Genomic DNA, 57,671 nt, shown 5'->3' with positions numbered 1-57,671 from the left:
ACCTGTGTGGTTTCAATTGGGGTAGGTTCCACTACCACAGGCTTTGACTGGGTTTTAGGTGTACTTCCACAGCCCGTTAGCACCAATACAGAAGCGACGGCTGATAGCGTAAAGATTTTTCCAGCTTGTCCAATATGACGCACAGTTTCATTCCTTTTACATCGTTATAGGCCAAGTTTATCTTAACCAGTGTGAAAATCTACGCTTGCCAGCATAATCTGGACTAATGGCGTGATACACTTATCGCATATTCTTCAAAATTAACGTAAGACTTAATCACTGTTATGACAGACACCGCCACCTTATATATTGTTCCAACACCTATTGGTAATTTAGACGACATAAGTGCCAGAGCAATACGCGTATTAAGTGAAGTAAGCTGGATCGCTGCCGAGGACACCCGTCACAGCGCTCGACTCTTACAGCACTTTAGCATTGGAACGAAAACTCTTTCTCTGCATGAGCATAACGAAGATAAGCGCACAGCAATGCTTTGTGAGCGTTTAAAGGGCGGCGAGTCGGTAGCATTAATAAGTGATGCTGGAACACCGTTAATCAGCGACCCGGGCTTTGTTTTGGTACGCAAGTGCCGTGAGCAAGGTATTCCGGTTAGCGCTCTGCCGGGCCCATGCGCTGCAATTACAGCATTAAGTGCTTCGGGACTGCCAACAGACAAGTTTATATTTGAAGGATTCCTACCGGTTAAAGTGCAGGCACGTGAAAGCGTGTTGTCAGCGCTAATAGATAGAACGTTCACCACTGTTTACTATGAAGCGCCACGACGAATTTTAGACACCGTTACTGATATACAGCGCGTTCTAGGCGATCGCCAGATTGTGGTAGCGAAAGAGCTATCCAAAACCTTCGAAACCTACGTGAGTGGCAGCGCGCAAGATGTAATTGATTATCTCAATGCGGATGTTGCGCACCAGAAAGGCGAATTCGTCGTCATGATTGGCCCTGCGAAGGTAAGTGACCAGGCGATACCCAGTGAGGCAATGTCGTTGCTAAGTGTATTGTGTGAGCACATGCCGCTTAAAAAGGCCGCGGCGGTGGTCGCCACTCACTATGACTTGAAAAAGAATGCGCTTTATCAAGCTGGGCTAGACGCAAAAGCGTAAACACGTTGTTGATCTTACGGGCCTTGGAATAAATACAAAGGAGTGTAATTCACGTCAACTGCCCAGTTCAAAAAGGACTGAGGTTTATGGAGGCTCATATGACAAAAACACTCAAAATCACCATGTCAGAAGGAAAATGGTTAGTTGATATATTTTCTCAAGCTAACGACTCAGGTGTTTACGACTTAATCCACCCTAATACCTTTGCGGAAGTTTCTCTTAATGAAGGCGAAATGTACGGCTTTCGATATAGCTTGCAGGGAAAAGCAGGAACGTCATTTAAAATTGAGTTAGATGACGAAGTGCTTGCTGAAGGTGAGATAGACAAATCTGAGGCGGCGTCGGGAAGTGGGGTTGTATAGTCACTGACCCCATCGCGCCGCCATAAAAATCAATGCGCGATGAATTCCTACGTTGTTTACTTGAATGCTAAGGCCTCGCTTCGACCTGAAATCAATTCAGTTTTTCCTTTTTCAGGAAATAATGTGAGCGAATTAATGTTTTGTGGGTCTTAGTTAACAAAGAAAAAAAATTTCGTAAAAGAATAGTTTTTATTGGTATTATTTCAATATGCCTTTTGCATTCTTTTTCTTTGTAAATTTATTTTCTTATATTCAACGGCATTATCATGTTTCAGCATTTCATATTAACGCGCTTTAATCTTCGAAAAAAAGGTTGGGATGAGACCAAATCTCAATCCAAAGTTTTAACTGATAGCTGGATGGAAAACAGATTGAAGCTGTTTGAGCAGTACTGTTATTCGTCTATAAAATCTCAAACGGTAAAAAACTTTGAATGGCTAGTATTTTTCGATACGAATACACCAGAAATTTATCGCGAAAAAATAAACGAGCTAGCTTCAAAATTCTCCAATTTTATCCCAATTTACGCAGACGGAATGGAAAGCTTTTATCCGTCTATAAAAAAAGAAATAGCGTCTAGATTAACAGCCCCTTTCCTCATAACGACGAGGCTTGATAACGATGATAGCCTTCACCAAGACTTCGTTAAAGAAGTACAGAATCAATTTTCAGAGCAATCTTTTATGGCAATTGACTTTGTTGACGGATATACGCTGCAGGTAGCGCCTCGTGTAAGGCTAGGCCTGCACTCACATGTGCATAATCCGTTTATGAGTTTAATTGAAAAAAGTAAAGATTTTAAAACCATCTGGTGTCAAGAAAGGCACGGATATTGGAGTGGTGTAAAAGAACTGACGCCTGTCAGAGGAAAGCGAATGTGGATGTCGATTATTCATTTTGAAAACAAGGTGAATGAATATAAAGGCTATGGAAATGTTCCCAAAGAAAGGGTTGAAGATTTTAATTTACACCCTGCTGCCCTTGAAGACGTTATTGCAAACGTTGAAGATCCCAAAGTCAGTAGCAAAAGCGCGCTAAAGCATAAAATTAAGACAAATTGGAAGGTGAATTTTAAGCTGATGAAGAGGGCGTTATTTTCTTAAGTAGTTATCTAAAACTCATAGGTTGGACGTTAAAGATTAACCGAGACCAATCCATACTTCGAGCGCCCGGTTTTACTGTCGCTGGCAGGATGGGCACGTTTTGCATATCTTGACAGGTTATTCACTACCCAAATCCATGTTCGTTTCAATTCAGAGTAGGCGTCATGGAATATTGATTCCATTGATGGATAGGACCTGCTCTGTGTATTTTTCGTGACCATGAAGCTCGATACATCGACGCCCATTAGTCGTTGAATACTGAACCCGATACGCCGTTTCATCAGTGGTGCTAGCAAGCTGACAACATCAGCCCTCCATCAAACTCGCGTCACCATTTTATTCAACAAATCTTCTAAAATATCACTGTTATATTTTTTTGTCTGTTGTGAAGCATTTGTCTTCGAGCTTTGCTTAACAATACTTTAGGTATAACTTGTGTAATACTCCTGGTCACTAAAAAGTTTAATATAATCTGGAAGTCCGCCACAGCCGACAGCGCGTGGATTTTGGTCGAGCGGCCACCGCCGCTTTCTCAATAACAACCGACATCTTTAGTTATCTTGGCTGCGCTGGTCGATAACTAATGGCTCTTTGAACGTCATTGTGCGGTACGGGAAAGGTATCTCGATATCGGCATCGTCTAGTGCACGCTTAATTGCACTAACCACTTCACCTCGCGACTTGCGGTGAGCGAGTGGAGTTGGATCTGTCCACCATGTAACTTCAATATCAATGCTGCTGGCGCCAAATCCAGCCAAAAATACCTCAATATCTTTAGATTCGTTTACTGTTTCACAATCCTTAAGCGCATTTTCAATAACGGAAACGGCAGCATCAGCGTCTTCATCGTAAGCAACCCCCGTCATGATGGTAATACGACGCAGATCCAAATCGGTCAGCACACGAATGGGATTTTTAAACAAAAATGAGTTTGGCGTTACCACTAATTCGCCGTTAGTTTTTCGAATAGTTGTCATGCGAACAGAAATTTTCTCTACCTTACCCATGAGCGATTCACATTCAATAAAGTCACCTTTTTCGAATGGATACTTCCAGAGGAGTAAAATCCCTGCAAAGAAGTTCTCGAAAATCTCTTTGAAAGCAAAACCGACGGCGACAGACAGCAACCCTAATCCACCTAGTGCTTTTGCTGGCGTTAACCCCGGAAACATGATCAGCGCAGCGAGCAACAGCCCCAACGTCCAAACGGCGATATTGGTGAATCGGACAAGCAATTCTCTTACGGAGTCTCTTTTAACACGAGACGTAGTCAGTTTTTCGATAGAACGTCCAATGGCTGCAGACAGCACCCACGTCAATAGTATGACGGCCAACCCGACCGCCATGTAGGGTAAATGCTCGATAAAGCCTCTTGTGATATTAACAAGGGTCGTTTCTAGCGTATCCAATGGTGAGAGGTCTTCAATGGTAGTTGGTGCATTGCCACGGTTAGAGTTTGATTCAGATTGAAAGTAACCTATGGTTTGAACTAAATTAAAAAGCACCTGAGATTCCTTGTGGGTTGCGGAGGCGAAGTCTTATAGAACTATCTATACGCGAGTAGTTAGCGTTAGATCAAGTGTTTTTGCCGCTGAGTTGCGGCCTAAGATTGATCATTTGACGCACATCCAACACCTCCGGCACAAGCATAGCCGCCATGTTAAAGCGAGTGACTTTCTAAGTAGCTGGCAGAAAATAAACGACGCGGCATATTAGGATGCCGCATCAAATTTCTTGTTACCTGTAACTAGTTTTGTCTGTGTTGCTAGGCGTTCATCACGATAAAAAATGTGACTCTATCTAAACAGCTAACTTCTTTTGATTACTTAAGACAAACGACCTTTGAAGTCTTCGTAGCTGAATTCGCGAACCAGCTCAAAGTCGCCGTTAGAACGCAGAATGCCGATAGCAGGATGTTCTACACCGTTGAAGAACGTGGTTTTTACCATGGTGTAATGCATCATATCCTCAAACTGTAATCGATCGCCGGTCTTAAGCAGCGCATCGAATGAGTAGGTATCAATGACATCGCCAGCAAGGCACGAATTGCCACCTAGCTTCACATTATATGCTTTTTCATTATGCATACCCGCGCCCAAAATTGTAGGGCGATAAGGCATTTCCAGTACATCTGGCATATGTGCAGTAGCTGAAATGTCTAGAATAGCGATATCACCGTCATTTTCTACCATATCAACCACTTCGCAAATTAATGGCCCTGTCTGCCATGCTACCGCAGACCCTGGCTCAAGAATTACGTCTAGGTGTGGGTAACGGGCTTTAAAGTCTTTTAATGTGTTGATGAGGTGCTCAACATCATACCCTTCACGGGTCATCAGGTGTCCGCCACCTAGGTTTAACCACTTTAATTGACCAAGCCATTTGCCAAAACGCTTTTCAATGGCTTCAAGGGTGCGTGCAGTAGCAAAAGAATCACACTCACAAAGGTTGTGGCAGTGAAATCCTTCAATACCCGATAAGTCTGCGCCTTCTAGCTCACTAGCACGTATGCCTAAGCGAGAACCTGGTGCAGCTGGGTCGTACAGTGGCGTATCTGCTTCTTGATGCTCAGGGTTTATGCGAAGGCCTAACGACACGCCTGCTAGCACGTCTTTATGCGCGTTCCACTGGGTCAAACTATTAAAAGACAGGTGATTAACAAGACTCGCCAATTCCTTTGCGTCATTAACCTTGTACGCAGGAGAATATGCGTGAACTTCTTTACCCATCTCTGCAGCAAGTTTCGCTTCCCAAACCGAACTGGCCGTTGCTCCGTGTAAGTACTGTTTGATGATGTCGAAGCAAGACCACATAGAAAAGCCTTTAAGCGCCAAGATAATACGCGCGCCAGATTCGTCTTGAACCCGTTTCATCAGCTCAAGGTTTTTAATTAATTTTGCTTCTTCCAGCACGTAGCAAGGAGAGGGAATATCAGTACGTTGAGTTAAATCGGTCAATGGGATAAAGCTCCAAAAAATAAAACGGCTTTCAACATTTATCAAACGCCTAATGTATTACATTACAGGTCGTAGCTCAAAACTACTCTGTATCCTACATTCCAGTAATCTGATCTATATTTAAATAGTGGCGTTAATAAAAAAGGGCGCTTGAATTAAGCGCCCCGATACTTCAATTATTTAGTGAAAGGGCTACCTTCACATTCGAGTACGTGCCATGGCAGACCGTGCTCGTTAAGCATATCCATGAATGGGTCTGGATCGAATTGTTCCATGTTCCATACACCTGCTTCTTTCCATGTGCCGTTAAGCATAAGCGCTGCGCCAATCATCGCAGGAACACCTGTGGTGTAAGATACTGCTTGCGCGCCTACCTCTTCGTTACATTTCGCGTGGTCACAGTTGTTATAGATAAAGATAGTTTTTTCTTTGCCATCTTTAATACCTGTGATGTAAGTGCCAATGCACGTCATACCGCTGTAACCTTCAGCAAGTGAGCCTGGGTTAGGAAGTACGGCTTTTAAGAACTCTAGTGGTACAATCTTCTGGCCTTGGAATTCAACCGGCTCAATGCTAGTCATACCAATACCTTCAAGTACACGCAGGTGGTTAAGGTAAGCATCGCCAAAGGTCATCCAGAAGCGTGCACGCTTAAGGGTAGGGAAGTGCTTAACAATAGACTCTAGCTCTTCGTGGAACATCAGGTAAGATGCGCGAACACCAATGTTTTGATAGTCCAGATCTTCACGTACGCTTAACGGATCGGTTTCTTTCCACTCGCCGTTTTCCCAATAGCGACCGCGTTGGGTAATTTCACGAATGTTGATTTCAGGGTTGAAGTTAGTCGCGAAAGCCTGGCCGTGATCGCCGCCATTACAGTCTACGATATCAAGATAGTGGATTTCGTCGAAGTAATGCTTAGCTGCATATGCTGTGTAAACGTTAGTTACACCTGGATCAAAGCCACTGCCAAGAAGGGCCATAATGCCCGCGTCTTTAAACTTGTCTTGGTAAGCCCACTGCCACGAGTATTCAAACTTCGCTTCGTCTTTAGGCTCGTAATTGGCGGTGTCTAGGTAATCAGTATTAGTTGCAAGACATGCATCCATGATTGGAAGGTCTTGATATGGCAACGCAAGGTTGATTACTAGGTCTGGCTTTACTTCGTTGATAAGTGCTTCCACTTCTTTTGCGTTGTCAGCATCAACAGCGAAAACACCCTTAACGCGATCTGCACCTACTTCTTGCTGTAGCGCTTCACACTTAGATACCGTGCGGCTTGCTAAGTAAATTTCGTCGAAATGTTGCGGTAAACGTGCACATTTTTTCACAGTTACCGACGCAACACCGCCAGCACCAATAATTAAAACGCGAGACATAATAACTAATCCCTAATTTTGCTAATGAATTTTGGGCTGAATGCTAGCAGACCAATGGGATTTGGCAAGCAAAGACAGCCCATGACAGTACAAAAAATTTTAATCGTAACAACGAATGTAAAAGGTATTGCACACCTACTAGCGGCCTACCTTTCAAAGGCCTCATTATTGACCGTTTATGGTCTACGCCGAGATACGTCGTTCAATAGAAGTTTGAGCTGATACGAAAGCAGACACGTTCTTAAAATTAATAACGTGTCTGCAATTCTGCTCGGTTTAAAATATAAAGTCGCTCGAATTTCAGCGGGTAACCGTATCAATTGGTGGCGATATGACTACCTTATCATCAACTTTGTAATAAGGGTAAAGAATCAAACGCTCTTCATGATTTGGTGTAGCAGTGGCTATAGCAATGGCGTCGAGGGTTTTACTGTCTTGGGTATTAACCGCCGCAGCATAAACCAATACGCTGTAGCTGTTTGTGTCGGTGGTGGTATCGATAATTCGCCACTGAAGCTGCTCGATAAGCTGTGACTCTCGCTTTTGACCTTGTGTTTCGTCGTTGAAAATACAACCTACTCGGCCGTTTTCATAGATGGCAGCAAAGGGGTAAAACACATCGCATACGGGTAACATAAGCTCACATAAGCTTAGTGACTTCGACACGAGTACGTTTAATGGCGTTGGCAATGTAACTGGACGGTCGATCATAGCGCATCTCCTGTGAGTTAGCGTTGCTGGACACTTGCTAATACCTACGCTTACTACGTCACATTAGTTTAATATTCACCATTGCGATAGCTAAACACTACCATTTCATACTAAAAGATTAAGAGACTAACCTAGGGCCTGTTGACCTTTGGTGTACGAATTTTGGTCTAAATGGAAGCCTTTTAATCGCGAAACAGCCCTTCAAGCCTAGCGGGCTAAGTTAAAGGACTGTGACAAAGAGTAAAAGGTGTTCTCGATTTAGAACCACTAAACCGTCAAACATTCGCCTTGTCTAGATGGCACACAGACCGCTGCAAAAATGTACAACAAAGGTCAACAGGCCCTAGGGCGATTGCTTTTTATCGGTTGTTTTTCAACGCGACTTAATAGTTCGGCGATGAGGAAGTGGACATTAGCTTTAAGGCGCTAAAAGTTGTTTTTGGTATTTCAGTGGTGTTGTTGAGTACCACTTTTTAAAGGCGTGGGTAAATGATGATTGTTCCTGAAACCCCAATAAATCTGCGGTATCAGCGATGGAGTGATGTTTCAGCAAATCATCTAAGCGGGCTTTGCGTTCGCTATTGAGAATTTGTTGAAAACTAGTGCCACTTTGCTTCAATTTTCGCTGTAAGGTGCGCGGACTGATAAAAAGTGCATTGGCTACGCGTTGCTGATCGCAGCCTTTTAAGGTTGGATTGGCTTTTAAAAGCGCAACGACTCTATGACTTATGTCTTCATGCTGATTGGCGGTGAACTGGCTATTGGCAAATTGAACACGGTCGCCGCCTTTGCTCGCCATTAGTTCTTCTTCGGATACTTTTACGAGCGCACTAAACATCACTTTGTTCTCGCTGGTAAATGGAATATGTAAAAGGTGCTGAGGAAAAATAATGGCGTTGGTGTTGGCGTTATCAACCACCTCACAATTGAACCACATCGCTAGCATGGCTTTTTCCGAATCGCTCAAAGGAAACGTAAAGGTAACGGCATTCAGTTTACAGGCAGAACCTAATATCTTGTAGACGGTTGCTACCCAGGCTGTGGTGTTGCGCAATACCATCTGCTTGCAATCGGCGCTTTTGGGTACCCACTCAACGCGGGTATTGTCAGGTTCGAAAAACACGCTAGTGGTGCCAATGTCAGCGACTAAAGCGTCAAAGCGGGTTAGCGCATTGATGGCTTGAGCCAAGTTTTCGCAACTTTCAACAAGGTAACCCAGTACTCCGTAATCTTTCGCCTGAATATGTTTACCCAACTCAAAACCAAATAGCGAATTGTTGGTTAGTGCTACCCCTTGGTTTAACAGCTCAACGTATACATTCATATCAACACGTGAAGAGCCAGACAGTGAGTCATGCTTTTGGGTAGTTAACGAAACATTGTCGGCATTAACGCCTAAGCTAACTAAATAGCTCACCGTACTTTGGATATAGGCTGAGGAAACTGATGGCATATGCTTGTCGCAAAATAACAAAAACACTGTCGCATTAACGCAAGATAAAATAAAAATGTCAATTTATGCTAGGAGCCATCAGAAAAGGAAATAACGTAGATGGTTAACGTTTACTACCAAAAAAATATTGCTGCAACGCCCAAAGAACTGCGCGATACGCTGCTTGATCACCAGAATTTAAGCGATTTTTTCAACGCGTCGTTTAAGGTATTGAAAGCAGAAAATGATAATGAGATTAGCGGCGGAAAGGGCTGCGTAAGAGAAGTCACTATTCTTAGTGTACGTTTTAAAGAAGAGATTGTTCACGCAGATACAAACGGCATTGAATATAGAGTGGTTGATGACTTCCCAGTGAAGGCGCACAGGGGCGCTATTGCGTTCACGCAGCAGGAAAATTCAACAAACGTTTCTTATCGCATTACCTGTCGGGCGCCCTGGTATATACCAAACTGGTTACTGACGCGCCTGTTGCAAAACGATATTGAGCAATGTCTAGATAAGTTAGGAGCACGCTTTGATCCCAGTTGAACTTATTTTGCTAGGGTTAAGCCCTGTTTTTCTACTTTGTGTCTTTATTGAATTTAAAAGAGCGCGACAGTTTTACAATGTAAAAGACAGTGTGAACAATGCCTTACTTGCACTACTTCATCAGGGCTCTGATGCATTGGTCTTGCTTCTACTAATGCCTTTTTTTATTTGGTTACACCAGTTTTCACTATTTAAAATAGAGCTTAGTGCACTATCACTTTTTGCAGGTTTTATCCTTCAAGACTTTTTGTACTACTGGTTTCATCGTGCTTCACACAACATACACTGGTTTTGGCTAGCGCATGTGGTACATCACAGCTCGACAAAAATGAATTTCACAACGGCCTTCAGACAAAGCGTTTTGTACCCCTTTGTCGGCATGTGGCTGTTCTGGGTACCAATGATTCTTATTGGTTTTTCGCCAAGTCTGGTTTTTGCCATTGTCGCTATCAATCTGGCTTATCAGTTTTTTGTACACACTCAGACAATTGGAAACCTAGGCTGGGTAGAGCGTATCTTCAACACGCCTACGCATCACCGTATTCATCACGCAACGAATAAACCATACATTGATAAGAATTACGGTGGCGTACTTATTATATGGGATAAATTATTCGGCACTTTCGCTAAAGAAGACAAAACGATAACGATAAAGTACGGCATTGTAGGAAAAATGCCTGAGGACAATCCTCTTAGCGCTAACTTCAGTCAAATAGGTGTGCTTCGTGAACAGCTTCAGCACGCAAAAGGGATAAAAGCAAAGTTAAAAAGGTTGTTTGGCTATCCTGTCGCAGATTGATACTAATGGTCTTACACAATCAAAGTACTAGATGGATTGCTAGCGCTACCTAGAGAAGCGCTAGCCTTGGTATGGCACTATTCTTTACTAGCAATTTTCTGAAGGTTGCTGTGAATTTTGAAAAGTACGATAAGCAGTTCGCACCAGATTCTTGCGCCAATACAGCCAGACACGATAATAAATAGGCCGTATACAAAACTCGCGTCGTACCCTACAAACATCGTTGTTACGCCACTTACCACAGATCCTAAAAGCAATAGCCAGTACACGAAAGTGATAATCTTAGGGGTTAACATTGAGTCGAAGAAGAAAATATCTTTCATAATCATTCCTTGATGAAGTTTGCAGGTAGCAAGCGCTAATGTTTATGCCGCATCCTGCGACAAACTTCTTGTTGTTATCGTTGTTTAGTGTTTAAAAGAATTGTGAGCAAGCTCACAGGGATAGTTGTAACACCGAAAGGTAGTGATCGCAACACTCTGTTATAAAAGGGGTTTATCTTGCGCCTTGCAAGCCGCCTGTGTGCAGTACAACAATGCGTGACCCGTCTTCAAACATACCTTTGGCCAGCATATCTTTAACTGCCCAAAAGGCTTTGCCGGAATAAACAGGCTCGATATCAAAATCGAAAGTATTATTAAAATCGTTGCAGAAGGTTTGAAGCTCATTTGGCGCTTTGGCGTAACCACCGAAGTGGTAGTTGTGTTCAATATGCCAATTTGATCGCCCAAGCGAGGCTGGAAGAAATTGTTCGACTAATCCTTCTAAGTAGTCTTCACCCTTCAGCACGCCAACACCGACAGCGTTGCAACCAGTGCGATGGAGAGTGTCTTTCGCATTATTTTCATTACGTTTATTTAATGCACTGACTATTCCCGCCAAAGTGGCTCCACTGGCGACAGGAGCGACAATAAAATCAAAATCTATGTTGATTTCATCAACCATGTCCTTTATCCCTTGAAGCGCTTGTGCTTGGCTTCCGCCCTCAGGAATGAGCATCGCGTCAGGTTGCTGCTGCTTAAGATGAAGTAGATATGCGCTATCGTTTCGCTTTTTGTAAGTGACTCGGTCTACATAGTCGATACGGGTGCCCCAACTTTTCAAATCCTCAATCATGGGTGTAGGTGCAGCGCTGTAGTCACCGCGAATAACGGCGTTAAAAGGAATGCCCAATTTATAACAAACAAAGCCTAGTGCATGCAGGTGGTTAGAAAAACCGCCGCCGAAACTCACTATCGTTTTTGGCAACGGGCTGGTGAGCGCATGACTTAGCTTTCGCCATTTATTACCTGACATTACAGGGTGAATAGCATCATCACGTTTAACAAATAGCGATACCTTGCTGGCACCTTCCCAATTTGGCTTAAATGGGATTAGCGGTGAGGGCAGGGTTAATGACGATTTAAATGCATCAAGGGGAAGCACAACGAGAGCCTAGTGTCAGTTGATCAAATGTGTGAAGGCAAGAGTATAACCAGATAGAAATTCAATAAAAGACCTGTAATGTTTATTACGCTAATAAGAGCATAGTTATGGTTATCAAAATGTATGGCCTATTTCGCCAGTTGAGAGCTAAATCCTTACCAATGCGCCCAGAAAGTGCCAGTGGTGTGTGGGGACATTCGATGTATAGCGCTAGCATGGCTGCGAAGATGTTTTCCATCATTCTTTTTGTTTCGATATCAACAAGCGGGCTAATCATGTCAAAGAATGTGGTTGCGCAAGAGCCAGATGTTAAGCACATCAGTAATTATGTTCCCAATGCAAAGCTTGTTGGAAAAGGCATGTTCTCTTACTACTTCTGGGATGTGTATACCGGTGAGCTTTATGCGCCTGAAGGTGAATACGCCAACCAGCCCCCCTTTGCACTAAAGTTAACGTACCAGCGAGATCTTGAAGGTAAAAAAATTGCCCAGCGTTCTATTGATGAAATGAAAAAGCAAGGAGACCTATCGGCTGATGATTCAGACAAGTGGCTTTCCCTAATGAATAGTATCTTTCCTGACGTCAGCGAGGGCGACGTCATTACCGGTATCGCTACAAAAGATGGCACGAGTGTGTTTTACGTGAACGGTGAAAAGGCTGATGAAATTGAAGACAAAGTATTTACACAGCGTTTTTTTGATATTTGGCTAAGCGATAAAACGTCTGAGCCAAAATTTAGAAAGAAGTTATTGGGAAACGGATAAGGGCAACGCTTTATTAGCATTACGCCAAGTCTATCTCGTCAATTGATTAAGGTTGCGAAAGTGATAAAGAATACGGTGAAGTTTGTTTTAGGAATCGGAATTGCCGCTTTAACGGTGGCAGGGCTATCCGGATGCTCTGTTTCAGTCGATGGTGAAGACTACAGGTCTGTATCGCCTGTTTTCGATATTGAGCAATTTTTTGATGGGAACGTTAAAGCCTGGGGCATTGTTCAGAACCGCTCGGGCGAGGTGGTGCAAAGGTTCGTAGTAGACATCGATGGTTCAGTAGATGGCGATACGTTAACCCTTGATGAATCCTTTAATTACGGTGTGGGCGACGGTCCAACGTCCCGTACTTGGACCATCGTAAAGCAGAGTGATAATAGCTATGTGGGTCGCGCGAGTGACATTGATGGTCCAGCCAAAGGCACCAGCTTTGGCAACGCATTTAACTTTCATTACGAGATGGATTTGCCGGTGGATGACACTAGCTATTCAGTGACGTTTGACGATTGGTTTTGGGCATTTGACGACAGCACGATGATGAACCGTTCGTATATTCGTAAGTTTGGTATTGTGATGGCAGAAGTCACCATATTTATGCAAAAACAAACAGACTAATACGCCATTAACCTCGTTTTTTGAAAAATGCTGGCCAGTAGATTTACTGGTCAGCGACTTGTTACTCGTCGGCCCTCCATCTTTATATATTTCCGTTTTCGTTTCACATTTGAAACTAATCGACATTTACTTTGGCATTACCCGTGAGGTGGCATTTCGTTCCATGCTAATGTAAGCGTTTAATTCTTTATTTTTCTTTGCTTAGGAGCGTTCATGAAAGTTGCATTGATGATGGAAAACAGTCAGGCGGCTAAGAATCCGGTAATATTAAATGAGCTCACAAGCGTGGCGGACTCACTGGGACACGCTGTATTCAATGTGGGTATGAACAGCGAAACTGATCACCATCTTACCTATGTGCACTTAGGCATAATGGGAGCTATTCTACTCAACTCGAAAGCTGTCGATTTTGTGATTTCAGGCTGTGGTACGGGTCAAGGGGCTATGATGTCATTGAATGCTCATCCAGGCGTATTTTGCGGTTATTGTATCGACCCTTCAGATGCATTTTTGTTTAACCAAGTTAACAATGGAAATGCGTTAGCGTTACCTTTTGCAAAAGGCTTTGGATGGGGCGCTGAACTTAATGCGCGTTATATCTTTGAGAAAGCGTTAACAGGCGAGCGTGGCGCGGGCTATCCCGTTGAACGTAAAGAACCTCAAGTACGAAACGCTGGTATTCTCGCAGATTTGAAACGTGCGTTGGCTCCAGAGAGCTACGTCGATTCACTGAAAAAAATGGACGTTGAACTGGTTAAAACAGCCGTATCTGGCGAGCGTTTCCAGCAGTGTCTATTTGACCACGGTCAAGATGAAGAGATTAAAGCGTACGTGAAGTCGCTGTTAGCGTAAGCGACAGGCACAAATCACAACGTTGAAAATGTAGGATAAAAACGCTGATGCTAAGAAAAAAGCATCAGCGTTTTTTATTTTTTATCGACAAAAGCATTAGTCCAAAACTTAACGCTTAAACGTAAACACCACGCCCAACCCGTGCCCCTTTAGAAGCGGGTCGTGAACAAACCAAATGTGACCATCGTGTAGCTTCACAATGGCAGATACTAGTGACAAGCCCAACCCATTCCCTTTACTGGTTCTACTGCCGTCTGCCCGATAAAAGCGGCGCTCCAGATTCACAATTTCATGTTCACCCACGCCAATTCCCGCATCGTTCACAGCAATCACGATATGACTTGCTGTGGTAGAGAGCTTTACGGTGACCACACTGTTTTCGTTAGAGTACTTTATGGCGTTGTCTAACACGTTAGCTACAGCTTGAAATAGCAGGTTAGGATCGGCAAGCATAGTAACTGCATCGAGCTCGCTCGATAGGGTAATGTCGCGTTCTTCTGCAAGGGGGTGATACAGGTCAACCACGTCCTCTACGATGGCGCGTACGTCAGTGGAACAAAAGCCTTCTTTCTTATTGGTGGTTTCAAGCCCACTTATGCGTAACAAGCTGTTAAACATGTTTAGCAGGTTGTCGGCTTCTTGGGTCGTATCTTCCCTTAGTTGAGTGTCTTCGATTTTTTCTAGCGTGTTGCGAAGTCGAGATAATGGAGTGCGAAGGTCATGGGCGATGCTATCGGTCACTGACTTTATATTGTTGACTGAACTCTCGATAGTATCGAGCATTTGATTAAACACAAATGACAAACTGCTCAGATCGTCCCAATTACTGTCAATTTCTAAACGCTCTTGCAGGTTTCCCGTTTTGATAATCTTATCCGCCGTTTGCGACATGCGGTTAATTCGATTAACCACGTAAACGGCTATAGCGAAGCTCAGCACACTCAAGGTACAAAGCAACACCACAATGATCCAGCTGAACGTTTTACCAAACCACTGTGCGCTGTATAAATCGTCAATGCCACGACCAACGTAAAGCACGTGATCGCCAAGGGTTACTTCTCTCATAAGTGCTTGGCGCAGCGTTTTTCTCGTTGTGCTATTGGGGCGGGTGATAACTATTTCTGCGGTAGCAAAACTGGCGCCTTTGTGGCGCTCAAGAACAAGGGGAATTGACGACAAATTGCCAGCCACAACTTGTTCATCTTTACTCAGTGCAACAAATGAACGTAGGTGGTCGGAGGCTGAGGTGATTGTTGAGCCATTTGGCGAATGTTGGCCATTGTCTTTGGCTATCGCTAACTTAACCGCGTCAATACCGAGGTTTTCATAGAGAGTAATAAGCGCGTTTGTTTTGGCATTAACGGCAGCATTCGATTCCGAAATAAACAAGTCGCTGCTCGTTAATCGCCAAAAATAAACAATTAAAACAATGGCAATACAAGCTAGAGTAGTGAGCAATACGCCTACGCGAAAACTTGAACTACGCGTAAAGTCGCGTATTGCTATCATGCAAGCCCATCCGCTATTCGATATCCTGTGCCTCGCACAGTCTCTATAAGCGGGACATTAAACGCCTTATCCACTTTTTGACGCAAGCGGCTAATGTGAACATCTATCACATTCGTTTGCGGGTCAAAATGATAGTTCCAAACCTGCTCAAGCAGCATGCTTCGCGTCACGACTTTACCCTTGTGACGGAGCAGGCATTCAAGCAATTGAAATTCTTTAGACTGCAGGTCGATCTCTTGATCGCCGCGCAATACTTTGCGGTTAACCAGATCTAGAGTGAGGTCGCCTACTTTTATCAGCGTCTTGTCTTCACCTTCTTTGTTACGACCTGCAAGGCCCTCAACGCGAGCAAGTAACTCTTCAAAGGCAAAAGGCTTAGTTAAATAATCATTAGCGCCTGTGCGAAGGCCTTTGACCTTGTCTTCAACCTGACTTTTTGCACTCAGTAATAAAACGGGCGTTGTGTTGCCTTCTTCGCGAAGTTTTTCTAAAACAGAAAAACCGTCGAGTTCGGGCAGCATCACATCCAGAATTACGGCGTCTAATTCGTTACTTGACGCCTGTTGGTAGCCTGATGTTCCATCACCTACAGTAATACATTCATGCCCTTCACCCAATAGTCCATTTGCAATGTGCGAGGCAACCTTTGGATCATCTTCTACAAGTAGCACTTTCATTATTACGCTTCTTTTGTTTATCAACATTCACACACTTGTTTGGCGTTGCTGTCGCCATTATGTGGCGATTAATCGTCAGCAAGCAAAATCAAGCAGTCGCAAAGCAGTATCGCTTTCACATGCTTTTACGAGTGTTAAGTAACGAAACGATCACTTTTAAGCTTTTTCGCATGTAGCGACAATTTGTTCAGGTGTCTAGCGCCCAAAGGGGCGCATGTACAATGCATTGGCTTGCTCTACACTCTTGAACTGCGTTCTCAAACTGTACTCTTAACTTGTACTGGGGCACCGGTCAACCTGCACCTTAATCAAACACTTAACTTAATTAGCCTCTGTCAAAACGCATGCTGGCGTTATAAGGCGTGAAGTGTTGAACATCGCCTCGTGCACATTTTTCCTGAACTTCGTGCCAATATTCAGGGGTCATCAAATCACCGTGCAACGATTTAAGTATATCTTTGAACTTGCGTTTACCTACAATGAAATGCTCAAACTGCTCGGGGAATACGTCGTTAGGCGCTACCGAGAGCGTATCAATAGCATAAGGATCGTCAGATTTCGGCAGGGATCTAAAATTGCGCTCATTCATTAAACAAATTTCATCATAGTCGTAGAAAATAACGCGGCCATGACGGGTAATACCGAAGTTTTTATGTAGCATGTCGCCAGGAAATATGTTGGCCATGGCAATTTGCTTAATGCACAGTCCAAGCTCATCTAGTGCACGGGTAATTTTCTCTTCATCTGTTTCTTCTTGTAGATACAGATTAAGCGGCGTCATTTTCCGTTCAATGTACATGTGTTTAATGATGAGTTCAGATTCAGTGAATTCTAGACTCGATGCACACGTCTCTTTGAGTTCATCAATTAACTCAGGCTCAATTCTGTCTAGCGGAAACCTAAAATTCACATATTCATGAGTGTCGGCCATTCGGCCCACACGATCTGACATTTTCACGAGTTTGTAGCATTCCTTAACGTGCTCACGCGTGATTTTTTTGCTCTCTGCAAACTCGTCTTTAATAATCTTAAACACCACGCCATAAGACGGAAGATGGAAAACCATCATGACCAGGCCTCGAATGCCAGGGGCCGCCTCAAATTTGTCGTCTGACTCGTCCATGTGCTGCAAGAAGTTGCGATAAAACACTGTTTTACCGTGCTTGTAGTGTCCCATTGCCATGTACAGCTCGAAGTGCTTTTTATTGGGGAGAAGCTCTTGAAGAAAGGCGGCAACTTCCGCAGGGTTTTGAGTGTCAGCCATAAAGTAGCTGCGAGCAAAACCGAAAATAACGCTTAAGTCTTTGCGATCAGTTAGCAGCGCATCCACAAACATATGGGGTTCGTTATAGCGTCTCATGGCGATAACAAACGGCAGCGTTTCGTCGGGCATGCAAATTCGCCCAATCAGGTAAGCGGCTTTTCCTCTAAAAAACGTAGGCTTAAGGATTTCCACAGCTTGAACGCTGGCTAGCTGTTCCTTATTCAACCGAGCGCGAAGCGCGCTTTCAAGGTTCTGTAGGTCTCGCTCGAAGTTTTCAAATGGAATGTTGTATCGATATATCTTAAAAATTGACTCGTACATTTCACGCACCGTGGTGGTGGTGTCGAAGCTGTTAATCACTTTGTCTCTGTCTTGCCCGGGTAAGAAACAGCGGCTGGGCAAGACAAACATCATATCGTTATCGATTTTTCTATGTTTAAACAAGCGGCCAATTACAGAGTTGTAAAAGGTTTCGGCTAGCTCAAACTGCGGGTGGCCTTCTAGCTGTAATGCAAATACTTTCTTAAGCTCTTGCCAGAAAGCGTCGTCTTTTTGATGTACTTGAGTTAGCTGATAAATTTCGGCGACAGCGTCTGACAGGCTTTGCTCGTAAATGGTTATTCGCTCTTTAGAGGCAAGCTGAGTTTCTTTCCAATTTCCCTTTTCGAACCTTTCTTGAGCGCCACGAGTGATGCGGGTGAACCATCGATAACTCTTATCGAAATGAGACAAAATTTGATAGGCAACTTTTCTTACCAAACTCTTATCTTGGCTAGTAGCTAACTCTTGCATGGTCGTGTGTTCCTTATTTTGTTACTCGCTATATCTACCACAAAATAGATAGCTTGAAGAGTGAAGTTTGGCGCAGATAGCGATTAAGTTACCAATTATCAGACACTTTTTTGTTTTATTATACTTTCGTTTAATGTATTCTGTTGGCGGATTAATAACCAATTATAAGTTTGTATTTGATGGGTTTTAATATTCTTATTTGTGATGACTCGGCGCTGGCGCGAAAAATGGCGAGAAGCAATTTGCCAGATGGCTTTGCTGAAACTATTTACGAAGTGTCAAATGGTATGGACGCGTTGGAAGTATTGGCTCATCACACAATAGATTTGGTTTTACTGGACCTGACCATGCCTGTTCTTGGTGGTATCAGTGTGTTGAGTGAAATAAAACGCCGTCAGCTAGAAACGTTTGTTATCGTCGTGTCTGGCGATATTCAGCCAATGATGAAAGAAAAAGTGATGTCTTTAGGTGCACTGGGCTTTATAGAAAAGCCGATAAAACGGGACGTACTAACGTCAGTTTTGCAGCGCTTTGGCTTTATTCTTCCCGATACTTACAAACCAGCGATTGCGGTTTAAGATTTTAACGACTTATAAAGAGCGTTGTAAAAAGCGTTGATAAAGGTTGATGAGAAAAATTGATGAAAAGGGGCGAACTGCGGTTCGCCCTTTTTCATATGCGCTTAGTCAAACCAGTGGCGCGTTTTGTTCGCAAACCACACTAGCGAAAGCATAACTGGTACCTCAACCAGTACGCCCACCACTGTGGCAAGTGCCGCGCCGCTGTGTAAGCCAAATAGTGAAATGGCTACGGCGACCGCCAATTCAAAAAAGTTTGACGTACCAATCATACATGCCGGCGCTGCAACATTATGCGGCAGTTTCATACGTTTTGCCGCAAAGTAAGCAATGGCAAAAATACCGTAAGTTTGTATTAGTAGCGGTATTGCGATAAGCACGATGTCTTGCGGCTGCGATAAAATAGTTTCGGCCTGAAGACCAAACAAAATAACAATAGTGAGTAGCAGGCCGATAACTGAAAAGGGTTTGAACTTGCTAACCAATGCGTCAACAGCGCCATTTCCTTGCGTGTTATTGCCTTTATTTTCCAAGCGACGGCGCGTGATATAACCCGCTACCAATGGCAATACAACATACAGTGCAACAGAAAGCAGCAGGGTATCCCATGGTACGGTTATATCTGTTACGCCCAGCAGCATGGCGGTAAGCGGTGCAAAGGCAACGACCATAATCAAGTCGTTAATTGATACCTGGACTAACGTGTAGTTAGCATCCCCTTTGGTAAGGTGACTCCACACAAATACCATCGCTGTACATGGAGCGACGCCCAGTAGGATCATGCCTGCAATGTACTCAGTGGCAGTTTGCGGATCTACCCAGTCGGCAAAAATGCCTTTAAAAAATAGCCAACCCAATAGTGCCATAGTGAAGGGCTTTATCAGCCAGTTAATCACCAAGGTCAGTACAAGGCCTTTCGGCTTTTTACCAACGTCTTTAATTGAGCCAAAGTCTATTTGTACCATCATTGGGTAAATCATTAGCCAAATAAGTACTGCCACTATCAGGTTTACGTGCGCATATTCAAGCGCCGCAATAGACGCAAAGACACCCGGCATGGCATAGCCTAGGCCCACCCCTGCAACAATGCAAAGGCCAACCCACACTGATAAATAACGTTCAAAGAAACCCATTCTGATTCACCTTTGTCTTACTTTACAACGATTTTTGATTAACACGCTTACTCACTTCTTCTGCGCTTTCAACGCGCTCAGAATAGCGGTCAACGAGAAAGTCTTTGTTGTCGCGGGTCAGCAAAGTAAATTTCACCAACTCTTCAACTACGTCCACAATGCGGTTGTAGTAAGGTGACGGCTTCATGCGACCATCGTCTTCAAATTCTAGAAAGGCTTTTGCCACAGAAGACTGATTAGGGATGGTTAGCATGCGCATCCAGCGACCTAAAATGCGCATTTGGTTTACCGCATTGAACGATTGTGAACCGCCGGAAACCTGCATAATCGCCAACGTTTTACCTTGGGTTGGTCGAACGCCGCCAAGGCTAAGCGGTACCCAGTCAATCATGCTTTTCATAATGCCAGTCATGCTGCCGTGGCGCTCTGGTGAACACCAAATTTGCCCTTCAGACCACATCATAAGCTCACGCAGTTCTTTCACTTTTGGGTGTGAGTCATCTTCAGTATCTGGCTGCGGCAATCCACGAGGGTCAAAGATTTTGGCTTCAGCGCCAAAGTATTCGAGCAACCGCGCCGACTCTTCAATTACTAGGCGGCTGTACGAGCGTTCTCTGAGCGAGCCGTAAAGTAGCAAAATACGCGGCTTGTGATCTGAGAACCTTGATGCAAAGTTAGCCATAATTGGCTTGTGCATTTGCGCCATTACCGCGTTATCAGATGGGCTTTGTGCCGTTGAGCTTTCTTGGTTGCTTGATATATCTTGGCTCATTGATTTACTGTTACCCATTACTGGGCTCCTAATTTTGAGAGTGCCTCTTTAAGCGCTGCTTTATCTAAGTTTTTCTCAGCAAGTTCTGCTAATGCCGCTACACGCTTTTCAATAATATCGATGGTGTTGTTGAATGCCTCTGCTTTCTCTTGTTCGCTACCTTCTAACTTAGACGGGTCTTCTAAGCCCCAGTGCACCTTAAGAGATTTACCGAAATAAACAGGGCATGACTCGCCCGCCGCTGAATCACAAACCGTGACAACAAGATCAGCATCGTAATCTTCAAATTCATCCCACGACTGGCTTTGAAGGCCGTCTGTACTAAACCCGCGCTCTGCAAGGTACTTAAGAGAAAGAGGGTGTACTTCCCCTACAGGCTGGCTGCCAGCACTACGAGCTTCAACATTGCCGTTCGAGGCGTTAGTGATGGCCTCGCAAAGAATGCTGCGGCAACGGTTGTGCGTACAAATATATAAAATCTTCATATAAAACCTTGTTTAATGGTCGAGGCTACTGTGGGTAGCTGTAATAAATAGAATAAGACTTCGAAAAAACAGATACTTGGCGACGTATTAAGCTGCAATTAACACCAGGGCCTGTTGACCTCTGATGTGCATTTTTGCAGCGGTCTTTGTGCCATTCAGAAAGTTTGGAATCTAGCAATTCTCGCAGGACAAATTCGCTAACGCCTCGCTAATATATTCATTGTTATGAATAGCGGTGTTCTTAATGACCTCCAGTGCCCAAGCGGGTAGGTCAGGATGGAGCTGGTAATACACCCATTTACCCTTACGAGTATCGAGAACTAAACCGCACTTTCGTAAGTCAGCGAGATGGCGTGAAATTTTGGGCTGGCTTAATTGAAGCGCATCAGTAAGGTCGCACACGCATAGCTCACCTTTTACACTGAGCATAAGTAGCGTCTTTAAGCGGGTGTCTTCCGACAAGCATTTGAAAAATGTTAAAGGCTGTAGCTGCGAAGAATCAGAACAAGTCGACATAAATTACATCACATATGAAATTTCGTATGTGATGTATCGTATATGAAATTCCGTATGTGTCAATGACAAATCTGAAATTTCATATATGTTTGGTAGGAACGAGAGGGTCTTAGACCGCCATTATTCCCGGTAGTCCAGAAATTTAGTGGTTTTCAGAAGCGGCAGCCTCGAACGACATCGCTACTTCTTTACCGTTTACCTCATTGTAGTGGGCAATTACCTCGTTCATGAAGGCGAACCATGTTGGATTCGGATGCCAAATAGCCATAAGGTCTTTTTGGGCGGCTTGTTCATTTTCACCAAGTACGTTAATTCTGTATAGATACGTAAAAGCAGCGCCTCGCCAATTCAGTTTACAGTGCGTAAGTACCTTGTCTTCTTTGATATCGACGGTTTGCATAAACGCAGCGTAATTTAAAAAGTTGGCTAATGTGGGGCCTTCCCAATCCACGGGCACATTAAAGTAATCGAGTCCTAATTTTGAGGTAGTTAAGATTTCACTGGTTCTATCCCCTGGGATCAAATCTACAACGTGCGTCACTCCTTTTTCTTTCAGTAAAGAAAGGTGAGAGGCATCGGGTAAGCCCGAAGAGAACATATATGGCGCGTTTTCTTGGTAGTTGGTGAGCGTTGTAAGTGTCGGTTTGGTATTCATTTGCGCTTGGTCACTGGTTTGCGGTGTTGAATTGTCTTCATGATATGCGTTCGCATGTGCACTTAAACCTAGCCCTAAACCAATACAGGCCGCACTGACAGCGAGACTACGCTTATACGTTTGAAATGACAGTGTATCTTTCAATATTTTAAGTGCTGCTGATTGGTGCTTTTTCATAATTTAGCGCTCGATGTTCACACTGGTTAGTGGTGGCGTTATTGCCATTTCTTACGTTACACATTTGATGGCTTGTTGTCCAAGTGGCAATGCCACCGTTATGTAAACAGGCCCTAACCGTGGCATTGATAACAACTGCTGAATTGAATTTTTATATATCACTTTTAAGTTTAACTTTTCACTACCTTAGGTTTTAAAGAAGACGTATTACGACCAGATGATTTTGGTTTGTATTTACAGCTAAGCCAGATTGAAAAAGGAACGCCTATAAGGGCAGGTAGAACCCAACTGACAAGTTGTAGTGACGGCGAGCCTTCGAATAATGCGCGTCCTCCAAAGGCAAAAAATGCGGTATATGCACCAATACCAGAGCCAATGATATGCCCAATGTGCTCAGTTACCCACGAACCTGCAACGATGTCTTTTTGATAAACATAGCGCACAATACCAATGGCATTTAACAGTGCAATAGGGGCAAAGATACAAGTTAGCGTGATGCCGTACGTAATACCCTGATACAACGCAATGGAAGCGACGACAAAAAGCAGTACGGGTAGCCATAAATATTCAATTGTGCGCAGCTGTTCAAGATTTTGCTTCACTTTAAGCACCGCTACAGAATGCCTCACGTTGTTCCACACCAACAGGCTTAACATCAGCAAAAAGATATATTGACCTCTAAGGTATGCAGTGAAATAAGCAACAGACTCAAAGTGCTCGGGCATTGTTGGGTAGATGACTAGCGGAATAAACAACACCATTGTAGAGCTGATTACGCCACTAACAGATGTAAATAGCATCGCTTTTATATAGTAACTACCAAATTGCTTGTGGGCTTTTCCGCCCTTTCTCGTAAAACTAGGCACCCAAAATAGTAAAAGTGACAATGCACCCGTTAAAACGTGAAGCGCTACTATAAAGCCATGAATTGTTTGCATCTTGCTTTCCTTTGGCAATGAACAAAATTGTAGGTTTATAGTGATAACTTCACGAGATTGACAACAGTGCCAGAAGTCATGAATTAAAAAGTGACTTATGGCCTATGCATTGAACCGTGTTTTTTGTCAAAGTAGCGCTATAAGAACGAAAAGATATAGGTAGTCAGAAACGAATGAAAATCTCAATCCCTGCTCATTGGCGGGAGAGCATCGATATTGAGCGCGCGTCTGCATGCATTACGTGGTTGTTTGTAAGCGGCTCTGCACTTTACTTCTTGTATCTTCAATACTCATTCATGCATTGGCGAACCCTCTCCGCCATTGCTATTTTTTGTATGCTAGCTGCGACTTTTGTGATTGTCAGTAGGCATGACCATAGTATGCCTTCGTTAAGGCTGCCAACGTTATGGACGATGTTTCTACTAGCGGTACTGTGCCAGTTTTTGCTTCCCTATGCTTACCTTGCCATCTTCATTGTTATTTGGTCCGCAATTCTTCCTTATTATGTTAATTGGAAAACGTGCGTCGTGCTTTCAATACCATTGGCTTTGCCCACCATCCTCATCCAAGGATGGGTGTGGCAAGAGCAGCAAGCTGTCTTAACCGGCGCGCTGTTTTGGACATTCAATTTATTTGCCATGATCATGTCAAACACGGCCATTAAAGAATCGAAAGCACGTGAAGAAGCTGACGCGCTTAATAGACAATTATTAAGTACTCAGCAACTAATGAAGCAGGCGCTTACTCAAGATGAACGCCTGCGTATAGCGCGAAACATTCATGATGTTTTAGGGCATCATTTGACGGCGCTTACTATCAACCTTCAAGTCGCGTCTAGAAAGGCGGATTTATTAGAGAGCACTGAATCGCAAGCCATAAAGCAACACGTTGAGCAGTCCCACAGTATCGCTAAGCTTTTGCTCTCTGATGTTAGAGAAGCGATTTCTGACATTCGGGAAAATGCGGCTATTGATTTTTCATTAGCAGTAAACGCACTAATTAAAGATTTGCCTAGGCCGATGGTAAATCTGCACATTGACGACAATTTAATGTTAACCAACGTGCGAATTGCCGATTGCCTTTTGCGAAGTATGCAGGAGGCGCTAACTAACGTGATACGCCATACACAGGCGCATTATTTTTCCCTATCACTGACGCAACACAACGGCGCTTACAACCTACTAATGCACGACAGTATGGTGCCGCATGCTGCTGATAAGACACTAAGTGGCGAACAGCCAAGTAGCATACCGCTTTTCGACAAAGCACCATGTAGCTATTCAGAAGATGCTTATTCAGAAGGCGCTTATACAGAAGGCGTTCAAACGAAAGCAGGGTCAAGGGAATCGGACACTTCAAGTCGTGTGGTGGCTGGCAATGGTCTAAAAGGAATGCAGGAACGGGTTCATGAGCTAAATGGAACTATCAGCTGGCAGCGAACCGAGCAGGGTTTTCGCATCGCAATTCACATACCGGAGGGCGAATGAAAACACGCCTTATATTAGTTGAAGATCAAATGCTGGTAAGGGAAGGCATCAAATCACTTTTAGGGCTTGATGATAGCCTTGAAGTTGTTGGCGAATACGAAAATGGTCAGCAGCTCATTGATAGTGAAAACGCTTTAAACTGTGATGTGATATTAATGGATATTCGCATGCCCAAATTATCGGGTATCGATACTTTGCTTGCACTGAGTGATAAAGGGATTAGTACGCCAGTGCTAATGCTTACTACGTTTGACGATCACGAGCTGGTAAACGGCGCTATGCGCGCTGGTGCAAAAGGGTACCTGCTTAAAGATGTATCGCTAGAAACCCTGGTTGACACTATTACACAAATAAAAAATGGTAAAACGCTGATTCAGCCCGCGGTAACCGAAAAAGTGTTGCAAGGCTTGAAAGGACTGAACGTAGAATTTGAGTCGTTTGAAAATCCAGAGCCACTTACTGAGAAAGAAGTCGAAATTCTCCGTTTGATCGCTGCGGGTTACAGTAATAAAGAAATTGCAGATGCGATGTTCAAATCAACAGGCACCATTAAGAACCAAGTTTCTTCGGTCATGGCTAAGCTTGGTGTACGAGATAGAACGAGGGCAGTGCTCAAGGCGTTAGAGCAGGGGATATTGTAATCGATAAAAGGAGAAGCAGAGCTTCTCCTAACGTGTTCCGAGCTAAGGCTTAAATTATTTATCCATATGCACAACAGAGCGGATACTTTCACCTTTATGCATTAAATCAAAGGCATTGTTAATGTCACCAAGACCCATGGTGTGAGTGATAAACTCTTGAAGACCAAAGTCACCATTTAGGTATTGCTCTACAATACCTGGCAGCTCTGAACGACCTTTAACACCGCCAAATGCAGAGCCGCGCCATACACGACCTGTCACTAACTGGAATGGGCGCGTTGAAATTTCTTGTCCTGCACCAGCTACACCAATGATCACAGATTCGCCCCAACCCTTGTGACAGCACTCAAGTGCAGAACGCATCACGTTGACGTTGCCAATACATTCAAACGAGTAGTCAACACCGCCGTCAGTCATTTCAACAATCACTTCCTGAATAGGCTTATCGAAATTCTGAGGGTTTACCACGTCAGTTGCACCAAGCTGTTTTGCTAGGTCAAACTTACTTTCATTAATATCAATACCAATAATGCGGCCGGCGCCTGCCATGCGTGCACCAATAATGGCAGATAGACCGATACCACCTAACCCAAAGATAGCAACCGTGTCGCCTTCTTGTACTTTCGCCGTTTTAAGCACGGCGCCCATACCGGTTGTCACACCACAGCCAAGTAAGCATACTTCTTCTAACGGGGCCGTTTTGTTTACTTTCGCCAGCGATATTTCTGGTAAAACCGTGTACTCAGAAAACGTTGAGCAGCCCATGTAATGATAAATTGGCTCACCATCTTTTGAGAAGCGGCTTGTGCCGTCTGGCATTAAGCCTTTACCTTGTGTTTCACGCACCGCTTGGCAAAGGTTAGTTTTGCCTGATTTACAGAACTTACATTCGCCACATTCTGCGGTGTAAAGAGGAATAACGTGATCGCCAACTTCTACGCTGGTTACACCTTCACCGACCATTTCAACAATACCACCACCTTCGTGGCCTAGAATTGAAGGGAATACGCCTTCAGGATCATCACCGGATAGTGTAAATGCATCAGTGTGGCATACGCCAGTTGCAACGATGCGTACAAGTACCTCGCCTTTCTTAGGAAGCTCTACGTCAACTTCTTCCATCTTTAACGGCTCACCCGGGCCCCAAGCCACCGCAGCTTTTGACTTGATGTGAGTTTGACCTTCTTGCAACGAATCTTTAAACGATGTCATGTAATGACTCCTTAATCATAAATATTTGATGATGTTTTATAGGCCAAAGTATAGGAGACGGATTACTAATGATAAATACGGTTTGAGTAAATCACTATTTCATATTTGTAATAATTGATTTGGAAAAATAAAATGTACTTAAATAAATCAGCGCTGTGATGAACAACGCTAAACTAGCGAGTGGCGATAATGAAATATCTAGAAGGCATAGCCGAGTTTTGTGCCGTAGCTGACGTTGGCAATTTTACCGGGGCTGCAAATAAGCTCGATACGTCAGTTGCGCAGATAAGCCGTAAAGTCGCATCACTTGAAAAGCAGCTAGGCGTAAAATTATTACAGCGTACTACGCGAAGTGTTTCACTTACTGAAGCGGGTACGCAGTATTTTCAGCAGGCAATGCCCGCGTTAAAGGCGCTCGAAGATGCCCAGCTAGCTGTGAGCGCACTGCAAGCATCGCCGCTAGGGCTAATTAAACTTACCGCTCCCGTAGCGTTTGGCGAAGCCTTCATCGCGCCTTTGCTCAATACCTTTATGCAGAAGTACGCTGGCATTAGCGTGCAATGCACGTTCTCAAACGAAAAGCTCGATATTGTGGAGCTTGGTCTCGATCTCGCTATTCGTATTGGCAAATTAGAAGACTCGACACTTGTTGCTAAAAAGCTGGCTACACGTCATTTGTTTGTATGCGGTAGCAAAGACTATTTTTCTCAACACTCGATGCCAAAATCTCTACAAGAGCTTAAGGAACATACTTTGTTGGTAGGCTCCCAACCCAACTGGAGGTTCGTTGTAAATAAAGAAGTGCAAACGTTGCCAGTGCAAGGACGTGTGCGATACAACAGTGGCAACGCACTCTGTAGCGCTGCTTTGGCAGGATTGGGGCTTACCCAGCTACCTGGGTTTTATGTGCGTGAAGCATTGGCACGCGGCGAATTGATAGAGGTATTACCAGAATATAAAGACAAGCAAGAAGCTATTTGGGCAGTATTTCCTTCCAATAGAAATGTTGCGCCAAAGATTCGTTTACTGGTTGATTTCCTTGCCCAAAATATCATGGATGATCGCTAGGAAAACAAACAAAGTAAGCCTTGTGTGCCTTAATAAGCAATATTCCGTGTAGAGTGTTGCACTTTTTGCAATACAGTGTAGTGAAAACTGCGGTTGACATATAGACGTCTATACGGCAAATTGCTTGTATGAAAAAGATTCTACTTACTCGCACCACCATTATGTTAATTACCACCTTAAAAAGGGCGGTCGCTGACTAGTGCAAGTAAGCAAAAGACAACGAAAGCCCGCCTAACACAGAGCGGGCTTTTTTTTACACACGTTTTAGCATGCGTAACCTTAAGGAGCAGCATATGAAAGTCTTAAAGTTTGGGGGTTCTTCTCTAGCCGATGCACCGCGATACATGCGCGTTATGGAAATTAGCACGGCAACCCACCAAACCGACGGTGCTGCGGTTGTACTCTCTGCCCCAAAGGGGGTAACGAACGCGCTTTCACTACTATGTGAACAAGCAGCCGCGGGTGAAGATTTCCAGCCGTTATTCAATAAGTTGAACGACACGGTTACCGGCATCGCCAACAACCTAAACGAAGAACTCGACGGGTTTGCACATGCAAGCGTGGTAGAATTCATTAATAGTCATCTTTCCGTATTAAAACAGCACCTTGAAGGTATTAAGCTGCTTGGTGTTGCACCTGATAATGTCGCTGCCGGTATTCTAAGTATTGGTGAGTACATCTCGGTGACGCTTTTTAGCGCTATGCTATCTGCCAAAGGTATCGCTAATCGCGTTATTGACCCGGTTAAGTATGTGCTGGCCGAAGGCGATTACCTAGACAGCATTGCCGATGTGTCGCTTAGTAAAGCGCGCTTTTCAGATGTGCCTACTGACGGCAGTGAATTTCTGGTCATGCCGGGGTTTGTTGCTGCTAACGAAGCGGGCGAGAAAGTCACGCTTGGGCGTAACGGCTCAGACTATTCAGCGGCCATTTTAGCGGCGTGTATAGACGCAAATTGCTGTGAAATTTGGACAGACGTAGATGGTGTTTATAACGCTGACCCGAACCAAGTTGAAGGGGCAGTGCTGTTAGACAAGCTTACCTATCAAGAAGCGATGGAGCTGTCTTATTTCGGTGCCAAGGTACTTCATCCGAAAACTATCGGTCCTATTGCCCAACACCACATCCCTTGTTTGATCAGAAACACACTAAACCCAGCTGCGCCAGGTACGCTAATCAGCAATGAAAAAAGCGAGGTGTGGACGTCAGTTAAAGGTATTTCACAGCTTGATAACGTCACTATGTTTAACGTTGCAGGCCCTGGCCTTAAAGGCATGGTAGGTATGGCAAGCCGTGTGTTTGAGGTGATGTCGAACGCCAATATTTCAATAAGCCTTATTACCCAGTCTTCTTCAGAATACTCAATCAGTTTCTGTATCCAAAGCAAAGACGCCAGCCGAGCGTTAACGCTTCTTGAAGATGCGTTCGCGCTAGAGCTTCAAAATCAATTGCTAGATCCTATTGAAGTGCGTCATGACCTAGCCATTGTTACTTTGGTTGGTGACGGTATGCGTCAAACCAAAGGGTTGGCTGCGCGTTTCTTTAACTCGCTTGCCCAAGCGCGCGTAAACAACGTAGCCATTGCTCAAGGCTCTTCAGAGCGCTCTATTTCAACGGTAATTGAAAGCAAGCGTGCTAAGAAAGCAGTAAAAGTCATTCACCAGAATTTTTTCTCTGACCGCCATACCATCGACGTATTCCTAGTAGGGTGTGGCAATGTGGGAACCGAACTGCTAGGTCAAATTGAAAAACAACAGCCGGCTTTGCTAAAACGCAATGTACAGCTGAGAGTTTATGGCATTGCAAATAGCAGGAAACTGCTGTTAAACAGTCAAGGGATTGATTTAAGCGGTGACTGGAAAGCGGCACTTGAATCGGCAAGCGAAGGATTAAGCGTAGAACGCCTGCATCAGTTCGCTAATGACAATAGTCTGGTAAACCCGGTGATTGTTGACTGTACTAGTCACGAAGCAATTGCAGAGCAATATGTAGATATGATGGAAAGCGGTTTTCACGTAGTAACGCCAAATAAAAAGGCGAATACGAGCGCTATGTCTTACTACCGAAAGCTTCGCAAGACCGCGCAATCGACCAATCGTCAGTACCTTTACGAAACCACTGTCGGCGCAGGGCTACCGGTTATTGATAACTTGCAAAAGCTATTCAGCGCCGGCGACACCTTACACCGCTTTGAAGGAATTCTATCGGGCAGTTTGTCTTATGTATTTGGCAAACTTGAAGAGGGCATGAGCCTGTCGCAAGCGACACAAACAGCCAAAGACAACGGCTTCACAGAGCCTGATCCGCGCGATGACTTAAGCGGCATGGACGTAGCGCGCAAGCTGCTTATCATGGCTCGTGAAGCTGATTTAGCGTTAGAACTATCTGACATTGAAATTGAGTCTGTACTGCCAGAAGGCTTTGCTGAAGACTGTTCAATTGACGAGTTTATGCAGCAGCTGCCAGAGTTAGATGCGTCGTTTGGTGAAAAGGTTGAAGCGGCTAAAGCAGAAGGTAAAGTACTTCGTTATATCGGCAGCATTGAAGACGGAAAATGCAAAGTAAGCATTCAGGCTGTACCGGCAAGTAACCCTCTTTCACAGGTAAAAGACGGTGAAAACGCGCTGGCGATTAACAGTGACTACTATAGCCCAATCCCTTATGTAATTAGAGGATATGGAGCAGGTGGTACGGTAACAGCAGCAGGGGTGTTTGCTGACATTCTGCGTACTATGCCGTGGAAGCAAATGGCGCACTAAGGGCTAAATAACGCTTAGCTTGCTTAGCGTAGATAGGCGGCTAAAGTAAGATATTCGAAGGTGTGACTTAGGCCAGTAATGTTGTGGCATCGATTTAAAGCGCTAATTTATTGAGCTAATTTGAAGCGCTAATATAAAGAGCACGCCACAAGCGAAGTAAGAGTAATAATATGAAAGCATTCACGGCCTTCGCGCCGGCATCAATAGGAAATGTGAGCTTAGGCTTTGACGTACTGGGCGCAGCGCTTGCGCCTGTTGATGGCACTAAGCTAGGTGATGAAGTTGAAATAAAGGCGGCTGAGTCATTTTCATTAGAAACGGTGGGGCGCTTCGCTCACAAACTCCCGGGCGATGCAGACAGTAATATTGTAACTAAGTGCTATCACTATTTCTGTGAGCAAATGGAAAAGGCTGGAAAAACAACCTCTCCTGTTGCGCTTACGCTTCATAAAAACCTTCCAATAGGCAGCGGGTTGGGTTCAAGCGCAAGCTCTATTGTGGCAGCGTTTGCAGCGTTAAATGCTTACTTCGACACCCCGTTCGATGAAGATACTCTGCTTATAATGATGGGCGAATTAGAAGGCCAAATAAGCGGTAGTATTCACTATGATAATGTTGCTCCCTGTTACTTAGGTGGTATGACGTTAATGACAGGTAGCGATGCGCCTGTCACGCTGTCGTTGCCGTTAAACGACGAATGGTACTATGCAGTCTGTTATTCAGGCATTAGCGTATCAACGGCGGCGGCTCGCGATATCTTACCTAAACAGGTGGAAATGGCGACGGCACTAACCTTTGGTCGACAGCTAGGTGTGTTTGTACACGCCTTACATGTAGGTAACTTTGATTTGGCAGCATCGGTAATGAACGATGTCATAGCCGAACCTTACAGAAAATCGCTACTGCCTGGCTTTGATGACGCTCGTGCGTTTAGTGAGCAAGCGGGTGCGCTCGCTTTTGGTATTTCTGGCTCGGGACCTACGGTTTTTGCCGTGTGTCCAAGTAAAGCGCAGGCGGAAAAAGTCGCCGCCTATTTAACAGAGAACTACATTCAAAATGAAGATGGCTTTAGCCATGTGTGCCAAATACCAAGCCAAGGCACCATTGTTTCTTAAGGTACATAGCTTTTTAAGGTATATGGTTTCTTAAAGGCAAATGATTTCCTAAAAGCACAATTATTTTTTAAAAGATTAAAAGGGCAGAGTACTTGCCCACATAAAAAGGTAACAGCAAGTGGAATTGGTAAATTTAAAAGATTCATCGGACACAGCAAATTTTGCTGAAGCCGTTAAGCGGGGCTTAGGTAAAAACCAAGGGCTTTATTTTCCAGAGCATATTCCTACCCTAGACAATATTGACGAATTGTTGGAAAAGCCATTTGTAGAGCGCAGTATTGAAGTACTTCGCGCCCTTATCGGCGATGAGCTGAATAATGGCGAGCTAGAAGAAATTGTTCAGACCGCATTTGCTTTTGGTGCACCAGTTGAGCAGGTCAACGATAACGTATACTGCTTAGAGCTTTTCCATGGCCCAACGCTGGCGTTTAAAGATTTTGGCGGCCGCTTTATGGCGCAAACCCTGTCGCGTATTAGCGAAGGGAAGCCAGTTACCATTCTAACAGCGACTTCAGGTGATACCGGCGCAGCGGTTGCACATGCATTTCACGGCATTGACAATATCAACGTGGTTATTTTGTTTCCAAAGGGCAAGATTAGCGCGCTGCAGGAAAAGCTATTCACTACGCTAGGCGGTAATATTCATACCGTTGCTGTTGAGTCAGACTTTGACGCATGCCAATCACTAGTAAAAACCGCGTTTGACGACCCTGACGTACGTGAAGGCCTTCACCTGAACTCAGCAAACTCAATCAACATCAGCCGTTTACTAGCGCAGGTTTGCTATTACTTTGAAGCAGTAAGTCAGTTGCCAAAAGAGAAACGAGACCAACTCGTTATTTCAGTACCTAGTGGTAACTTTGGTAACCTTACGGCTGGCATGATTGCTAAATCGTTAGGTTTACCTATAAAGCGTTTTATCGCAGCAACTAACTTAAACGACACGGTACCTCGATACCTTAAAACCGGCGAGTGGGAACCTAAGGCGACGGTTGCGACCATGTCTAACGCAATGGATGTGAGTCAGCCTAATAACTGGCCGCGAATAGAGGCGCTTATTGAGCGTGGCTATATCGACAAAGCGTGTCTTAAAGGTGAGATGGTTGACGAAGAATATACGCAGCTTGCTATGCGTCAATTAGCGCAACAAGGCTATACCAGCGAGCCACATGCCGCGATTGCCTATCGCGCAGTAAGTCATGACTTAGAAGACGGCGAAATTGGTTTGTTCTTAGGAACAGCGCACCCGGCTAAGTTCAGAGAAACCGTTGAAAACGTGCTAGGTAATCCAATCAGCTTACCGAAAGCGTTGGCCGATGTAGCAGGCGAAGACAGCTTAGCGGTAGACTTGCCAGCGTCTTACGAGGCACTTAAGCAGCATATGATGGATTTGCTTAAGTAATGACACCCTCGGCTACAACATGGCAAAGCGCGCTTGGTGATGAAAAGCAAAAAGACTATTTTGTTACGTTGCTTGAGCGCGTGAAGCACGCTCGTGAAGCGGGAAGCGTTATCTACCCGCCTCTGTCTGACGTATTCAATGCGCTTAAATACACGCCGCTAGACGAAGTAAAAGTCGTGATCTTAGGTCAAGATCCGTACCACGGTCCTAATCAAGCCCATGGACTTTGTTTTTCAGTAAAAGCTGGCGTTAAAACACCGCCATCGCTTAAAAATATGTACAAAGAGCTGTTGTCTGACATTGATGGTTTCACCGAGCCTAATCACGGCACGCTGACGTCGTGGGCGGAGCAGGGCGTATTGCTACTTAATACTGTATTGACCGTTGAGCAGGGCAAAGCACATAGCCACGCGAAATGGGGATGGGAAACCTTCACCGATAAGGTTATCGATGTGGTCAATGAGCACTGCCAAAACGTTGTGTTTCTTCTGTGGGGAAGCCATGCGCAAAAGAAAGGTAAGCACATTAACCGTGAAAAACACCACGTTTTACATGCGCCTCATCCGTCGCCACTCTCAGCACACAGAGGCTTTTTAGGTTGCAAACACTTCAGCCAAACAAACGAATACCTTATTGCTAAGGGCAAAGAACCCATTAATTGGCAGGTATAGTACTGGCACAAATAGCAGCTAGCCACACAGCAAGTGTGATTGCCCCATTCAGCGCCCTATCAATAGCTAGCTCACTAGATAAATGCCTAAATAGCTATGAGACATGTTATGCGGTCTGGCCGCAATTAGGCACAGAGCATATTCCTTAGCTAATACGCTATTACATAGAGCCAGCGAAGAGACACCATGCTTGCAAGTGAAGCATTTACAGCACGCTAGAAAGTAAAAAGGCCGCCTGTGTAACAGGCGGCCTTCGTTTTATCTTTCCAGTGTCTCTAGCTCGTACTCGAAACCACAGTCGAGTTCGGCCAGTTCTTTTTCTAATTTGTAGCGATCTTGTAGCGCTTCGATTTCTCTCCACTTACGTTTTTTGCTTTTGGTTTTTGCTGGGCTTGCTTCGATGTCTAACATGGCAAATAGATCTGATTTATCCACTGGGATCTCCTTTTTATACCACTACAACTAATACAGAGTTTTTGTTTTTAATTCCCTCTGTACAATTTTGTATCACAGCCGCCACTAAAATAAAATAGTTTAATTTACCTTTTATTAACAAATTGTGACGATATGATGACAACGGTAAGGAAATGTCCAGTGTGTTTAAAGCGTGAACAATAACTGTATGTAATTGATCCTATTTGTTTTGTTAGTAATCAATTGTACAGTGTTACGGATATCAAAAATGTCTGTCGTATTGTTGATGAAAACCGCAACAAAAAACGGCTAGCTTCCGAAAAAGCTAGCCGTTCAGTTTGTTATTTGCACCAATTGGGTGATTTTAAATCACCTCGCATTCCTTATTTTGGTGCATTCGCTGCTCTGAATTTGGCAATCAATTGTTGTGTTGAAGCGTCGAAATTATCTTTGTCTGCCTCACCTTGAATGCCTGCAAGTACTTGGTTTCCTAGTACTTTACCTAACTCAACGCCCCATTGGTCGAATGAGTTAAGGTTCCAGATAACACCCTGAACGAATACCTTATGTTCATACATTGCAACCAGCGCGCCAAGTGTTTTAGGCGTAAGGCTATCAAACAAGAAAGTATTGCTAGGCTTGTTGCCAGGCATGGTTTTATGAGCGGCCAAGCGTTTGCGTTCAGCGTCGTCTAGGCCTTTACCGTCAAGGTCTGCATAACACTCTTCAAAGGTTTTACCCTGCATTAGTGCCTGGGTTTGACCAAAACAGTTAGACGCAAGCATAGCGTGATGCGTGTCGTCCTGGTTAGGAACGTTAAGTGGCAACATGAAGTCTGCTGGGATAACGCCAGAACCTTGGTGAATAAGCTGATGGAAGCTATGCTGGCCGTTTGTACCTTCACTGCCCCAAATAATTGGGCCAGTAGGGTAATCTACGTGCTCACCTTCTTGCGTCACTTCTTTACCATTACTTTCCATATCTAACTGCTGTACGTAAGCTGGTAAGCCGCGAAGATAGTGATAGTAAGGTAATAAAACGTGTGATTGCGCGTCGAAGAAGTTTCTGTACCACACACCTAACAGTGCAAGTAGAACAGGCATGTTTTCTTCTAGCGGTGCGGTTGTGAAATGGGTGTCCATGTCAAACGCACCTTCAAGTAAGCCTTTGAAGTTTTCAAACCCAAGGGCTAGCGAGATAGGCAGGCCAATGGCAGACCACAGTGAGTAACGACCGCCAACCCAATCCCACATAGGGAAAATATTGTCGGCGCTAATACCAAACTCGGTGGCTGCTTTAACGTTTGAAGACACGGCTACAAAGTGTTTAGCAATATCTTCTTGTGTACCGCCAGACTTTAAGAACCAGTCTTTAGCTGTAAGTGTATTTTGAAGCGTCTCTTGGGTAGAGAACGACTTTGATGACATGACCACCAAAGTTTCTTCAAAATCTACGCCAGATAGCACATCGTGAATGTGGCAACCGTCAACATTGGCAACAAAGTGAACCTTCACAGCATCGACTGTATGCGGCTTAAGTGCCTCGGTCATAATCTTAGGACCAAGGAACGAACCACCAATACCAATTGCCACAATGTGCTTGATAGGCTTGCCGGTATAACCTTTGTGTTCACCGCTGTGAACCGATGCAGTAAACGCTTCAATTTTTGCAAGCGTAGCATGCACTTCAGGCATTACGTCTTCGCCATCTACCAGTACTTTACGGTCTGAGAAATTACGAAGTGCGGTGTGAAGCACAGCGCGACCTTCTGTTGAGTTAATCTGCTCACCAGAAAACATCGCGTCGCGAAGGGCTTCTAGTTTGCATGCTCGAGCAAGGTCAAAAAGCCCTTTAAGCGCCTCGTCGTTTACACGGTTTTTGGAGTAATCAAGAAAAATGCCGCATGCTTCAAGCTGCATTTTATCCGCGCGATTTGCATCTTGTGCAAACCAGTCGCGCATATGCGAATCTTTTACCGCTGAAGCAAGTTCAGACAGTTTTTTCCATTCGGGAAGAGAAGTTAAAGCACTCATGGTTTCTATGGCCCTTACGCGCTTAGCTTTTCGCGAAGCATGGTTTCAAGTTTTTCCTGATCTGCGGCGAAGTTGCGGATGCCTTCAGATAGCTTTTCGGTTGCCATTGCATCTTCGTTCATTGCCCAGCGGAATTCGCTTTCTGTTAAGCGGTCACCTGGTGTTTTTGTAGCGCCATTGTCTTTAAGTTTAACCTCTAGATCGCCAGGCTCGTTTGCCAGTTCTTCTAGCAGTGCTGGGCTAATGGTTAGACGATCACAACCTGCCAACGCTTGAATTTCACCAATGTTACGGAAGCTTGCGCCCATCACTACGGTATTGTAGCCGTGGTCTTTGTAGTAGTTATAAATTTTAGTTACAGATACTACGCCTGGATCTTCATCTGGTGCGTAAGACTCAGTACCGGTCGCTTTTTTGTACCAGTCTAAAATGCGCCCTACGAATGGAGAGATAAGATAAACACCGGCCTCTGCACAAGCTTGTGCTTGGGCGAAGCTAAATAGAAGCGTTAAGTTACACTGAATGCCTTTCTTCTCTAGCTCTTCTGCTGCCTGAATACCTTCCCAAGTAGAGGCAATTTTAATAAGAATGCGTGACTTATCGATACCCGCGTCTTCATATAGCTGAACCAAACGTTCCGCTTTTTCGATAGTAGCGGCAGTGTCGAACGATAGGCGTGCGTCTACTTCGGTTGAGATTCGGCCTGGAATCGTTGCAGAGATTTCTTTACCAATGGCTACCGCTAGTTTGTCTGCGGCATCAGTAAGCTGCTGGTCGGCGTCGTTTGACTGAAGTTTTGCCCATGCAACAGCATCATCAATTAGGCTTGCATATTGAGGAAGACCAGCCGCTTTTAAAAGTAGCGACGGGTTAGTTGTGGCATCGACTGGTTGATACTTTTTAATGGCATCGATGTCGCCCGTGTCGGCAACAACGGTAGTGATATCACGTAATGAAGCTAACTGATTGCTCATAATTCTCTCTGTTCTTTATCAAAATAAATTTGGACAACTCGCTGGAAAAGCCAGTTGAATAAAACGGTTCGCTTGCGCGTGTGTAGGGTTTCGCGCTTGCGTTCTTTTTTACCAGTTCTTAGTTCTTTAATAAGTACTGGTACATGCAGCGCTTTGGCAATTGAGGTACGTTCACGGAGGGTGTATCTCAATTATTGTTTGAATAATTATTTGTAACGCTATTTATATCAAACCCGTGTGACAATTCATACATTGAATAGCGACAAAATGGCTAATCGGATTTCTCTGTTAAGCCAATTTACGTCTTTCTTATGCCATTTTGCTTTTTGGAGCGTATCAGGTGGTACAATACCAGTGTAATACCATTCCGCATAGATCATTACCCACTCAGCGAGAGTTAAAATGCTCGTAATCGCGGCGTGTCACCGCAGGTATAGTCCCTTCGGGAAGGTCTGGCAAGCTTCCTAGCTTCATTCTGGGAATTTGAAAGGGAACAGCCATTCCTGCATTCCCACGCTTTGCTAGGAAACTTGCCAGAGCCTTCTGAGTCGGCAATGATCTATGCGGATTGGTATTAAACCTAAGGAGTCGAAATGTTAGTTGTAGTATCCCCAGCAAAAAATTTAGATTTTGAAAGCGAAATTCCTGTGAGCCAGTTCACTCAGCCTGCCATGCTTGAAGACACTGAACGTTTGATGGAAGTTTGCCGCACCTTATCGCCTGCTGACTTATCATCGCTGATGAAGATAAGCGACAAGTTAGCAACGTTGAACGCCAACCGTTTTGCTGAGTTTTCTACGCCGTTTTCGCCCGATAATGCACGCCAAGCAATGTATGCGTTTAATGGTGATGTGTACACTGGGTTAGATGCTTACTCGCTTGATAGCGGAACGGTCGAATATGCGCAAAAACATCTTCGAATTCTGTCTGGCCTATACGGATTGCTTCGTCCTCTAGACTTAATGCAGGCCTATCGTTTAGAAATGGGCACTAAATTAGCAAACCCTGAAGGTAAAGACCTGTATGCGTTTTGGGATGATCGCATTACTCATATGCTAAATAAGGCATTAGAAGAACAGGGTGAAAATGTGTTGATCAACCTTGCTTCAAATGAGTACTTTAAAGCAGTGAAGAAAAAATCTTTAGATGGCATGATCATTACGCCAACATTTAAAGACTGCAAGAATGGTCAGTATAAAATTATCAGTTTCTTCGCGAAGAAAGCCCGTGGTTTAATGGCGCGTTATATTCTTGAAAACCGTGTAGAAGACGTAGAAGGTCTGAAAAACTTCGACGTAGATGGCTATGTGTTTAGCGAAGAACAAAGTTCATCAACGGAACTTGTGTTTCTGCGTAACCAGGAAAGTTAATAACACCCGTTCATCCATAATCACCTTAAAAGTAGGACATAAATTTGAGCATATTAGTTCGCAATTTACCTAAAACATTTACTCAGGAGAATCTTGAAGACTTGTTTTTCGAGTTTGGCACCATAGCGTCGTGCGACTTGGTGATGGATGAGGCTTCTGGATTATCGAAAGGCTTTGGTTTCGTAGAAATGAGCACGCAAGAAGAAACCGATAAAGCCATTGAAAAACTTAACGCCAAAGTTATCGACGGTAAGAAAATTCGTGTTAAGTGGTCAAATCAAGAGAAGAAGCAGGCTGAAGCGATAGCTAGTGCGCCAGCGCCCAAAAGAGACATTCCCGAAGATGTGTGGGGAAGTGCTTCTCGCAATAGCTCTGAGCGTGAAAACGACGCCGAGTAATACCGAGGGAATACAACTAACAAGCGCTGACAACGAAGGTTGTCAGCGCTAAACCTTCATTTAACCAGATACGGTTGCTGTTTGTACTTGAGTATTGCGAGCAGTCATAACTATGGCCAGCCACACCAGTACACCACCACCGGCAAGCGCTAGGCCTACCCAACCCGTTGATGTATAGCCATAACCCGCTGACAGTGTCATTCCTGCTAACCAAGGGCCAAGCGCATTAGCGGTGTTAAAAGCCGCATGGTTCATGGCGCCGGCTAAAGTCTGAGCCTCGCCAGCGACGTCCATAAGCCTTGTTTGCAGCGGCACCACCATGCCACCACCGATACCAATGAAAAACAGTGATGCTGCCATTAAGTATGGATTCCCCATCGACGCAGCGTAAGCTGCAGCTGATAGGCCCAGTAAAACCTGAAACGTAATCGCTGACGTCAGTAGCCTGCCTTCAGAATAGCGGCCTGCAATAATATTGCCCAAGGTTACGCCTATGCCATAGATAAGCAATGTGGCCGAGATTCCCCACTCAGGTGAAGAGGTTGTATTGAGGTAAGAGGCACTGAAGTAAGAGTACACGGAGAACATGCCACCAAAGCCAATAGCGCCCATGAGTAATACCAGCAGCACGTCTTTGTTTTTCAGAGCTTTAAGCTCGGTTAGCGGTTTGGCATCTGGATTAGGGCCGCGGTACGGTGCGGTTTTCCAAACCATTAATGCAGTAACTAACGCAAAGGCTGAAATAATAAAGAAGCCAGTTCGCCATCCGAACATTTGCCCAATACCGCTAATTGACGGCACACCAATAATATTGGCAATAGCCAAGCCTAAAATGACGTTACTGACCGCTTGCGCCCGTTTATTCTTACCGGCAATGTCTGCAGCAAAGAGCATGGCAATGCCGAAGTAAGCGCCATGAGGTAGGCCAGCAATAAAGCGCGCTATGTTCATTGTCCATTCTGACCACGCTAGTGCTGTTAGCAAGTTTCCGCCAGCATAAAATACCATCATTGAAATAAGCATGGTGCGTCTTGCAAGCCTGGAAAAAAAGATAGTGATAAGCGGCGCGCCCACTACAACACCAATGGCATAAGCACTAATTGCGTGACCGGCGACATTTTCAGTAATGCCAAAATCTTCTGCAAAGTAAGGTAATAAACCCATTGCCGCAAATTCACTGCAACCAATCACAAAGGTTCCGAAAGCCAGCCAAAAGGTTATAGTGGCCAGTGAGTATTCACCCAACGCTGAGGGCTGCTCTGAAGATGCCTGCTTTGAAGAGGCTTGGTCAGAAAGAATCTTGTCAGTTTGATTCGTCATAAACGTCCTTTTGTTCAATGAGTTCAATCACGTACTTAGTGGCTGTTTTAGCGAGGGGCTGTTGAGCTTTGCTGTGCATTCTTACAATGTCTGTGTGTCATCAAAGATAAAAGACACTCAGCAGACTAGCGCTTTGATGAAACGCAAAAACCGGCTCAACGGAGTGTTTGCCGGTTCTCTTCGAATAGTCGCCCTTATCATCGATAATATTTAGCAATGATCAACAGCCCACAGGTTCGTGCTTTTCGTATTCGTTTAATGCAAGAGATCGTAGCATCGCTCAGATAGCAAGTAACGGTAACTGATAAGGTTTCTTAATCAATTCAGCGATTTAAATGTAGTGCTTTTGTTAATAAATCACGTCGGACCTTTTGCGTTAGAAAGTCGAATGGGCGTTTAAGAAAATCGAAGGTGACTGTTTTCTGTGCACAAATATTGGTTACCTTTTAGTTCATCACTTTGTCATCTTTTAACATTTGTCACGTATTCCAGTCGTGGCGTGAGCACAACGCCGTATCTATGCCTCCATTGAAAACAAACTTCTTGACTTTGAGGTGTTCTATATATAGAACGTTCTTTAAATGGAACAACATTAAATTGGTAAGGTGTGAATCAATCAACGCTCAACATCCTCGGAAGGCATTTGCAGAAACTCAGGCAAGACAAAGGTGTCTCGCTGTCGCAATTGGCAGCAGGGGCAGGTATCGCTAAATCTAACCTTTCAAGATTGGAGCAGGGCAACGGCAACCCGACGCTAGACACCATTTGGCGGTTAGCTAAACAACTAGACGTTCCGTTCGGTCAGCTAGTTCAGCCTCTTAGCGCAAGCGTTGGAGAAAAGGGCGTAGAAGTTCGTTTAATTGAGCAAGGACAAGGTATCCCGAACGTTGATGCTTATTGGATGTCGGTTGCACCCAATACTTTTCGAGAGGCAGAAGCTCACGCCACAGGAACAGAAGAAACGATTACCGTTGTTAGCGGCTCTCTGGAAGCTGGGAATAGTGGAAATACTCAATGGCTGCATCCGGGTCAAAGTTTAGCATTTAACGCTGATTTGCCCCACGTATACAAAACGGGAGACGAGTGGGCGACATGTCTTATCACAATCGTTTATCACAAAGAGGCAAAGGAATGAGCCAACTTTCATCAAAAAGTGGACTTAAGCAAGGGGTTATTGACGGGTTACCTTTGTTAGGTGGCTATATTCCGGTAGCCATTTCATTTGGCGTGATCGCAGTTCAAGCCGGTTTTTCTATGCTGGAAGCCACGCTAATTTCCATATTCATTTACGCAGGCGCGTCGCAGTTTCTTTTGGTAGCCATGGTGGCATCAGGTGCGCCACTTTGGCTAGCGGTTTGTATGACGTTATTAGTTAATGTACGTCATGTGGTTTATGCGCCCAACTTGGTGCCTTATTTACCGCAAAGTAAAGCTTGGCCCTATTTAATGCACGGCCTTACTGACCAGATTTTTGCGCTAGCCCATACTCGCTTGCCGCTAATGGACGATGCTAAAAAGGTAGATTGGTTTAAAGGTGTATCGATGGTGGCGTGGCTTAGTTGGATCGTAGGGACAGCGCTTGGCGGTATCGCAGGGGACTCCCTTACCCAACAATGGCCAATATTAGACAGCGTGATGCCCTTTGCCTTACCTGCACTTTTCCTTGTGCTACTCGCGCCTAAATTCTCAAGTAAACTGTGGAGCGCTACCTTGCTCGTTACAATGACGGCGGCTCTCTTTTTGGCTCTCAGCGCCTTTAAAAACGCTGCAATTCCACTGGCAGCACTATGCGGTGCGATAACCTTTTATCTTCTCACCTCGCACGTTGAAAGGAAGCAATCTCATGCACGTTGATATTTGGATAGCTATTGTTGTAGCGGCCATCGGAACATATGCATTGCGCGTAGTACCGTTGCTGTGGACTCAGCGTCACTTTAATAAACACAAGGCCAATAACACTGAGGCGCGTTTACCTACGTGGCTAAGCGTGTTAGGGCCGTTAATGATTGCCGCTATGCTAGGAGCGTCACTTATTCCAAAAGCACCGTCAGCGGCGAGTTGGATTGCAACCGCAATAGGCACTGTTGTCACTGTGCTTGTTTGGCGCAAATTCAAAAGCTTAGGGCTGCCAGTGTTTTGCGGCGTGCTTTCTTTTGGTGTGGCTTTTGGTATCGCTTTGGTTTAGCGTTGGGCGTAGATGTTAAGTTGCTGGGCTAAGACTTATTCTTACCCAAGGCTTTCTCGCCCCAAATTTCTTCCAAGCGCTGGTCACGTCCACAGTTCCATCGGTAGAACTTATAGCGAACGGGACTTTTTTTATAAAAATCTTGATGGCCAATTTCGTCGCCTTTTATCGGATAAAAGGTAGAAGCATCGAGTATGGGCGTTACCACCTTTTTATTGGGAAATTGGGCTACCACGTCAGCTTTTGTTTTTTCTGCTATAGCACGTTCTTTATCGTTTGCTACAAAGATGGCGCTTAAGTAACTGGGTCCCTTATCACAAAACTGACCTCGGTCATCGAAAGGGTCAATGTTCACCCAAAAATGATCGAGAATATCATTATAAGAAAGCATATCGCCGTCGTAGGTGATCTTTACCGCCTCAAAGTGTCCCTTGTGATTGCCATTATAAGTCGGATTTGGCGCGCTTCCGCCAGTGAACCCCGACACCACATCAGTAACCCCGTCTAGCTTTTCAAAATCAGACTCCATGCACCAAAAGCAGCCCCCAGCTAGTATGGCCTCGTTGGCACTTGTTGATGGCGTAAAAACCGAAGCGCTCAACGCTGTGCTAATAAAAACTGCAGAAAGTGTTAATTTCATCATTCACCTTTTATGTGTTGGTTTGACGTTGTAGCGACCTTCGCGTTTAATTCGTCAGACCCCAGTTTGCGAAGATATACGGTTAACAAATAAAGAACGGTTTAAGCTGAAATTAATTTCATCGCGGTGCAGCGAGTTAATTCAATTTTTGTTTTACAAGCGTACATTTTTTCTAAGCGCACATTGCGAAGCTTGAGGCTTTGCGCGAAAGCATAGGTACTGAAAAAGACTAAAAGGATGTAAGTAAAATTTTCATCTCACTCTGTAGTCTTCTTTCAAAGAGGAAACTGTCTCTGATTCCACCATTTACAAGATGAGGCTGTAAAGCCGCTATGACAAGGGATAGAGCGATTTCTTATGATCGGCAGAGCACTTGCATCTTATCCAACTACATGAAAATCAGTTTAGTTAAAATGAAAGGAAAGATGATATGTCGATAGTCAAATCAGGTAGTGCAGTTTACAAACCGCTAGGTAAAAAGGGAAAGGGGAGCATTTCTACACAAACCGGTGCTTTATCGAACCAGCCTTATGGTTTTAACACGCGGTTTGAAGATGGAAAGGGAACCAACCCCGAGGAATTAATTGGTGCGGCGCATGCGAGTTGCTTCACCATGGCACTTTCTTTTGCGCTTTCAGATGCGGGATACAATGACGGCGAGTTAAATACCACTGCAAAAATCAGTTTAGAGAAAAACGATGACGGCTTTGAAATAACTCAATCGGCACTAAGCTTAGATGCTGAGGTTGAAGGGATTACCGAAGATGAGTTTGAGAAAATTGCACAGGAAGCAAAAGAAAATTGCCCTGTATCTCAACTTCTTAATGCCAACATCACATTGGAATACCGATTGAATATTGAATAAGAGATAAAGGCTATTACTACCCTTATCGAAAGATAGGACTCGCTTTGTTAGACAACAGCAGGCAAGTTATTTTTATCAAGTGAAGCATAAAAAAGCGGCTTTTGAAGCCGCTTTTTTGTATAAAATGTTGATTGCATAACATGAGGTGGCGTTAGTTTATTTCCCAATTACGCCACATGCTACGCGGTCACCACCGCCACCTAACTTTTTAGGTGAATCAGAGTAATTGTCGCCACCTGCGTGAATCATTAAGGCGCGGCCTTCAATATCATCTAACTCAAGCTCTGGTGCAAAGATAGGCTGGGTTGCGTGTCCATTTTCATCAACATAAAGCACGGGTAGATCGCCCTCGTGACCCTTCTCAGACCAAGGAGCACGGTGTTTACCGGTATCTTCTGGATCGAAATGGCCGCCCGCTGCACCGCCCAACACTTTTTTTCCATCTTTCATTGCTGGTGAACAATCACCATTTTGATGAACATGAAAGCCATGAATGCCCGGGGTTAACCCTGACAGGTTTGGCGTAAATACTACACCGTCATCATCATAACTGCTCACCACTACTGAGCCCATGCTCATCCCTGTTTCCAGGTTATTCATTATCACTTCTTTTCCATCACTATCATGATGACCTGCGAAACTGCTCGCACTTAACATTAATGTCAGTGAACCTGCTAAGGTAGATAGTAAACGTTTCTTCATCGTGTTCTCCTTCACTCAATTATTAACGAATTTGTTAAAAGCATTGAAGTGAGATGAGCATAAAGTGAACCATTGTGGCGCATAACTCAGGGATACTACGCAAGACTAGGAATACTAGGGCGTTGAAGCGACAACCGAGTTGTGTGTTAGCGCATAGCTACTGGCATTTACGGAAATCATTATATTGGTTACGTGAAAAAGTTACCGACCATTACCTTATCTTTTTGGCTTTTCCTTATTATTTTCACTCTTTTTGAAGGTAGCCTCTTTATATAGTCTTTGGATATGGAGCCTCTCCATAAGTAGGCGGTACTGTCATACAGAAGTTACAGTGTTAAAACTCAGTAACAATATGGCAGTAGCACTTTCTTCCTATTCGACTTACAGTTAGCTCACATTACATAAGCAAGGGCATAGGTATGTATACACTTTATGGATATCCGAAAACTCGCTCGGTTCGCGTGGCATGGGCACTGGAAGAGCTAGGTTTACCTTTTGAATACAGCTTAGTTGACTTAAAACAAGGGCAACACCTTTCAGAAGAATATAAAGCCATCAGTCCTGCCTCTAAAATCCCAGCGCTTGCGACCCCAGAAGGTACCTTGACGGAATCGGCGGCTATCGTCACTTTTTTAGCTGAACGTCACGGCATGCATGAATTCATTCCAGAGCCTGGTAGCTTCGAGCGAGCCAAATATGAAGAAATGATGTTGTTTCTTACCAATGAGTTAGAGCAACCGATTTGGAATTTGGCAAAGCACACCTTTGCATTGCCCAAAGAGCAAAGATTTGAACAAATGCGTGATGTAGCGGTGTGGGAGTTCAAGCGCGTGTTGCCTGTATTTTCTTCTATGCTTGGCGACAAAGAATTTGTGTGTGGCAACATGTTTACTATGGCCGACATTATAGCCGGTCATATTTTAGCGTGGGCAAAAGGTAGTAAATTAGATATTACTTTGAACGGTAAAATAGACAATGTAGCCGCGTACGCGCAACGTGTGTTAGGCCGTGAGGCGTATGAAAGGGCGTGGCGAAAAGAGATGGCTCATTTGCCTGAATAAACAGTGCATCCTGAAAAACCTTAAATGAATAGATACCGTGTGAAGATGTGGCTAATTAAGTAAACGCTGAATTGCATTGTACAGCCGGTAAGCCTGATATCTGGCGTCAGGTACGCATTATTAGGTTTAAATGAGCTTGTCACGCGATATATAGAATCAAAAAAACACAAAACGACAGCGTCTTTTTTTGTTAGACACAAACTGCAAAACAAAGGCGAAATGACAAGGGAATAAAAATGAAAGCATTTAAATCACTACTTGTAAGTAGTGCTGTAACCATGGCACTGGGGCTAAGCTCGGCTGTGGCACATGAACACAATCACGCAAATACGCAGAGTTCATCAAAAAGTGCCTCAGTTGCAAAAGAAGCGTCTGAGCACGAAAAGCTTTTTGCGCTTTTTGCAGCCGCTGACCAGCGTGATATTGAGCTAAACCCGATAATGGCTATATTCCGTGGCGACATGCGTTATGCGGACAGAATGGGCGACTTCTTTACAGACTCTCACGCTTTAGCGGGAAAAACAGCGACATTGCTGAATTTGTCTGAACTTAAACAAATCGACCGCAGTAAGTTAAGCGACACCGACAAGCTTGCCTACGATGTATTTAAATACAACGAAGAGCGCTCGCTAAAAATGTCCACCGACGAGATTGAAGCGTTAACGGAAGTACGCCCTGTTAACCACTTCAGCGGTTTCCATACCTTCTACCCGACTTTTGCGAGCGGAAAGGGCGCAGCGCCATTTAAAACAGTAGAAGATTACGAAAATAACTTATCTCGCCATAAGGATTACATTGCTATTTCTGACCGCGCTATCGGAAAGTTCCGCGAGGGCATGGAAAGCGGTGTTCATGAAACTAAACTTACTATCGATCGCGTGATCAAGCAGTTCGATACTCAGCTGGCTATTCCTATTAAAGAGTCACAATTTTGGGGGCCAATTACCATGTTCCCAGAAAGTTTCTCTGACGAAGAAAAAGCCCGTTTAACCGCTGACTACGAGAAAGCGACGCAAGAGATTTACGATGCAACCACGCGTATGCGCGACTTCCTTCGCGATGAGTATTTGCCTGTTGCCCGTGAAAGCATTGGCCTTAGCGATATGAAAGGTGGTGCAAAGCTTTATCAATTGATGGTGGAAGGTTCAACCACACTGCCAATGACCCCTGATGAACTGCATAATCTTGGTTTAAAAGAAGTTAAGCGTATCAAAAATGACATGCTTGAAATTAAGGACGAAGTGAAGTTTGAAGGGACATTAAACGAATTCTTCGACTATGTGCGCACCGATCCTAAGTTCAAGCCTGAAAGCCGTGAGGCGTTAACGCAGAGCTACTATGATATTGGCCGTGAGGTTGATGAGAAAATTGATCAATACTTCTCACTATTGCCTAAGTCTGAGTTAGAAATTAAGCCGTACGACCCTGCCATCGAGCAATTCAGTGCGGGTGGCTCATATCAGCCAGGCACGCCAGACGGCTCTCGTCCAGGTACTTTCTACTTTAATGCCTACGATTTGCCTAGCCGCCTAACCACGGGCAACGTTACCTTGTATTTACACGAAGGCGCTCCTGGTCACCATTTCCAAGTAAGTTTAGCGCAAGAAAATGAAGCGTTACCTTCGTTCATGCGCTTTAGCTTCCTACCAGCCTTCGGTGAAGGTTGGGCGCTATATTCAGAAACGCTAGGGTATGAAATGGGATTCTTTGACGATCCATGGAATCGTTACGGCACGCTTCAAGATGAACAGCTGCGCGCCATGCGTTTAGTCGTAGATACGGGTATTCACGCGAAAGGTTGGACCCGAGAACAAGCCATCGATTTTATGCTTGATAATTCAGGCATGACCCGCACAGAAGTTGTGGCTGAGGTAGAGCGTTATATTGCTATCCCATCACAAGCGTTATCTTACAAAGTGGGCGCACTTAAAATTCAAGAACTGCGCGCGCGCGCAGAGAAGGCATTAGGTGATGATTTCGACATCCGTGAGTTCCACGCGCAAGTGTTAAACACGGGCGGCATTCCACTTGCTATTCTTGAGCAGAAAATAGATCGCTGGATCGCTAGTCAAAAAAGTTAAGGACTAAAACCCCTTACTTAAACTTTTTAAAGCGCAATCAGCGTTAAGTTAAGAACAGTAAAAAGCCGATATTTGACGTAAAGCCAGTAATATTCAGTATTACTGGCTTTTTTCTTTTTGCGACTAATGGCAGTGATATTGTTCAAAAGCTTTACTAGAGTAGTTAGTGAACAATTTTCAAAAATTATCAGGGAGCATGCAGTGGAGTTAGGGTTATTTTCGCTAAGTTTAACGGTAAAGGACATTAGCAAGTCGAAAGCGTTTTATGAAGCATTGGGCTTTGATGCTATGCCGTCCTGTGGGTCGGTGGAAGACAAATGGCTGATGATGAAAAATGGCACCACCATGATTGGCTTATTCGAAGGAATGTTTGAAGACAATATTATGACCTTTAACCCTAGCGATGTTAGAGCACTTCAGGCGAGCTTAGTTGAACAGGGTATTGCATTGGACGTGCCTGTGAAAAGCGATAGCGGTCCCGGGCATCTAATTGTTAAAGACCCGGATGGCAACGCTATCATGTTCGATCAGTTTTAATATAAAGTTGCTCTTCTAATCGCAATTTGTGGGCTAACTTGTAAAGCGCTTTTTGAAGAATTACTCTTAAATTAAGGGAAAGTCAGAAAGGGAAAGCATGTTGAAAACAAAACTGTTATTTCTAGCTATGGCATTAATGGCTAATGTGGCGTGCCAGAGCACTAAAAGCAGTGATGCCAAGAGCAGGAGTGAGTTAGCACCTTACAATTGGCAGATTAGCGAATTCGCATTAATCGATGTGGAAGAGCCCGGGGCGCTCTTTGCGTTATCTGAGCAGCAAAAGCAGCACTTTCTTTCTTATTATAATTCGCCCGCAAAAGCACACATATCACCTAATTTTCGCCTCGCTTATTATCTGGATAACCTGGTTTCGAACTTCAGTTACGCAGGCGACACGCTAATAGCCCGAGATGTTTTAAACAAACGTTACGGAAACTGCATGTCGCTTGCATTGCTTACTACAGCGCTTGCCAAGCTCGTTAACTTAGATGTGGTTTATCAACAGGTCCATACTCCACCACTGTATCGGCGGTTTGGAAACACGCTCACTACGTCAACACATGTTCGAAGCATTATTTTAGGGCCTGAAACCGAAAAAACAGGCGATAGTATTGTTTTTCGGGGGAGAGCGGTGATTGATTATTTTCCATCAAGCCGTAACGACCGGGGAGTTTATATCTCCGAGGCTGACTTTATCTCAATGTATTACCAAAATATGTCTGCTGACGTGATGAGCGACAACCCTGATTTAGCCTACAGTTATTTGTATCGCGCAATGCAGTTAAACACAGCGAATGCATCAACGCTAAATTCTCTCGCGGTACTCTACCGTTCAAACGGCTACGAAGAAGAAGCTCGGAAACTTTACGAATTTGCTATTGAAAACCATATCCAATCGGTTCATACGCTATCAAACTTTGCAGTGCTACTTAAGAAAATAGGTGACGTAGAAACCTTATCGCGAATTGGGGAAATGTATTTAAAAACAGACGATGACAACCCTTACCGATGGGTAGATTTGGGGAATGCATTTTTAGCGAAAGGTGAGCTTTCGGAGGCAGAAATGTTTTTCAACAAGGCCATCGCTACAGGACCTTATTTAGGCGAGAGTTACTCGGCTATGGCTAAAACTTACTTTTTAAAGGGCGAGGTGATCAAAGCTGAAAGTATGATGGAAAAAGCGCTCTCTCTTTCGCTGCCTTCGCATAACAGAGCGCTTTACACCGCAAAGCTACAGGCTATTCAAAATAGCCAATAACGAACGGGGTTCTTGGTGTTGGCTGCGCGCTTAAATTCGCGCTGCCAGTTCAGCGCCCTGACGAATAGCGCGTTTAGCATCAAGTTCAGCCGCTACGTCAGCACCGCCGATAATGTGCACAGTAAATCCTGCCTCTTCTAGAGGTTGTTGCAGAGGCTTAAACGGCTCCTGACCAGCACATACAATGACGTTATCGACCGGCAATACTTTGGGGGTGTCGTTAATCTGCACGTGTAGACCTTCATCGTCCACTTTCTCGTAGCCCACGCCGTTTATCATTTGAACATTGTGGTGTTTCAACGATTGCCTATGGATCCAGCCCGTAGTTTTGCCCAGCCCTTTACCTACTTTAGACGTTTTACGTTGTAGCAGATACACCTCCCGCTCAGAAGGCTCTATGGCTTTTTCTTTCAGTGCGCCAGGAGCAGAATAATCTTTATCTATACCCCAGTGCGCTAGCCACTTTTCTTTATCTTTGGCTAGATTTTCGTGTTCTACCAGGAATTCCGCTACATCAAAACCAATGCCGCCAGCGCCAACAATAGCCACTTTCTTGCCTACTGGCTTGTGGTCGCGCAATACGTCTAAATAACTCATCACTTTAGGGTGGTCGTGCCCTTCAATTGTAAGCGTACGAGGATTAATACCGGTGGCTAGCACCACTTCATCAAACCCCTTGTTTGAAAGGCTCTCTACGTTTACTTGGGTGTTAAGGTGAACCGTAACGCCCAGGCGAGCTAACTGATTGTCAAAGTAGCGTAGGGTTTCGTAAAACTCTTCTTTACCCGGCACTTGCTTGGCGTAATTAAATTGACCGCCAATTTCACTGGCTTTATCAAATAGATGTACCTCGTGACCGCGCTCTGCGGCATACATGGAAAACGCCAAACCCGCAGGCCCTGCACCTACTACCGCTAGTTTTTTCTTATTGTGAGTAGGGGGAAAGGTAAGTTCGGTCTCGTAGCACGCTTGCGGGTTTACCAAGCAACTTGCACGCTTTTGTTCGAATGCATGGTCTAGGCAAGCCTGGTTACAGGCAATACAAGTGTTGATTAGCTTAGACTCATTGCGCATAGCCTTCGCTACAAAGTGAGCGTCAGCCAAGAAAGGTCGCGCCATCGATACCATATCAGCATGGCCTTGTGCGAGTACCGATTCTGCAACTTCAGGCGTATTGATACGGTTAGTGGTAATAAGAGGGATAGACACCTCTTTTTTCATGCGTTCGGTTATCCAAGTAAACGCCGCGCGAGGTACGGATGTGGAGATAGTGGGTACCCTTGCTTCGTGCCATCCTATGCCGGTATTAATTAGCGTAGCGCCTGCTTTTTCGATTTCTTTGGCTAAATATACAACCTCGTCCCACTTAGCGCCGCCTTCGACTAAGTCCAGCATAGACAGGCGATAAATAATAATGAAGTTAGTGCCCACTTTCTCGCGTACACCTTTTACTATTTCTATTGCCAGACGAGCACGATTTTCTAGGCTGCCACCCCATTCATCATTTCTATGATTGGTGCGCTCACAGAAAAACTGATTTATGAGGTAGCCTTCAGAACCCATAATTTCCACGCCGTCATAGCCTGCTTGCTGGGCAAGGGCTGCACATTTTACGTAGTCTTTAATTGTGCTTCTTACGCCACGTGAGGACAGTTCGCGAGGCTTAAAAGGGGTAATAGGCGACTTCATAGGTGAAGCCGAAACAGCAAGTGGGTGATAACCGTAACGGCCTGAATGCAAAATTTGCATGCAAATTTTGCCGTCTTCCTTATGCACAGCGTCGGTAATAACACGGTGCTTTTTCGCGTGGCGAGAGCGGGTCATTCTGCCAGCAAAGGGCGCTACCCAACCTGAAATGTTCGGGCTAATACCACCTGTTACGATTAGCCCCGCACCACCTTTTGCTCGCTCAGCGTAAAACGCAGCAAGTTTGTCAAATCCGCCTTTCTCTTCTTCCAAACCTAAATGCATTGAACCCATTAGGCTACGGTTGCGAAGTTGAGTAAAACCCAAATCCAACGGAGCTAATAAGTTAGGGAAGTAAGGTGAGAGTTGTTCTGAATTGTGGGCAGACTGCGGAGTAGCTGTCTGAGACGAGGGCGTATTCATAATTGTTCTCTTTTTATTTGCTATGAAGGCAGTTAGTGCATGTCGCTCTTTGCTGCGGCGCAGTGCTCATCTGTCTTTCATGATTTAAGTGCTAATGATTACACATAATCCGATCACACTAACTTGCCCGACCAGTTGCTTTGATTATTTACCACCACATTCAATTGGTAAAGTGCAGTTACCCTATTTTTAACATAATAAAAAAGCGAGATACCGGGCTAACGGATATCTCGCTTCGTTAATCACTGCTTTTCATCACAAGCATGAATGCGTTGCAGGTGAGCGCTTACTTACGATATTGGCATTATTAAAGCAGTGCTCGCCTTATAAATTACTCGTCAACGTACATTTTTTGCTGAAACTTCAGCGTTTGTTTGCTGCTACCTTTTTGAACGTCAATCTCAAACCTAAAGGTTTCCTGATCGCGAAATGGCAGCACGGCAAGGTAATAGATAGCATCACCTTCTTCCACCTTTTTGAAAGTCAGCTTACGCGAGTTACCTAACAGATTCTTAGCCGTACCTGTGACATCTGCCCGTTGCGCTTCACCGGAAACTTTGTCTAACACCGAAATGTTAACCAAGGCATTAAACTTACTTCTCACAATGCCGTAGCTAGCCGCCACTTCAGGTGTGAGAAATGGCGTACTCACCACCATATAGTGAACATCCCATTCACCAAGCGTTTGCTTCTGCTCGGCAAATGCGGAAACGCTTAAGCATGACATAGCCATCACAAGAAGTGCGACGTAAGCTTTTTTGATTTGATTTATTCTACCCATGATAGAAACTACCTCTGCCTTCATCTTATTTTCAATTCTTACCCATTACAGCTTGTTTTGCTCTATGAACCAAACTGCAAGACCAATGCTTTCCCTAACAGTGTCTTGAACTGACATTAGTTACATAGGGAAAGTGTCTTGGATCAGAAGCTGTAAAAACTGTAATGCGATGATGGCAATAAGCACTGATAAGTCCAAACCGCCCAATGGTGGAATGACTTTGCGTATTGGCGCTAAAAACGGCTCGGTTAGCTGATACAGAACATAATCAACCGGAGACTGACCTTGTGACACCCAGCTCAAAATAGCGCGTAGTAGCAACACCCAGAACATTAACGACAGGGTTTCTTTTATCACACCAATTACTGACAAAATCGCAATGCCGACTGGGTTTAGACTACCGCCAAACATTAACCCTAGGGTTATTAGCTTAAGCGCGCATACCGCTACCGCTAACACAAAAGTAGCGGTGTCGAACCTGCCGATTGACGGAATAATACGGCGCAACGGCCCCACGATAGGGTGGGTTGCTTTTACTACAAATTGACTGAGTGGGTTATAAAAATCTGCCTGAACCATTTGTAACCAAAGGCGCAGAATAACCACCATCAAATAAAGGCTAAATAAGGTATCAACCAAAAATACCGTTGCGTTCATGTTGTGTTTTTCCTAAAACGTTATAGCTGTTTTGCCATTTCTTCAGCACGTGCTACGGCGGCGCGCATCGACTTGCTGACAATATCTTTTAAACCTTCATTAATGAAAGTGTTAACGGCTTCTGCGGTAGTGCCGCCCTTAGACGTAACTTGGGCACGAAGCTCGCTTAATTCAAGGTCTGGGTTGTTACAAACCATTTCGGCTGCGCCTAACATCGCTTGTTGGACCATTAAGCGAGATTGCGCTTTGTCAAAGCCCATGTTCATGGCTTCTTCCTGCATATTTTGTAAGAACAAGAAGAAATAAGCTGGGCTGCTGCCCGCTGCGGCGATAACACCGTTAATACCCTCTTCTTTATCTACCCAAACGGTTTCGCCAACGCTGTTCATTACATCGTCAACGTATTGCCTGTCTGACTCAGAAACCGTGTCGTCGGCATACATCCCAGACATGCCTTTGCCTAACAAGCTCGGGGTGTTTGGCATAATACGAACAATAGGGTATTCAGCACCTAGCATTTCTTGCAATCTGGCTACCGGCAGCCCAGCTGCAATGCTCATAAACAACTTGCCCGAAAGGTCATTGTTTTTCTGAAGCTCGCCGCACATATCGCCCATTATTTGTGGTTTTACCGCAAGGACTATGGCATCAGCGAATTGGCAGGCTTCATCATTAGATTGTGTGGTGTGAATACCAAACTCGGCCTTCAGGCCGTCTAACTTTGGTGTGGAAGGGTTTGCCGCAAGGATGTTTTCTTTCGCGTACCCAGATTTGATAAGACCACTGATGATGCTGCGGCTCATGTTACCCGCGCCAATAAATGCTAATTTTTTCTGTTGCATGTAAATCCTATTTGTTGGTTGCGTTTAAGTCTGTGTAGCGAGGCGAAGCGCTATACGTTGGGTTAGCGCGCTAGTTTCGCTTACCGAAAATAGCGGTACCGATGCGCACCATAGTCGACCCGTGTTGAATCGCTTCTGTCATATCACTACTCATTCCTACGGATAGGGTATCAAAATTGCTCAATGATGTATGGTAGTGGTCGAATAATTCTTTTAGCTTAGACAGTGTGGCGCGCTGTTGTTCTTCACTAGGATCAGCTTTGGGAATGGCCATTAGTCCACGCAAGGTCAGGTGCTTTTGAGAGTTAATAAACTCCACTAGCGCATCTAATTCACTTAGGGCTACCCCTGACTTACTCTCTTCATCATCAATATTAACCTGAATGCACACGTTTAACGGCGGCATAGAGTCAGGTCGCTGTTCGTTTAAGCGACGAGCAATTTTTTCTCTATCTACAGACTGAACCCAATCAAAGTGTTCGGCGACTACTTTGGTTTTATTCGATTGGATTGGACCAATCATGTGCCACTCTATATCACTTAAGTGAGAAAGTTCCTGAACCTTTTCAACACCTTCCTGCACGTAATTTTCGCCGAACATACGTTGTCCGGCTTCATACGCTTCCATGATATCTGATACGGGTTTTGTTTTGCTAACCGCTAGCAATTTAACGGAATTTGGTGGACGATGTGCACTGGTAGCGGCTTGGTCTATTCCTTTTCGTGCGGAATCTAGTCTTTCTGCTATTGTTTGCATTATTCACCTTGTTTTGGAGAAGTGGTTGTGGATATTACCGAACTTTTGGCTTTCAGTGTTAAGAATAACGCCTCAGATTTACACTTATCAGCGGGCCTACCACCAATAATTCGTGTAGATGGCGAAATGCGTAAACTGAACGTGCCAGCCCTCGATCACAAGCAAGTACATGGTCTCGTTTATGAGATTATGAATGACATGCAGCGCAAAGAATACGAAGAAAACCTGGAAACCGATTTTTCTTTCGAAGTTAATGGCTTGTCGCGCTTTCGTGTTAACGCGTTTGTGCAAAACCGAGGCGCCGCGGCAGTATTACGTACTATCCCCAGTAAAGTGTTAACCTTAGACGACCTTGGCGCGCCTGAAATTTTCAAGGAAATTATAAATCAGCCTACCGGCATTGTACTTGTGACAGGTGCCACCGGCTCGGGTAAAAGTACCACGCTTGCGGCCATGGTCGACCATATCAACACCCACAAGCGTGAACATATTCTCACCATTGAAGACCCTATCGAATTCGTGCACGACAACAAGCTTAGCTTGGTAAACCAGCGGGAAGTACACCGCGATACGCACTCGTTTAATAACGCACTGCGCTCGGCGCTTCGTGAAGACCCAGACGTAATTCTAGTCGGTGAGCTACGTGACTTAGAAACCATACGCCTTGCCATTTCAGCTGCCGAAACCGGCCATTTAGTATTTGGCACTCTTCACACCAACTCTGCACCAAAAACCATTGACCGTATTATCGATGTTTTCCCGGCAGAAGAAAAAGCCATGGTGCGTTCTATGTTGTCGGAATCATTGCGTGCGGTTATTTCACAGACACTGCTTAAGAAAGTCGGCGGGGGCCGAGTTGCGGCTCATGAAATCATGGTGGGGATCCCCGCTATTCGTAACCTTATTCGAGAAGATAAAGTGCCGCAAATGTACTCGGTTATTCAAACGGGTCAGGCTCACGGTATGCAAACCATGGATCAGTGTCTTCAGCGCTTAGTGGCTATGGGTGTGATTACCAAACAAGACGCCGCAGCAAAGTCAGTTGATAAACAGTCGATGAACAGTTTCTAGAGGCCAATATGTTAGATTCACTACTAGAAAAAATGGTCGATACCAACGCATCGGATTTATTCGTAACGGCGGGGTTTCCGGTAAGTGCCAAAATTAACGGCAAACTTACGCCAGTGACGGAAAGCGCGACCTCGGAAGAGGCATCGCTGGCGCTGGTTCACGAAGCGATGACTGAAAAGCAGCAGAATGAGTTTCACACGACCAAAGAATGTAATTTTGCCATAGTACGAGAGGGCATTGGTCGTTTCCGCTGCTCTGCATTTTGGCAGCGTGACCAAGCGGGTATGGTGATTCGCCGCATCGTTACTCAAATTCCGAAAGCTGATGATTTGGGTCTGCCGCGAGTATTAAAAGAAATTATTATGGCTAAACGCGGTCTTGTTCTATTTGTAGGTGGAACAGGCACGGGTAAGTCCACGTCATTGGCTGCGCTTATTGGGCATAGAAATGAAAATTCGCACGGGCATATACTGACTATTGAAGACCCCATTGAATTTGTGCACGAGCATAAGAACTGCGTTATTACCCAGCGCGAGGTGGGCATAGATACCCAGTCTTTCGACGACGCACTTAAAAGTTCGCTACGTCAGGCGCCTGATGTCATTCTTATTGGTGAAATTCGTTCAATGGAAACCATGGAATATGCCATGTCGTTTGCTGATACAGGGCATTTGTGTGTGGCTACGCTGCACGCTAACAACGCAAACCAAGCTATTGAACGTATTATGCATTTAGCGCCGAAAGATCAGCACGATAAGTTGCGCTTTGACTTAAGCTTAAACATCCGCGCCATTGTTGCGCAGCAACTAGTACCAACGCCAGACGGCAAGGGTAGGGTTGCGGCAATAGAAATATTGCTAAACTCGCCGCTAGTGCGCGACCTAATACAGCGCAATGAAATAGGCGCGTTAAAAGAAGCAATGAAAAAAGGCAAAGAGCAGGGCATGCAGAGCTTTGATATGGCGCTGTATGATTTGTACAAAGCGGGTAAGATTGATATGGACCAAGCGCTGCACCACGCCGACTCGCCTAATGACCTGCGCTTAATGATCAAGCTTGATACCAGCGACGGTTCTAGCTTAGGTACACTGTCAAATGTATCTATTGATATGGATGACTAATTGCTTTCGCTTTATGCTGAAATCCCTTTAGGGGGAGCTGCATTTGAAACGCTTACTGAAATAAAGCAGTAGAGAGACACGTTTTTCTCGCATGATGAGCAGCCCACGGGCTGCTTTTGTGTTTAACAAGAGGGTAGCCATTGAAAAAACTCTTCACTTCACAAGACGCTTTTGAACTTCAAGCGGTTCGCAGCGAGCTTGATGCTTTATCTATTCCTTATATGGTAAAAAATGAGTTTGCCAGTGGCGCAATCGGAGAGCTGCCTTGGCAAGATTCTCAGCAGGAAGTGTGGCTTGTTGACGACAGCTGGTATGCAAGAGCGTCGAAAGTTATTGAGCTCTTCATTCAGAAATCAAACGATAAGGCATTATCTAGTGAAGACTGGATTTGTGGTGAGTGCAGTGAACAAAACGGCGCTGCTTTTGATGTCTGCTGGCAGTGTGGGGCAGAAAAGTAATAACAGCAAGAGCTAGGGCCTGTTGACCTTTGTTGTACATTTTTGCAGCGGTCTGTGTGCCATCTAGACAAGGCGAATGTTTGACGGTTTAGTGGTTCTAAATCGAGAACA

Annotated in this window: 59 protein-coding genes (1 of these 59 cut by a window edge); 29 read left to right on the top strand and 30 right to left on the bottom strand. The window is 44.6% G+C overall.

Translation table 11 applies throughout. The annotated features are described in order from the left end of the window. Positions 1-143, bottom strand: partial view of a penicillin-binding protein activator gene (locus tag MHN02_RS07070; RefSeq protein WP_069944822.1) — the start only. The gene continues 1,858 nt to the left of window position 1, outside the view; 143 of the gene's 2,001 nt are visible here — the first part of the coding sequence; its start codon is at positions 141-143; the stop codon falls past the left edge of the window. 141 nt (positions 144-284) lie between these two features. On the opposite strand from MHN02_RS07070, the gene rsmI reads away from it, so the two are divergent. The 3 genes from rsmI (at position 285) to MHN02_RS07055 (ending at position 2,586) form a co-directional block, all read left to right on the top strand. Beyond that, positions 285-1,121 (top strand): 16S rRNA (cytidine(1402)-2'-O)-methyltransferase, encoded by an 837-nt coding sequence (gene rsmI / locus MHN02_RS07065; RefSeq protein WP_014980129.1) that lies wholly within the window; start codon positions 285-287, stop codon positions 1,119-1,121. Between the two features lie 98 nt (positions 1,122-1,219). Further along, positions 1,220-1,483, top strand: coding sequence for a hypothetical protein (locus MHN02_RS07060; RefSeq protein ID WP_202942022.1), 264 nt, complete (start codon positions 1,220-1,222; stop codon positions 1,481-1,483). Positions 1,484-1,749: 266 nt separating this feature from the next. Then, complete coding sequence (locus MHN02_RS07055; protein ID WP_239245253.1) at positions 1,750-2,586, top strand: glycosyltransferase; 837 nt, start codon at positions 1,750-1,752, stop codon at positions 2,584-2,586. Between the two features lie 29 nt (positions 2,587-2,615). Here MHN02_RS07055 and MHN02_RS07050 read toward each other — a convergent pair whose 3' ends face one another. The 6 genes from MHN02_RS07050 to MHN02_RS07025 form a co-directional block, all read right to left on the bottom strand. Further along, positions 2,616-2,867 (bottom strand): hypothetical protein, encoded by a 252-nt coding sequence (locus MHN02_RS07050; RefSeq protein ID WP_239245251.1) that lies wholly within the window; start codon positions 2,865-2,867, stop codon positions 2,616-2,618. A 270-nt stretch (positions 2,868-3,137) separates the two neighbouring features. Further along, positions 3,138-4,091: a mechanosensitive ion channel family protein gene (locus MHN02_RS07045; RefSeq protein WP_239245249.1), complete on the bottom strand. Its 954-nt coding sequence runs from the start codon at positions 4,089-4,091 to the stop codon at positions 3,138-3,140. 321 nt (positions 4,092-4,412) lie between these two features. Continuing rightward, positions 4,413-5,543, bottom strand: a complete 1,131-nt coding sequence (gene nspC, locus MHN02_RS07040) for a carboxynorspermidine decarboxylase (RefSeq protein WP_239245247.1) — start codon at positions 5,541-5,543, stop codon at positions 4,413-4,415. 176 nt (positions 5,544-5,719) lie between these two features. After that, a complete protein-coding gene (locus tag MHN02_RS07035) occupies positions 5,720-6,922 on the bottom strand; it encodes a saccharopine dehydrogenase family protein (protein ID WP_014950514.1) in 1,203 nt (400 codons plus the stop codon). Between the two features lie 300 nt (positions 6,923-7,222). Then, positions 7,223-7,633, bottom strand: a complete 411-nt coding sequence (locus MHN02_RS07030; RefSeq protein ID WP_039226244.1) for a hypothetical protein — start codon at positions 7,631-7,633, stop codon at positions 7,223-7,225. Positions 7,634-8,051: 418 nt separating this feature from the next. Beyond that, on the bottom strand, positions 8,052-9,086 hold the full coding sequence (locus MHN02_RS07025; protein ID WP_239245245.1) for an AraC family transcriptional regulator: 1,035 nt from the start codon (positions 9,084-9,086) through the stop codon (positions 8,052-8,054). Between the two features lie 99 nt (positions 9,087-9,185). On the opposite strand from MHN02_RS07025, the gene MHN02_RS07020 reads away from it, so the two are divergent. Next, a complete protein-coding gene (locus tag MHN02_RS07020; RefSeq protein ID WP_239245243.1) occupies positions 9,186-9,614 on the top strand; it encodes an SRPBCC family protein in 429 nt (142 codons plus the stop codon). Continuing rightward, positions 9,601-10,413, top strand: a complete 813-nt coding sequence (locus MHN02_RS07015; RefSeq protein WP_049586010.1) for a sterol desaturase family protein — start codon at positions 9,601-9,603, stop codon at positions 10,411-10,413. The genes MHN02_RS07020 and MHN02_RS07015 overlap by 14 nt, the downstream gene beginning before the upstream one ends. 77 nt (positions 10,414-10,490) lie before the next feature. On the opposite strand, the gene MHN02_RS07010 is transcribed toward MHN02_RS07015, so the two are convergent. Then, the gene (locus tag MHN02_RS07010) at positions 10,491-10,736 is read right to left on the bottom strand and encodes a DUF4282 domain-containing protein (protein WP_014950508.1); all 246 of its coding nucleotides are present in this window, start codon (positions 10,734-10,736) and stop codon (positions 10,491-10,493) included. A gap of 172 nt (positions 10,737-10,908) precedes the next feature. Continuing rightward, positions 10,909-11,838: a pyridoxal-phosphate dependent enzyme gene (locus MHN02_RS07005; RefSeq protein ID WP_239245241.1), complete on the bottom strand. Its 930-nt coding sequence runs from the start codon at positions 11,836-11,838 to the stop codon at positions 10,909-10,911. A 107-nt stretch (positions 11,839-11,945) separates the two neighbouring features. Between MHN02_RS07005 and MHN02_RS07000 the strand changes: the two genes are divergently transcribed. The 3 genes from MHN02_RS07000 to MHN02_RS06990 all read left to right on the top strand — a co-directional run bounded on the left by MHN02_RS07000 (position 11,946) and on the right by MHN02_RS06990 (position 14,075). Continuing rightward, positions 11,946-12,602, top strand: a complete 657-nt coding sequence (locus tag MHN02_RS07000; protein ID WP_239245239.1) for a chalcone isomerase family protein — start codon at positions 11,946-11,948, stop codon at positions 12,600-12,602. Between the two features lie 60 nt (positions 12,603-12,662). After that, complete coding sequence (locus MHN02_RS06995) at positions 12,663-13,223, top strand: DUF3833 domain-containing protein (RefSeq protein WP_101565650.1); 561 nt, start codon at positions 12,663-12,665, stop codon at positions 13,221-13,223. Between the two features lie 213 nt (positions 13,224-13,436). Beyond that, complete coding sequence (locus MHN02_RS06990) at positions 13,437-14,075, top strand: RpiB/LacA/LacB family sugar-phosphate isomerase (protein WP_039226261.1); 639 nt, start codon at positions 13,437-13,439, stop codon at positions 14,073-14,075. Between the two features lie 108 nt (positions 14,076-14,183). Here MHN02_RS06990 and MHN02_RS06985 read toward each other — a convergent pair whose 3' ends face one another. The 3 genes from MHN02_RS06985 to aceK all read right to left on the bottom strand — a co-directional run bounded on the left by MHN02_RS06985 (position 14,184) and on the right by aceK (position 18,317). Then, positions 14,184-15,584, bottom strand: coding sequence for a HAMP domain-containing sensor histidine kinase (locus MHN02_RS06985; RefSeq protein ID WP_239245237.1), 1,401 nt, complete (start codon positions 15,582-15,584; stop codon positions 14,184-14,186). After that, positions 15,581-16,261 carry a response regulator transcription factor gene (locus MHN02_RS06980; RefSeq protein ID WP_014950502.1) on the bottom strand — a complete coding sequence of 227 codons (681 nt, stop codon included), beginning with the start codon at positions 16,259-16,261 and terminating at the stop codon, positions 15,581-15,583. Before MHN02_RS06980 ends, MHN02_RS06985 begins: the two co-directional genes overlap by 4 nt. Positions 16,262-16,586: 325 nt before the next feature. Further along, positions 16,587-18,317 (bottom strand): bifunctional isocitrate dehydrogenase kinase/phosphatase, encoded by a 1,731-nt coding sequence (aceK, locus tag MHN02_RS06975; protein ID WP_014950501.1) that lies wholly within the window; start codon positions 18,315-18,317, stop codon positions 16,587-16,589. Between the two features lie 179 nt (positions 18,318-18,496). Between aceK and MHN02_RS06970 the strand changes: the two genes are divergently transcribed. Further along, complete coding sequence (locus MHN02_RS06970) at positions 18,497-18,895, top strand: response regulator (protein WP_075176866.1); 399 nt, start codon at positions 18,497-18,499, stop codon at positions 18,893-18,895. A gap of 104 nt (positions 18,896-18,999) precedes the next feature. On the opposite strand, the gene arsB is transcribed toward MHN02_RS06970, so the two are convergent. The 6 genes from arsB to MHN02_RS06940 form a co-directional block, all read right to left on the bottom strand. Next, the gene (arsB, locus tag MHN02_RS06965) at positions 19,000-20,028 is read right to left on the bottom strand and encodes an ACR3 family arsenite efflux transporter (protein WP_239245232.1); all 1,029 of its coding nucleotides are present in this window, start codon (positions 20,026-20,028) and stop codon (positions 19,000-19,002) included. Between the two features lie 22 nt (positions 20,029-20,050). Beyond that, positions 20,051-20,818 (bottom strand): arsenical resistance protein ArsH, encoded by a 768-nt coding sequence (gene arsH / locus MHN02_RS06960; RefSeq protein WP_014950498.1) that lies wholly within the window; start codon positions 20,816-20,818, stop codon positions 20,051-20,053. After that, a complete protein-coding gene (locus MHN02_RS06955; protein ID WP_014980113.1) occupies positions 20,818-21,285 on the bottom strand; it encodes an arsenate reductase ArsC in 468 nt (155 codons plus the stop codon). The genes arsH and MHN02_RS06955 overlap by 1 nt, the downstream gene beginning before the upstream one ends. A gap of 171 nt (positions 21,286-21,456) precedes the next feature. Then, positions 21,457-21,801, bottom strand: coding sequence for a metalloregulator ArsR/SmtB family transcription factor (locus MHN02_RS06950; protein ID WP_041693540.1), 345 nt, complete (start codon positions 21,799-21,801; stop codon positions 21,457-21,459). 142 nt (positions 21,802-21,943) lie between these two features. Further along, the gene (locus tag MHN02_RS06945) at positions 21,944-22,633 is read right to left on the bottom strand and encodes a hypothetical protein (protein WP_239245228.1); all 690 of its coding nucleotides are present in this window, start codon (positions 22,631-22,633) and stop codon (positions 21,944-21,946) included. A gap of 170 nt (positions 22,634-22,803) precedes the next feature. Beyond that, positions 22,804-23,571, bottom strand: a complete 768-nt coding sequence (locus MHN02_RS06940; protein WP_239245225.1) for a hypothetical protein — start codon at positions 23,569-23,571, stop codon at positions 22,804-22,806. Positions 23,572-23,744: 173 nt separating this feature from the next. Here MHN02_RS06940 and MHN02_RS06935 point away from each other — a divergent pair, with 173 nt between their 5' ends. Next, positions 23,745-25,058, top strand: coding sequence for a histidine kinase (locus MHN02_RS06935; RefSeq protein ID WP_239245222.1), 1,314 nt, complete (start codon positions 23,745-23,747; stop codon positions 25,056-25,058). Continuing rightward, positions 25,055-25,699 carry a response regulator transcription factor gene (locus MHN02_RS06930; protein WP_239245220.1) on the top strand — a complete coding sequence of 215 codons (645 nt, stop codon included), beginning with the start codon at positions 25,055-25,057 and terminating at the stop codon, positions 25,697-25,699. Before MHN02_RS06935 ends, MHN02_RS06930 begins: the two co-directional genes overlap by 4 nt. Positions 25,700-25,753: 54 nt before the next feature. Here MHN02_RS06930 and MHN02_RS06925 read toward each other — a convergent pair whose 3' ends face one another. Further along, positions 25,754-26,911, bottom strand: a complete 1,158-nt coding sequence (locus MHN02_RS06925; protein ID WP_014950490.1) for an S-(hydroxymethyl)glutathione dehydrogenase/class III alcohol dehydrogenase — start codon at positions 26,909-26,911, stop codon at positions 25,754-25,756. A 189-nt stretch (positions 26,912-27,100) separates the two neighbouring features. On the opposite strand from MHN02_RS06925, the gene MHN02_RS06920 reads away from it, so the two are divergent. The 5 genes from MHN02_RS06920 (at position 27,101) to ung (ending at position 33,926) form a co-directional block, all read left to right on the top strand. Next, the gene (locus MHN02_RS06920) at positions 27,101-27,979 is read left to right on the top strand and encodes a LysR substrate-binding domain-containing protein (RefSeq protein ID WP_239245218.1); all 879 of its coding nucleotides are present in this window, start codon (positions 27,101-27,103) and stop codon (positions 27,977-27,979) included. A 293-nt stretch (positions 27,980-28,272) separates the two neighbouring features. Next, positions 28,273-30,738, top strand: a complete 2,466-nt coding sequence (gene thrA, locus MHN02_RS06915) for a bifunctional aspartate kinase/homoserine dehydrogenase I (protein ID WP_168462931.1) — start codon at positions 28,273-28,275, stop codon at positions 30,736-30,738. Between the two features lie 170 nt (positions 30,739-30,908). Then, complete coding sequence (thrB, locus tag MHN02_RS06910; protein ID WP_014950486.1) at positions 30,909-31,853, top strand: homoserine kinase; 945 nt, start codon at positions 30,909-30,911, stop codon at positions 31,851-31,853. Positions 31,854-31,971: 118 nt separating this feature from the next. Further along, entirely contained in the window at positions 31,972-33,255 is a 1,284-nt protein-coding gene (thrC, locus tag MHN02_RS06905) for a threonine synthase (protein WP_049586023.1), read from the top strand. Beyond that, positions 33,255-33,926: a uracil-DNA glycosylase gene (gene ung / locus MHN02_RS06900; protein ID WP_049586024.1), complete on the top strand. Its 672-nt coding sequence runs from the start codon at positions 33,255-33,257 to the stop codon at positions 33,924-33,926. Before thrC ends, ung begins: the two co-directional genes overlap by 1 nt. A gap of 258 nt (positions 33,927-34,184) precedes the next feature. Here the strand turns inward: ung and MHN02_RS06895 are convergent, their stop codons facing one another. The 3 genes from MHN02_RS06895 to tal form a co-directional block, all read right to left on the bottom strand. After that, positions 34,185-34,361, bottom strand: a complete 177-nt coding sequence (locus tag MHN02_RS06895) for a DUF3545 family protein (RefSeq protein ID WP_012519516.1) — start codon at positions 34,359-34,361, stop codon at positions 34,185-34,187. Positions 34,362-34,723: 362 nt separating this feature from the next. Continuing rightward, positions 34,724-36,373 (bottom strand): glucose-6-phosphate isomerase, encoded by a 1,650-nt coding sequence (pgi, locus tag MHN02_RS06890; protein WP_049586025.1) that lies wholly within the window; start codon positions 36,371-36,373, stop codon positions 34,724-34,726. A gap of 14 nt (positions 36,374-36,387) precedes the next feature. Continuing rightward, complete coding sequence (gene tal, locus MHN02_RS06885; RefSeq protein ID WP_039226298.1) at positions 36,388-37,347, bottom strand: transaldolase; 960 nt, start codon at positions 37,345-37,347, stop codon at positions 36,388-36,390. 593 nt (positions 37,348-37,940) lie between these two features. Here tal and yaaA point away from each other — a divergent pair. Both yaaA and MHN02_RS06875 read left to right on the top strand, forming a co-directional pair. Further along, positions 37,941-38,717 (top strand): peroxide stress protein YaaA, encoded by a 777-nt coding sequence (gene yaaA / locus MHN02_RS06880; protein WP_239245216.1) that lies wholly within the window; start codon positions 37,941-37,943, stop codon positions 38,715-38,717. A gap of 44 nt (positions 38,718-38,761) precedes the next feature. Continuing rightward, positions 38,762-39,115: an RNA-binding protein gene (locus MHN02_RS06875; RefSeq protein ID WP_101565627.1), complete on the top strand. Its 354-nt coding sequence runs from the start codon at positions 38,762-38,764 to the stop codon at positions 39,113-39,115. Between the two features lie 60 nt (positions 39,116-39,175). Here MHN02_RS06875 and MHN02_RS06870 read toward each other — a convergent pair whose 3' ends face one another. Continuing rightward, positions 39,176-40,435, bottom strand: coding sequence for an MFS transporter (locus MHN02_RS06870; RefSeq protein ID WP_061095740.1), 1,260 nt, complete (start codon positions 40,433-40,435; stop codon positions 39,176-39,178). 643 nt (positions 40,436-41,078) lie between these two features. Here MHN02_RS06870 and MHN02_RS06865 point away from each other — a divergent pair. From MHN02_RS06865 to MHN02_RS06855, 3 genes are read left to right on the top strand one after another with little or no spacing between them, the layout of a single operon-like run. Next, the gene (locus MHN02_RS06865; protein ID WP_080589203.1) at positions 41,079-41,570 is read left to right on the top strand and encodes a helix-turn-helix transcriptional regulator; all 492 of its coding nucleotides are present in this window, start codon (positions 41,079-41,081) and stop codon (positions 41,568-41,570) included. Then, the gene (locus MHN02_RS06860) at positions 41,567-42,289 is read left to right on the top strand and encodes an AzlC family ABC transporter permease (RefSeq protein ID WP_239245214.1); all 723 of its coding nucleotides are present in this window, start codon (positions 41,567-41,569) and stop codon (positions 42,287-42,289) included. The genes MHN02_RS06865 and MHN02_RS06860 overlap by 4 nt, the downstream gene beginning before the upstream one ends. Further along, on the top strand, positions 42,279-42,620 hold the full coding sequence (locus MHN02_RS06855) for an AzlD domain-containing protein (RefSeq protein WP_014950476.1): 342 nt from the start codon (positions 42,279-42,281) through the stop codon (positions 42,618-42,620). Before MHN02_RS06860 ends, MHN02_RS06855 begins: the two co-directional genes overlap by 11 nt. A gap of 28 nt (positions 42,621-42,648) precedes the next feature. Here MHN02_RS06855 and msrA read toward each other — a convergent pair whose 3' ends face one another. Then, positions 42,649-43,260 (bottom strand): peptide-methionine (S)-S-oxide reductase MsrA, encoded by a 612-nt coding sequence (msrA, locus tag MHN02_RS06850; protein ID WP_061486426.1) that lies wholly within the window; start codon positions 43,258-43,260, stop codon positions 42,649-42,651. 430 nt (positions 43,261-43,690) lie between these two features. On the opposite strand from msrA, the gene MHN02_RS06845 reads away from it, so the two are divergent. Then, on the top strand, positions 43,691-44,125 hold the full coding sequence (locus MHN02_RS06845) for an OsmC family protein (RefSeq protein WP_061486425.1): 435 nt from the start codon (positions 43,691-43,693) through the stop codon (positions 44,123-44,125). Between the two features lie 156 nt (positions 44,126-44,281). On the opposite strand, the gene sodC is transcribed toward MHN02_RS06845, so the two are convergent. Continuing rightward, positions 44,282-44,827 (bottom strand): superoxide dismutase [Cu-Zn] SodC, encoded by a 546-nt coding sequence (gene sodC, locus MHN02_RS06840; protein WP_239245212.1) that lies wholly within the window; start codon positions 44,825-44,827, stop codon positions 44,282-44,284. 419 nt (positions 44,828-45,246) lie between these two features. On the opposite strand from sodC, the gene MHN02_RS06835 reads away from it, so the two are divergent. The 4 genes from MHN02_RS06835 to MHN02_RS06820 all read left to right on the top strand — a co-directional run bounded on the left by MHN02_RS06835 (position 45,247) and on the right by MHN02_RS06820 (position 49,764). Further along, positions 45,247-45,888: a glutathione S-transferase family protein gene (locus tag MHN02_RS06835; protein ID WP_239245210.1), complete on the top strand. Its 642-nt coding sequence runs from the start codon at positions 45,247-45,249 to the stop codon at positions 45,886-45,888. 236 nt (positions 45,889-46,124) lie between these two features. Beyond that, the gene (locus MHN02_RS06830) at positions 46,125-47,969 is read left to right on the top strand and encodes a DUF885 domain-containing protein (RefSeq protein ID WP_239245208.1); all 1,845 of its coding nucleotides are present in this window, start codon (positions 46,125-46,127) and stop codon (positions 47,967-47,969) included. Between the two features lie 201 nt (positions 47,970-48,170). Next, a complete protein-coding gene (locus tag MHN02_RS06825) occupies positions 48,171-48,506 on the top strand; it encodes a VOC family protein (protein ID WP_239245205.1) in 336 nt (111 codons plus the stop codon). 97 nt (positions 48,507-48,603) lie between these two features. Next, positions 48,604-49,764 carry a tetratricopeptide repeat protein gene (locus MHN02_RS06820; protein ID WP_239245202.1) on the top strand — a complete coding sequence of 387 codons (1,161 nt, stop codon included), beginning with the start codon at positions 48,604-48,606 and terminating at the stop codon, positions 49,762-49,764. Between the two features lie 30 nt (positions 49,765-49,794). Here MHN02_RS06820 and MHN02_RS06815 read toward each other — a convergent pair whose 3' ends face one another. From MHN02_RS06815 to MHN02_RS06795, 5 genes are all read right to left on the bottom strand, one after another. Then, positions 49,795-51,873 carry an NADPH-dependent 2,4-dienoyl-CoA reductase gene (locus MHN02_RS06815; RefSeq protein WP_239245200.1) on the bottom strand — a complete coding sequence of 693 codons (2,079 nt, stop codon included), beginning with the start codon at positions 51,871-51,873 and terminating at the stop codon, positions 49,795-49,797. A gap of 331 nt (positions 51,874-52,204) precedes the next feature. Then, positions 52,205-52,678, bottom strand: coding sequence for a DUF4426 domain-containing protein (locus MHN02_RS06810; RefSeq protein WP_039227913.1), 474 nt, complete (start codon positions 52,676-52,678; stop codon positions 52,205-52,207). Between the two features lie 96 nt (positions 52,679-52,774). Next, positions 52,775-53,311 carry a YggT family protein gene (locus MHN02_RS06805; protein ID WP_014950467.1) on the bottom strand — a complete coding sequence of 179 codons (537 nt, stop codon included), beginning with the start codon at positions 53,309-53,311 and terminating at the stop codon, positions 52,775-52,777. A 20-nt stretch (positions 53,312-53,331) separates the two neighbouring features. Then, positions 53,332-54,153 carry a pyrroline-5-carboxylate reductase gene (gene proC / locus MHN02_RS06800; RefSeq protein WP_061486421.1) on the bottom strand — a complete coding sequence of 274 codons (822 nt, stop codon included), beginning with the start codon at positions 54,151-54,153 and terminating at the stop codon, positions 53,332-53,334. 70 nt (positions 54,154-54,223) lie between these two features. Next, the gene (locus MHN02_RS06795; RefSeq protein WP_039227916.1) at positions 54,224-54,910 is read right to left on the bottom strand and encodes a YggS family pyridoxal phosphate-dependent enzyme; all 687 of its coding nucleotides are present in this window, start codon (positions 54,908-54,910) and stop codon (positions 54,224-54,226) included. 27 nt (positions 54,911-54,937) lie between these two features. Between MHN02_RS06795 and MHN02_RS06790 the strand changes: the two genes are divergently transcribed. The 3 genes from MHN02_RS06790 to MHN02_RS06780 all read left to right on the top strand — a co-directional run bounded on the left by MHN02_RS06790 (position 54,938) and on the right by MHN02_RS06780 (position 57,560). Then, complete coding sequence (locus MHN02_RS06790) at positions 54,938-55,981, top strand: type IV pilus twitching motility protein PilT (protein WP_014950464.1); 1,044 nt, start codon at positions 54,938-54,940, stop codon at positions 55,979-55,981. 8 nt (positions 55,982-55,989) lie between these two features. Next, positions 55,990-57,102 (top strand): PilT/PilU family type 4a pilus ATPase, encoded by a 1,113-nt coding sequence (locus tag MHN02_RS06785; RefSeq protein ID WP_168476812.1) that lies wholly within the window; start codon positions 55,990-55,992, stop codon positions 57,100-57,102. A 140-nt stretch (positions 57,103-57,242) separates the two neighbouring features. After that, entirely contained in the window at positions 57,243-57,560 is a 318-nt protein-coding gene (locus MHN02_RS06780; protein WP_049586039.1) for a DUF2007 domain-containing protein, read from the top strand. Positions 57,561-57,671 lie beyond the last annotated feature (111 nt).

This window comes from Alteromonas sp. CNT1-28 (assembly GCF_022348345.1).
Lineage (GTDB): Bacteria > Pseudomonadota > Gammaproteobacteria > Enterobacterales > Alteromonadaceae > Alteromonas > Alteromonas macleodii.
Note: the sequence above shows the minus strand (reverse complement) of the source record. Positions and strands in the feature narration are given on the sequence as shown.

Coding starts and splice junctions, on each gene's coding strand:
- rsmI (WP_014980129.1), top strand. CDS start 285: ATGACAGACACCGCCACCTTATATATTGTTCCAACACCTATTGGTAAT.
- MHN02_RS07060 (WP_202942022.1), top strand. CDS start 1,220: ATGACAAAAACACTCAAAATCACCATGTCAGAAGGAAAATGGTTAGTT.
- MHN02_RS07055 (WP_239245253.1), top strand. CDS start 1,750: ATGTTTCAGCATTTCATATTAACGCGCTTTAATCTTCGAAAAAAAGGT.
- MHN02_RS07050 (WP_239245251.1), bottom strand. CDS start 2,867: ATGAAACGGCGTATCGGGTTCAGTATTCAACGACTAATGGGCGTCGAT.
- MHN02_RS07035 (WP_014950514.1), bottom strand. CDS start 6,922: ATGTCTCGCGTTTTAATTATTGGTGCTGGCGGTGTTGCGTCGGTAACT.
- MHN02_RS07030 (WP_039226244.1), bottom strand. CDS start 7,633: ATGATCGACCGTCCAGTTACATTGCCAACGCCATTAAACGTACTCGTG.
- MHN02_RS07025 (WP_239245245.1), bottom strand. CDS start 9,086: ATGCCATCAGTTTCCTCAGCCTATATCCAAAGTACGGTGAGCTATTTA.
- MHN02_RS07020 (WP_239245243.1), top strand. CDS start 9,186: ATGGTTAACGTTTACTACCAAAAAAATATTGCTGCAACGCCCAAAGAA.
- MHN02_RS07010 (WP_014950508.1), bottom strand. CDS start 10,736: ATGAAAGATATTTTCTTCTTCGACTCAATGTTAACCCCTAAGATTATC.
- MHN02_RS07000 (WP_239245239.1), top strand. CDS start 11,946: ATGGTTATCAAAATGTATGGCCTATTTCGCCAGTTGAGAGCTAAATCC.
- MHN02_RS06990 (WP_039226261.1), top strand. CDS start 13,437: ATGAAAGTTGCATTGATGATGGAAAACAGTCAGGCGGCTAAGAATCCG.
- MHN02_RS06985 (WP_239245237.1), bottom strand. CDS start 15,584: ATGATAGCAATACGCGACTTTACGCGTAGTTCAAGTTTTCGCGTAGGC.
- MHN02_RS06980 (WP_014950502.1), bottom strand. CDS start 16,261: ATGAAAGTGCTACTTGTAGAAGATGATCCAAAGGTTGCCTCGCACATT.
- aceK (WP_014950501.1), bottom strand. CDS start 18,317: ATGCAAGAGTTAGCTACTAGCCAAGATAAGAGTTTGGTAAGAAAAGTT.
- MHN02_RS06970 (WP_075176866.1), top strand. CDS start 18,497: ATGGGTTTTAATATTCTTATTTGTGATGACTCGGCGCTGGCGCGAAAA.
- arsB (WP_239245232.1), bottom strand. CDS start 20,028: ATGGGTTTCTTTGAACGTTATTTATCAGTGTGGGTTGGCCTTTGCATT.
- arsH (WP_014950498.1), bottom strand. CDS start 20,818: ATGGGTAACAGTAAATCAATGAGCCAAGATATATCAAGCAACCAAGAA.
- MHN02_RS06955 (WP_014980113.1), bottom strand. CDS start 21,285: ATGAAGATTTTATATATTTGTACGCACAACCGTTGCCGCAGCATTCTT.
- MHN02_RS06950 (WP_041693540.1), bottom strand. CDS start 21,801: ATGTCGACTTGTTCTGATTCTTCGCAGCTACAGCCTTTAACATTTTTC.
- MHN02_RS06945 (WP_239245228.1), bottom strand. CDS start 22,633: ATGAAAAAGCACCAATCAGCAGCACTTAAAATATTGAAAGATACACTG.
- MHN02_RS06940 (WP_239245225.1), bottom strand. CDS start 23,571: ATGCAAACAATTCATGGCTTTATAGTAGCGCTTCACGTTTTAACGGGT.
- MHN02_RS06935 (WP_239245222.1), top strand. CDS start 23,745: ATGAAAATCTCAATCCCTGCTCATTGGCGGGAGAGCATCGATATTGAG.
- MHN02_RS06930 (WP_239245220.1), top strand. CDS start 25,055: ATGAAAACACGCCTTATATTAGTTGAAGATCAAATGCTGGTAAGGGAA.
- MHN02_RS06925 (WP_014950490.1), bottom strand. CDS start 26,911: ATGACATCGTTTAAAGATTCGTTGCAAGAAGGTCAAACTCACATCAAG.
- MHN02_RS06920 (WP_239245218.1), top strand. CDS start 27,101: ATGAAATATCTAGAAGGCATAGCCGAGTTTTGTGCCGTAGCTGACGTT.
- thrA (WP_168462931.1), top strand. CDS start 28,273: ATGAAAGTCTTAAAGTTTGGGGGTTCTTCTCTAGCCGATGCACCGCGA.
- thrB (WP_014950486.1), top strand. CDS start 30,909: ATGAAAGCATTCACGGCCTTCGCGCCGGCATCAATAGGAAATGTGAGC.
- ung (WP_049586024.1), top strand. CDS start 33,255: ATGACACCCTCGGCTACAACATGGCAAAGCGCGCTTGGTGATGAAAAG.
- pgi (WP_049586025.1), bottom strand. CDS start 36,373: ATGAGTGCTTTAACTTCTCTTCCCGAATGGAAAAAACTGTCTGAACTT.
- tal (WP_039226298.1), bottom strand. CDS start 37,347: ATGAGCAATCAGTTAGCTTCATTACGTGATATCACTACCGTTGTTGCC.
- yaaA (WP_239245216.1), top strand. CDS start 37,941: ATGTTAGTTGTAGTATCCCCAGCAAAAAATTTAGATTTTGAAAGCGAA.
- MHN02_RS06870 (WP_061095740.1), bottom strand. CDS start 40,435: ATGACGAATCAAACTGACAAGATTCTTTCTGACCAAGCCTCTTCAAAG.
- MHN02_RS06860 (WP_239245214.1), top strand. CDS start 41,567: ATGAGCCAACTTTCATCAAAAAGTGGACTTAAGCAAGGGGTTATTGAC.
- MHN02_RS06855 (WP_014950476.1), top strand. CDS start 42,279: ATGCACGTTGATATTTGGATAGCTATTGTTGTAGCGGCCATCGGAACA.
- msrA (WP_061486426.1), bottom strand. CDS start 43,260: ATGAAATTAACACTTTCTGCAGTTTTTATTAGCACAGCGTTGAGCGCT.
- MHN02_RS06845 (WP_061486425.1), top strand. CDS start 43,691: ATGTCGATAGTCAAATCAGGTAGTGCAGTTTACAAACCGCTAGGTAAA.
- sodC (WP_239245212.1), bottom strand. CDS start 44,827: ATGAAGAAACGTTTACTATCTACCTTAGCAGGTTCACTGACATTAATG.
- MHN02_RS06835 (WP_239245210.1), top strand. CDS start 45,247: ATGTATACACTTTATGGATATCCGAAAACTCGCTCGGTTCGCGTGGCA.
- MHN02_RS06830 (WP_239245208.1), top strand. CDS start 46,125: ATGAAAGCATTTAAATCACTACTTGTAAGTAGTGCTGTAACCATGGCA.
- MHN02_RS06820 (WP_239245202.1), top strand. CDS start 48,604: ATGTTGAAAACAAAACTGTTATTTCTAGCTATGGCATTAATGGCTAAT.
- MHN02_RS06815 (WP_239245200.1), bottom strand. CDS start 51,873: ATGAATACGCCCTCGTCTCAGACAGCTACTCCGCAGTCTGCCCACAAT.
- MHN02_RS06810 (WP_039227913.1), bottom strand. CDS start 52,678: ATGAAGGCAGAGGTAGTTTCTATCATGGGTAGAATAAATCAAATCAAA.
- MHN02_RS06805 (WP_014950467.1), bottom strand. CDS start 53,311: ATGAACGCAACGGTATTTTTGGTTGATACCTTATTTAGCCTTTATTTG.
- proC (WP_061486421.1), bottom strand. CDS start 54,153: ATGCAACAGAAAAAATTAGCATTTATTGGCGCGGGTAACATGAGCCGC.
- MHN02_RS06795 (WP_039227916.1), bottom strand. CDS start 54,910: ATGCAAACAATAGCAGAAAGACTAGATTCCGCACGAAAAGGAATAGAC.
- MHN02_RS06785 (WP_168476812.1), top strand. CDS start 55,990: ATGTTAGATTCACTACTAGAAAAAATGGTCGATACCAACGCATCGGAT.